Below are 57,268 nucleotides of genomic sequence, written 5' to 3'. Positions count from 1 at the left end.
GTTGAGCTCGGGAATGCGCAGCCGGATCACCTGGCCTTCGGTCGCCGGCGACAGGCCGAGGTTGGAATCGACGATCGCCTTCTCGACGGCCTTGACCATGGAGCGGTCCCAGACCTGCACCGAGAGCAGGCGCGGCTCGGGCACGGAGACGGTCGCGAGCTGGTTGAGCGGCATGTGCGAGCCATAGGCCTCGACCTGGACCGGCTCCACCATCGATGCCGAGGCGCGGCCGGTGCGCAGGCCGCCGAGCTCGTGCTTCAGCGCCTGGGTCGCGCCCTGCATGCGGCGCTTCAGTTCGTTGAGGTCGAAATTGCCCGTGCTCATCACGCTTTCCTTTCTGCAATCCGGGGCGTTGCGGCCGGCTCTGCCAGGCCTTGAAATGCCTGCGGCCGGACTCGGGCGACTCCCGGATGAATTCCTGTCTCGCTTACGCTTCTACCGCAGGCTCGGGATCGGTCCAACACCGGCGGCCGACGGTGCCGCGGCTCACCCCGCGACGATGGTGCCGCGCCCTTCGCCCTGCAGCATCGCGCCGATCGAGCCCGGTTCGGCAATGGAGAACACAATGATAGGCAGCGACGTTTCCCGGGCAAGGGCGAATGCGGTCGCGTCCATGACCTTGTAGCCGCCCTCGATGGCCTGTGAATGGGTCAGCCGGTCGAAGCGCTTGGCGGCCGGATCCTTCTTGGGATCGGCGCTATAGACCCCGTCGACATTGGTGGCCTTGAGCACGGCCTGGGCACCGATCTCGGCCGCCCGCAAGACCGCTGTGGTATCGGTCGTGAAATAGGGATTGCCGGTGCCGCCCCCGAGCACGACGATGCGTCCTTCGGCCAGCGACTTGTGCGCCGCAGCGCGGGTGAACAGCTCGCACACCTCCGGCATGACGAAAGCCGAGAGCGCCTGCGCCGGGGTGCCCTTGCGCTGGATGGCGGCTTCCAGCGCCAGGCAGTTCATGACGGTGGCGAGCATGCCCATGGTGTCGCCGGTCGGACGCGACACGCCCTGCGACGACACCTCGACGCCGCGCACCATGTTGCCGCCGCCGACCACGACTGCGATCTCGACGCCGAGCTTCTGGGCCGCGATGAGGTCATCGGCGATGCGGTCGACGGTCGGCTGGTCGATGCCGAAAGAATGAGGGCCCGCGAGATATTCGCCGGACAGCTTGACCACGACGCGACGATAGACCGGCTCAGCCATGTGCCAATGCTCTCCTATCCCGCGCGTTGAGATCCGGCGCGAACGCCGCGCCGGATCGTGACTGTGCTCAGTCGTTACTTCTTGCCGCTGGCGGCGGCGACTTCGGCAGCGAAGTCGGTCTCTTCCTTCTCGATACCCTCACCGAGGGCATAGCGGACGAAACCGGCAACCTTGATCGGACCGCCGACCTTGCCTTCGGCTTCCTTCAGCGCCTGCGCGACCGACTTGCCGCTGTCATGGATGAAGGCCTGCTCGAGCAGGGTGACTTCCTTGTAGTAGGTCTTCAGACCGGACTCGACGATCTTCTCGATCACGTTTTCCGGCTTGCCCTGCTGACGATACTTGTCGGCGAGCACGTCCTTCTCGCGCTTGACGAGCTCCGGATCGAGACCCGCCGCATCGATCGCCTGCGGATTGGCCGCGGCGACGTGCATCGCGAGCTGACGGCCGAGCACGGCGAGCTCGTCGGTCTTGCCGGGCGACTCCAGCGCCACGATCACGCCGAGCTTGCCGGCACCCTCGATGACGGCGCCATGGACGTAGCTCGACACGACGCCCTGGCTCACTTCGAGCGAAGCCGCACGCCGCAGCGTCTGGTTCTCACCGATGGTGGCGATCGAATCGGCAATCGCGGCCTCGACCGTGATGCTGCCCACCTTGGCGGCCTTGATCTTCTCCACGTCGGCCCCGACGTCGAGCGCGACCTGGGCAATCATCTTGACCAGACCCTGGAAGTGCTCGTTGCGGGCGACGAAGTCGGTCTCGGAATTGACCTCGACGACCACGCCCTTCTTGCCGGAGGTCAGCGCGCCGATCAGGCCCTCGGCCGCAACGCGACCGGCCTTCTTGGCGGCCTTCGACAGGCCCTTCTTGCGCAGCCAATCCTGCGCGGCCTGCATGTCGCCGCCGTTCTCGGTGAGCGCGGCCTTGCAGTCCATCATGCCCGCGCCGGTCGACTCGCGCAGGTCCTTCACCATCGCTGCGGTGATATTAGCCATCGTTGAACGTCCTTTTGCCTGTCCAAAGCGCGACGCAGCGGATGGCTCGTCGCCGCCCGCTGCCAGGAAAAACCTATCTCAGTCGCGACGGCCGGCGTGAGACGCCGGCCAGAATGGTGTTGTGTCGTCTTACGCGTCGGCGAGCGACTTGGCCTGCGCGACCCAGGCATCGGCCCGGCTCGGGAGACCGACTTCTTCGCCGATCTGGTGCGCGGTGTCGTGGTTGAGCTCGGCGAGCTGCCAGTAGTGGAAGATGCCGAGGTCGTTGAGCTTCTTCTCGATCGCACCGGACACGCCGGTGAGCTTCTTGAGATCATCGGCGGTGCCGCGCGGACCAGGCAGACCCTGGAACGTCGAAGTGGACGCAGCCGGAAGATCTTCCTCGAGCGGAGCCGCCGAGGCGCCGACGTCGATCCCGAGCTCGCCCTGCGCGCGCGAGATGCCGTCGATGGCGGCCCGCGCGATCAGGTCGCAGTACAGCGAAATGGCGCGGCCGGCGTCGTCATTGCCGGGCACGACATAGGTGATGCCCTTCGGATCGCAATTGGTGTCGACAATCGCGGCCACCGGGATCTTGAGGCGCTGGGCCTCCTGGATCGCGATGTCTTCCTTGTTGGTGTCGATCACGAAGATCATGTCGGGCAGACCGCCCATGTCCTTGATGCCGCCGAGCGAGCGGTCGAGCTTGTCGCGCTCGCGCTGCAGGGTCAGCCGCTCCTTCTTGGTGTAGGAGTTGGCTTCGCCCGAGGACAGCACCTCGTCGAGATGACGCAGGCGCTTGATCGAGGCCGAGATCGTCTTCCAGTTGGTCAGCGTGCCGCCGAGCCAGCGCGAATTGACGAAATACTGCGCGCAGCGCTTGGCTGCGTCGGCCACGTTGTCCTGCGCCTGGCGCTTGGTGCCGACGAACAGGATGCGGCCGCCCTTGGCGACGGTGTCGCTGACGGCCTGCAGCGCCGTGTGCAGCAGCGGCACGGTCTGGGCGAGATCGATGATGTGGATGTTGTTGCGGGCTCCGAAAATGAAATCGGCCATTTTCGGATTCCAGCGGTGAGACTGGTGACCAAAGTGCACGCCAGCTTCGAGCAGCTGACGCATCGTGAATTCAGGCAGCGCCATTGGATATTCTCCGGTTGATTCCTCCGGAAACGCGTGAGCAACAACGGGCCGTCAAGGCCCGGCTTGCCACCGGACGCCCTCTAGGAGAGCCAAGTTTCCGTGTGAGATGGCGGGCTATATAGCCGGATTTTGGCGCAACGCAAGGAAAATGGGCTCATTCGGCCTGCAGAAGCTCGACCATCGCCGTCCGGGCCTGCCCCTCCTGCAGCGGAACGAAGTCGACCGGACCCTTGTTGTCAGCGCCCGACGAGGCCGCGGCCATGACGCCCATGCCGAGCAGGCCGAACGCCATGCCGCCGCCCTGCATGGCCCTGGACCGATCACTGGGCCTGATCGAGAAGAAATAGGTCCGCCCCGGCTCGGTGTTGAAATCGAGCACCGAGTCGCCTGGGAACAGGGTCTGGGTGGCGACGAGGTGGTGCGGACCGGCCGGACGGTCGACGTAGACATAGGTTCCGGGGATCAGGCGACTCAGCGCGACGCCGTCGACCTTGGCGTCGCACGTGGTCCGGTCCAGCCAGGCATCCTTCAAGCTCATGATGATGATGCGGGACTGCCCGGCACGCGGTGCCCCGATCTTCTGTGACACCACAGCGTATTCGGTGCCTTCCTTGCCTGTCAGGCATCCTGATACCAGAAATGCCGCTCCCAATCCCAGCAGCGCTCGCCTGTTCATTGCCCCCCCGTAGAAACCCGGGGTTCGAGGCTATGACGGGAACCAGGGAACTTTCAACCTCCGGGAGCAAAGACAGTGGAACTGTGATCAGCGCTCCACACCGGCCGGGGCCAGCGCGGCGCGGTCGGCATCGAGCTTCGCCCTCAGCCGCGCGGCGTCTTCGAAGAAGGTCTGCTCGTCCTGCACCGGGACCAGGCGCAGGGACGGCGGCATCAGCACGTGGCTGACATTGGGACGGCCGGAATTCGCCAACGCCTCCGACCGCTGCACGGTCTGGATCGCGATCGCGACCACCAGCAAAAGGCCGACCACCAGGCCCTTGGCGAGCATATGGGTGCGTCCGACCTCACGCAGATGCAGCAAGCAGGTCGCGGCGAGAACGATCCACGAAACGACGTAGCCGTAGGTGAAGACAGCGCTCCAGGTCAGGGCGAACGAGGCAATCTGGGCGAACTCGCTGTAGACCCAGAACGCAATCAGACCCGCCTGCGCGATCAGGAGGTGGCGCAGAAAATGCGAGCGGCCGGAAAACAGCCGCGCCAGCAGCGCCCAGACGCCAACCCATGCGACGACCACCCCGATCATCGTGACGGTCGGCACAAGATAATCGGACAGATGCGCCTCGGAGGTCTGCGCAAACCAGGTCATCACCGCGTTGATCGCGAGCAGGACGACACCGAGGGCGATCGCGGCGATGATCGGCAGCGCCCCGCGTTCGGAGCCCGCGAGCCGCTCCGGCTCGACGGCATGGCCGGCGTCGCGGATCCGAAGCAGCGTCTGGCCGATCCGGATCGGCTTGGCGCCGTCGAGGACGAGCTGCGGCTTCCGGCTCTTGCCGCGATCGAGAAAGAGGCCATTGGCGCTGCCGAGATCCTCGGCGACCAGGCGCCCCTCGCCGTCGCGGAAAATTCGCACATGGCGCGCGGCGACATAGGGATCGTCGAGGATGACGTGATTGTCGTAGCCGCGGCCGATGCTGATCTCGGCGGCATCGACGCGGAAGCGGCCGGCGACGTCGCGATGCTTGGAGAGGATCTCGATCCAGATCATCGTGCGACCTGCAGGCGTTCGAGGAAGCTCTTGCCGAGGCGCAAGGCGTCGTCATAGGCGATCGCCTGCAGGTTCAGCCGCGACACCAGCGCCTCGTCGGCATGGTCCTGCGTCACCGCGACCAGCACGACGTCATAGAGGCCGTCGAACTCGCGATAGCCCTGCGCGCACCACAGCACGCGTAGCGGCGGATGAGCGGCCGCCGGCGTCACGCCGACGAAATCGGCATGACAATGCTGCGGCGTGTACCATTTGCGGAACGAGCCGCCCTGGGTGAGTCGCGGCTGCGCCAGCTGCGTCAGCACGGTCGCGAACTGGAATTGATTGAGGTCGATCGATTTCGCGTAGGAGTGGCTGACCTCGACCACGCCGGTGTTGAGGTCGGAGGCGACATAGACGCTGGCCTCGGCCTTGCAACTGGTCGAATTGATGCTGGCGCGCGGCTTCGGCGACGCGCTGGCATTGGTGCTCGCCCAGCATTCGAACCAGCCCGCGCGCGTCTCCGGCGCCTGATAGGAGCCGAACACCCGATCGCGGAAGCCCTCCTCGCCCAGCGACTTGTAGAGCGCTCCACGCCAGCTCGTAAGCTGCGCGATCACGTCCTTGTGCAGATCGGCCGCCGCCGGCCTGGCATCTTGGCCGCGCGCCAGGAGCGCGGCCGCGAAGCGGGCGGGCACCAGGAAGCTGATGAGCTGGCCGCCGCGGCGCGTGGCGACGTTGATGCCGACCACCTGGCCTTGCGCATTCACCGCGGGCCCGCCGCTCATGCCGGGATTGAGCGCGCCGGTGAAATGGATGTGATCGTTGTAGCTGTGCTCGACGAGACCGTTATACGTTCCCTCGATGATGGTGAAGCCGAGGTCGAGCGGGTTGCCGAGCGAATAGAGCCGCTCGCCTTTCGGCAGGCTGCCGTCGAGCGCGGCCTTGTCGAACGAAAAGAACGGCGCGTTCTGCTTGTCGACGCGAACGAGCGCGAGATCGTTGGGCAGGTCGACAGCGAGCAACGTGACGCCGCCCTGCGTGCCATCGGCTCCCGTATATTCGAGCCGGTATGTCTTCGGCTCGAGTGCTGCATCCGACACAACGTGATAGTTCGTGACCGCGAGCCCGTCGGCGGAGACCAGAAAGCCGGATCCGGTCGAGGTCTGGCGGCCGGCATCGGCCACGAGCGTGCGGATCTGGAGCAGGCGCGGCGGCGCCGAGGCATAGACGGCTTCGGCGCCCGGCAGCGCTTGAGCATCGCTTGGCGATGGCAGGCCGGCGATACCGACGCCGCAAAGCGCGGCCATGATTGAGCTTCGCAAAGACAGCGTGCGCAAGGTCCCGACAAACGCTGATATCACTGATGCCCCCGCAACACGTCGTCGGCCGCCGACGTCCTGCGCCCACGATCGATCAGTCCGGCGGTCCGGCCATATCGAAAACAGGCCGATGTTGCAACCGCGCCGACCTCAGGCCAACGCGCCGCGGCTCAGCAATGCGGGACGTTCGGCGGACATCTCTTGCCCGGCGGCGGGGCCGCCGGACGTGGCGGCGGCGGCGCGGGCCGTGCCATCGGCGGCGGTGGCGGCGCTGGCCGGGCCACGGCGGCCATCGGCGGCGGACTGGGACGCGCCATCTGCGGTGGAGGCGCAGGACGCGCCATCGGTGGCGGAGCGGACGGACGCATGACTTGCGGCGGCGGTGGCGCCGGCCGAGGTGGCGGAGCCGCCCGAACCATCGGTGCAACCGGCGGTCGTGGCGGCGCCGGTGGCGGGCTCAGACGCGCCGTCGCCGGTGGTGGCGGCGGGCGGCGCTGGATCTGCGGTGGCGTCGCCTGCTGAATGCGCGGGCTCACCTCAGGCCCGCGCGGAACGGCTGACGGCATGACCGGACGGGACGGCGTCACCGATGGCCTTGCGGGCTGCGGCACGACTGCGCCCGGCGGCGTGCGGTTCGCGCGCAGATCCTGGCGCGCGGGCGGTGGCAGCGCGGCAGAGGGCGATGCCGGTGCCGGCTGGCGCAGACTAGGAGCCTGAACCGATGGTGGCACCGGCGGACCACCGCGACCGGGCACCGGCAGCGGATTGACATTGGCATGCCCCTGCCCGGGTCCCGTCATGGCCGGCGAGGGTCCGCCCGGCGGAGCGTTGGCCTGAATGGCCGGTGCTGCACCGGGCCGGACCGTGGGATTGGTGAGCGGTCCTCCCGGCGGCGGGACCTTGCCCTGCTGGATCAGCGTGGCGCGCTGCGCGACGGCCGGCGGCAAGGCCGGTGCCACCGCCACGGCCGGCGTCGTCACGGCCGCGGGGCCGGCAGTGATCGGCGCGGCCGGCGGCGCCGGACGATTGATCACGGTGTTGATGACGGTCGGGTTGTGGATGTTCTGGTAGATGATGTTGTTCGGCGGCGGGGCAACGAAAGCCGGCGGCCGGACATAGACCGGGATCGGCACGAACACCGGCCGCGGCAGGATGAACAGGCCGACCGGAGCGAACGGCGGCGGCAGCTCCACGAACTCCGGCAGAGGCGGCGGCAGGATGTAGACCGGCGGCGGGGGCGGCGGCACGAAATCGAATTCGGGATCCGAGAACAGCAGCACCGGACGTTCGACATAGATCACCTCGTCGAGCGGCGGCGGCGGCACGTCATATTCGATCATCGCGAAGGTCGGCGGCGGCGCCGGCTGTGCCGACAACATCGCCAGCCGCCGCCGGGCGTCCTCGGCATGCGCGCCATAGGGATAGCGCTTCAGGTAAGACCAATAGGCCTCCGGGCTGTCGGTGCGAAACGTCCGTCGCCAGGTCAGCGCCTCGCGGCGAGCGGCGACGAGGGCGCGCACGCGCCGCGCCAGCGGGTCGCTCGGATAGGCGGCGATGAAATCCTCATAGCCCTGCAGCGTGTCGCGCTCCAGCGCCGCGGCATAGGCCTCCTGCACCGGCAGCTCGCGGATCGGGCGCGAGCGCAGCGCCGCGGTCTGCTCCGGCGAATCCGGCGTGGCAGGCGCGTCCGGCGCCCGCTCGAAGAAGGTGAAGGCGGCCTGGATCTTCTGCGCATCCCACGGCACCTGCGCGCCCTTGGTCTCCTCGTTGACGCGCAGCCGCAGCCGGTCGAACACCTCCGGCAGCGACAGGCCGCCGGTGCGGATCATCTCCGCGAGCGAGCGCGCGTAGACGCCGTAGGCGCCGGTCTCGTTCGGCGCGATCGTGCCCGGCGCCGCATTGAAGGCGATCAGCATGTTGGCATCGGGCTCGACCAGCGCCAGGCCGCCGGCGATCGCCGGACCGCTGGCGATGAAGGGCTGCTGGCGGGCGGCATCGAGCACCACGACGCTGGCCTTCACCGGCGTCGCCGCAAGCTGGCGGATGTAGTCGCTGAGGCGCAGGCCTTCGGTCGGAATGTCGACGTCGCTGCCGATGTTGGCGTCGACGGGAAGAAAATAGTTCTCGCCGGCGAGCTGCATGCCGTAGCCGGCCAGATAGACCATTGCGACGGTGTTGGTGTCGGCTGACTGGGCCTTGTGAATGAAATCTCGAAAGCTCTTGCGCAGCGTGTCGGCATCGAGATCGCGCGCGCCGACCACATCGAAGCCCGCGGCCTGCAGCGTCTGCGCGATCAGGCCGGCGTCGTTGGCCGCCGTCGCCAGCGGGCCCTTGGCATAGGCCCCGTTGCCGATCACCAGAGCGATACGCTTTTCGGCGCCGGGCTGCTGCGCTGCGGCAAGCCGCGGCAAGGCCGCCAAGGCGAGCAGGCAGAGCGAGACACTCAGGACGATCTTCGCGGTGATCTTGGTCAAGCGCATGGTTCAAGCCCCTTCGAGGCACCCGCCGCGGATTCAGCGGGAGAATGGCTGAACCGCGGTTGAACGGAGGCATGTCCGTACAGCCCACGCGCAGCTTTTTTGTTCCTCGTCCCCCCGTTCGACCAGCAAGATCGCCGAACGCAGCCGCTCCAGCGGAACGATCGCCTCGATTACAGCTGCTGCACGTCGACCACGCCGGTCACCGCCTTGATGGCACCTGCGATTTGTGGCGAAACCTTGAAGCGCCCCGGCAGTTTCATCTCGACCTCGGTTTCGAGGTCCAGCATCATGACCAGCGACACCTCGCCTTCGCCTGCTGCGGTGCGGGGCGCCAAGGGCGGCGCGGCGCTCTTGGCGATCGCCCCGTTGCCATTGACCGCGGCACCTTCCGGCCCCTGCAGGCGCTTGACGATGGAATCGAGCGGCTTGGTGTCGCGCAGGAAGATGCGCAATCCGCGCTGCGTCTTGGCGGCGGCATCATCGAGCGGCTCGGCATGCAGCACCCGCGCGCGGACATCCTCGCCCTGCAGCTCGGCGCCGAGCTGCAGCAGCACCGCCGCGCCCGGCTCGAGCACGTCGCGATATTGTGCGAGGCCCTCAGAGAACAGCACGGCCTCGAAATGGCCGGTCGGATCCGACAGACCCATGATGCCCATCTTGTTGCCGGTCTTGGTGCGCCGCTCCATGCGCGACACCACGGTGGCGGCAACCTTGCCCGCGGTCGCGCCGGTCTTCACCGCACGCGAAAACTCGGCCCAGCTCTGCACGCGCAGGCGCTTCAGCGCCGCCGCGTAGTCGTCGAGCGGATGGCCCGACAGGAAGAAGCCGATCGCATCATATTCGCGCCGCAGACGCTCGGCCGGCAGCCAGTTCTCGATGTTCGGCAGGATGATCGCGGGCGCATCGGCGGCGTTGCCGAACATGTCGTTCTGGCCGGAGGTGGCGGCCTCGTGCGCGCGCTGGCAGGCGGCGACGATCGCGTCCGCGCCGGCGAACACGCGGGCGCGGTTCTTGTCGAGCACGTCGAACGCACCGGCCGCCGCCAACGTCTCGATGATGCGCTTGTTGATCGCGCGCGGATTGACGCGAGAGGCGAAGTCGGCGAGCGAGGTGAACGGGCCGCCCTTGTTGCGGGCCTCGACGATCATCTCGATCGCCTGCGGGCCGACGCCCTTGAGCGCGGCGAGCGCGTAGAAGATGGTGTTGCCGCTGACCTCGAAGGTCGGCCCCGAGCGGTTGATCGACGGCGGCTCGACCTTGATGCCGAGGCGCTGCGCCTCGGTACGAAATTCAGAGAGCTTGTCGGTGTTGTTGAGATCGAGCGTCATCGACGCCGCGATGAACTCCACCGGATAATGCGCCTTCATGTAGGCGGTGTGGTAGGACACCAGCGCATAGGCGGCCGCGTGCGACTTGTTGAAGCCGTAGTCGGCGAATTTGGCGAGCAGGTCGAAGATCGTGTCGGCCTGGTCCTTCGGCACGCCGTTCTTGACGGCGCCTTCGACGAAGCGGACGCGCTGCTTGTCCATCTCGGCGCGGATCTTCTTGCCCATGGCGCGCCGCAGGAGGTCGGCCTCGCCGAGCGAATAGCCGGACATCTGCTGCGCGACCTGCATCACCTGTTCCTGGTAGATGATGACGCCGAAGGTCTCCTTCAGGATCGGCTCCAGGATCGGGTGCAGATATTCCGGCTCCTCCTCGCCGTGCTTGCGGGCACAGTAGGTCGGGATGTTGGCCATCGGACCGGGACGATACAGCGCCACCAGCGCGATGATGTCCTCGAAGCGGTCCGGGCGCATGTCGATCAGCGCACGCCGCATGCCCTGGCTTTCAACCTGGAACACGCCGACCACGTCGCCCCGCGCCAGCATCTGATAGCTCGGCGCGTCGTCGATCGGCAGGGTCGCGAGATCGACGTGGACGTCGCGCTGCTTCAGCAGCTTCACGGCGACGTCGAGCACGGTCAGCGTCTTCAGGCCGAGGAAGTCGAACTTGACGAGGCCGGCGGGCTCGACCCATTTCATGTTGAACTGGGTGACCGGCATGTCCGATTTCGGATCGCGATACATCGGCACCAGCTCGCTCAGCGGCCGGTCGCCGATGACGATGCCGGCGGCGTGGGTCGAGGCATGCCGCGTCAGGCCTTCGAGGCGCATCGCGATGTCGAAGGCGCGCGCCACCACCGGGTCCTCGTCGCGGAAGGCCTGCAGCTTCGGCTCGCCCTCGATCGCGGCGGCGAGCGTCACCGGCGCGGCCGGATTCTGCGGCACCAGCTTGGTGAGCTTGTCGACCTGCCCGTAGGGCATCTGCAGCACGCGGCCGACGTCGCGCAGCACGCCGCGCGCCTGCAGCGTGCCGAAGGTGATGATCTGCGCCACCTGGTCGCGGCCGTAGCGCTGCTGCACGTAGGAGATCACCTCGCCGCGGCGGTCCTGGCAGAAGTCGATGTCGAAGTCCGGCATCGAGACGCGCTCGGGATTGAGGAAGCGCTCGAACAGCAGCGCGAACCGCATCGGGTCGAGGTCGGTGATGGTCAAGACCCAGGCGACCAGCGAGCCTGCACCGGAGCCGCGCCCCGGTCCCACCGGGATGCCGTGCGCCTTGGCCCATTTGATGAAGTCCGACACGATCAGGAAGTAGCCCGCGTACTTCATGCGCATGATGACGTCGAGCTCAAAGGCGAGCCGCTTCTGATAGTCCTCCTCGGTCATGCCCGGCGCCATGCCGTGCACCTTGAGGCGCCGCTCCAGACCCTCCTCCGCCTGTCGCTTCAGCTCGGCGGCCTCGGCGCTGGCGGCGTCCACGGCATCGCTGCCGGTGCCGGCGCCGACCGTGAAGAACGGCAGGATCGGCTTGCGCGTCCGCGGCCGGTACGAACAGCGCTCGGCGATCTCGACCGTCGAGGCCAAGGCCTCCGGAAGGTCGGCGAACAGCACCGCCATCTCGGCACGGGTCTTGAAGCGGTGATCCGGCGTCAGTTGCACGCGCTCGGTGTCGGCGATCAGATGGCCGCCGGCGATGCACAGCAGCGCATCATGCGCCTCGTAGTCGTCGGCGGTCGCGAAATACGGCTCGTTGGTCGCGACCAGCGGCAGGCCCTTGCCATAGGCGATATCGATCAGGCCGCCTTCGACGCGGCGCTCGCGGTCGACGCCGTGGCGCTGCAGCTCGATGTAGAGGCGGTCGCCGAACAGGCTTGCCAGCCGCTCGCAGCGCTGCGTCGCAAGTGCCGCCATGTCGTGCTGGATCGCGAGCGAGATCGGCCCATCGGGCCCGCCCGTGAGCGCGATCAGACCATCGACACCCTCGTTCAGCCACTCGAACTTGATGTGCGGCGCCTGATGCGTCGGCGTCTCCAGGAAGGCGCGCGAGTTCAGCCGCATCAGGTGGCGGTAGCCCTCCTCGCGTGCGGCGAGCAGGACGATTCGCGAGGGCTGCGCGACCGCGCCGGCATTGCGGGCATTCGGGTCCATGTCGCCGAAATCGATGGCGAGCTCGCAGCCGGCAATCGGCTGGATGCCATAGCTCGCCATCTTGTCGGAGAATTCGAGCGCACCGAACATGTTGTCGGTGTCGGTCAGCGCCAGCGCCGGCTGACGGTCGGCCTTGGCGAGTTCGCCGAGCTTGCCGATCTTGATCGAGCCCTTCAGCAGCGAATAGGCGGAATGGACGTGGAGATGGACGAATCCGGCGCTGGACATGCTCGCCTTGCAGCTTCCCTGGGGCTTGTTCCGAGATCACGGTGCGGGGCCAAGCCTTGGGCTTGGCTCGAAGTCATGAACCGCCATGCCCCCGACCCCGACCGACTCGCTCCGCATCATATCGGACGACCTCCGGCGAGTCCGGCGCCCTCGCCTGCCTTGTCCCCAGCCGCTGCGCTCGGAAAACTAAAGCTGTGGAATGATTTGCGCCCAGAGCGCGATCATGCCGACGAACAGCGTGATCGACGCCAGCGCGGCGGCTTCTTGAACGAAAACCTTGAGCATCGGGACCTCCCTGAGTCAGAACATATGAAGAACAATGTTCCTTTTCTGTTCTCAGGTCAAGCGCGCTGATCGGCTCATCGCCGCGCCGGCACAGCAAATGGTTAACCCGCCTCCGCAAACAAAAAGCCCCGGCGCGAACGCCGGGGCTTTCCAATCGGCCGATCGAGCGAGGATCGACTCAGTACCGCGTCGCGACCGGGCCGCCGAAGCGGTAGTTCAGGCGGGCGGTGAACAGATCGACGTCCTGCTTGATGCTGTCGGAGCCGAGCGCGCCGAAGCTGACGGTCTGGCGGTCCATGAACAGATGGTCGTACTCGACGCCCAGCGACCAGTTCGGCGCAAAGCCGTATTCGACGCCGGCACCCACCACGCCGCCCCAGCGCGTGTCGTCGTTGGAGGCGAGGAACGCGCCGGTCGCCGCATTGGTGATCGTGTACTTGTTGCTGGTCACGGCCGCGCCGCCCTTGGCGTAGAGCAGCACGTTGTTGATGGCGTAGCCGACCTGGCCGGTGAACAGGCCGAACGCATCGGTCTTGGTGCGGTTACGCGTTCCGAACAGCGCGCTCTGATTGTCGCCGGTGAGGTCGGCCCAGTTGCCCTGCGCCTCGACGCCGAACACGATCTGGCCCATCTGCCAGCGATAGCCGACCTGGCCACCGACGGTGCCGCCGGATGCATCATGCGAACCCTCGCGGCCGCCGCCGACCAGATCCCAGGTGTTCTCGCTCCAGCCGCCGCCACCGTTCGCGCCGATGTAGAAGCCGCTCCAGTCATAGATCGCAGCCATCACCGGCGGCGGTGCCTTCGTGTAGGGACGCGCAGCGAGATCCGCGGCAAGCGCCGGCGAGGCCAGCACCACGAGCGCCGTCGTCGTCAACAGAAGTTTCTTCATCACAGGTCCAGTCTCGTCTCATTTGGCCCCCAGGCCAGCCGCACCTCTTACCGATCTGCGCCACAATTGCTGTAGCCGCTCAGTCACAGCTCGCTGCTGAAAGGCCACGAGACATGTTAGGAAATTAATCTTTAATCACAGTGTGTTGATGGAACTTTCCAGCTTGCAATCGAGGGCCGACCGACTACACACGCGTGAGGGCCGTCGCGCCGGTGCTTCGCCATGAAGCGCGCGCGTTCTGGTCATCAAGGGATGAAGGGAGATCGTTGATGCGTGAGGTTTTATTTGCGGCCCTGGCTGCAGCCGGCCTCGTGGTCGCAACCCATGCGCCGGCTCACGCCGTCGGTGTCAGGCATGCGTTCTGTCTGCAGGGTGATGAGTTTCCGGGCTTGAGCCACTGCACCTTCGACACTTACGCGCAATGCCAGGCGACGGCGTCGGGACGCCTGCTGAACTGCATCGCGAACCCCTATTTCGCCGGTGTCAGCAATGACCCGCGCGCGACGCCCTATCCGTATCCGCACAGGCAGCGGATCAGGCCGCGTCCGCCGGCGCCGAATCCCTACGCGCCGTTCCCCAACCCGTTCGTGTTCGAAGAGGACTGACCCGTCCCCACCTTCGACGCAGCGAGCCGCCGTCTCAGGCCATACCATCGAAGGTTCGTCGAAGCCGCGGCTTCGACGAACCGGAGCAATCAAGGGTGACGTTGCGTCAGCGCATCATCCCGAAACCCGGGCCGAACTTGTAGTTCAGCTTCACGAGCCCGATGTCGACGTCCTGCTTGATGCGATGAGTCATCGCGGGCGCGCCGGCCGCGGCGACGAAGTTCAGGTTCTTGTTGCCCAGGAAGATGTGGTCGTACTCGACGCCGACCGACCAGTTCGGCGCAAAGCCATATTCGAGGCCGGCACCGATCGTACCGCCCCAACGCGTCGTGTTGGCGCGATCGAGCATCACGTTGGTGCCCGTGGTGAAGGTGTCGTAGCGATCGCCGACGACCGCGGCACCGCCCTTGATATAGCCGAGAATGTTGTCGAAGGCATAGCCGACCTGGCCGGTGAACAGGCCGAAGCCGTTGGTGCGTGAACGGTCGCTGACATTGGGAAGAATCAGGTTGCGATTCGTGCCTTTGAAATTCGCCCAGTCGCCCTGCGCCTCGACGCCGAACACCCAGTTGGCCATCTGATAGCGGTAGCCGACCTGGCCGCCGACGGCCGCGCCGCCGCCGCCGGAGCAACCTTCGCGGTTGGCTGCCGGGTTCACCGCCACACCGGCGTTCGAAACCAGATTCCAGCAATCCCGGCTGGAACCTCCGCCGGCGTTGAAGCCGACATAGAAGCCGCTCCAGTCATACACCGTCGCCACGACGGCGGGCGGCGCCTTGGTGTACGGCCCCTTCTTCATTGGAAGATCAGCTGCGAATGCAGACGTCGCCGCGGCGATTGCGCCGAGCCCCACCGTTGCGCCGAAAAGCGTCTTCATCATCGAACTCCGTAGCTTCTGTCCCAAAGTCCCCAGGCCCCCTGGTTCCGTGCGAAAAACATGCAGCGCGACGAAGCGACTATGCCACCCGCATTCGCTCCGCCGACATCAACCGATGTGCAGATCAGAACCATTCTTTCCGGCTTTTATGGGATTGGACGCAAATGCCTGTTTTTCAAGGCTTTGCCGGCAACATGAACAAACAACTAATAAGATGTAAGGAGGAGTCGTGGCCGGCGTCCATCCATGGCCACAATGCGAGCGACGGCAAAATCGTGATCGGGAAACTCCCGGTCACGGAACGACCCCTGTCACGTCTCAGTCGTGAATTCTTCAGGGCAGCACGACGAGTCTTGCGAATGCGTAGCATCATCATGCGCAAAGCGGACGAATGTGTGGTGCTTCCCGGCCGACGCGGAATGCACGCTCGTCCGGAGCGGCATCGTCATCACGTGTAGTAGATCGCCAACTTCAGCGCGGGATCGTCGTTGGACTGGAAGGTCGCGTATCGCAGCCTCACGCGGCCCTTCTTCGGATGCTCGAGCAGCTTTTCGCCCGCAGCAAGCGCATTGACGTCGTGCGCCGCCCACAAGCCATCGAACTCGCGGCTGCCACGCCGCAGCCGCGCGATCAGATCGACGAAGGCGGGATCGCCCGCCCACAGATCATAGGTCGCGCGAAACTGCGCGACCATGCGTTGCGCCAGCTCCTTCCATTGCGCGCCGAACAGCCGGCGCACGCCGGGCTTGCACAGCATCAGCACCAACGTGTTGCGCTCATCGTCGGCGAGTTGCGAGAAGCCGAAGATCTCGTCCGCCGCCGCATTCCAGGCGAGCACATCCCATCGCCGTCCGGAGATGTAGGCCGGCTGGTTCAGACTCTGCACGAGTTCGCGCAGTCGGGGCGGCACCTGCTCGCGCACGAACGGCTTGCGCGCAGGATCGCGCACCAGCGCCTTGAGATGAGCATGCTCGGTTCGGCTCAGGCGCAGGGCGCGCGCCAGCGCATCGATGGTGGATGAGGACGGCTTCACCGCACGGCCCTGCTCGATTCGGATGTACCAGTCGACGCCGATGCCAGCGAGCTCGGCTACTTCCTCCCGCCGCAGCCCTGCGGTGCGTCGCCGCCGCCCGGCTGCGAGCCCGACCGCCTGCGGCGTCAGCTTCTCGCGCCGCGAGCGCAGGAAGTTTCCGAGTTCGGCATGTCTTGGATCACTCATCTCCGAGATCACTCATGGTTCGCCCCCGATGGCGGTGCGCCCAGCCTGGGCTTCTTCAATCCTAGGATAATACCAGGCCTTCTTGCGCGTAGGATAGACCGGCAGACTGGTGCCTCGCCATCGCGAAAATGGAGAAGGACCATGAAGGCCGCCGTGCTCAAACGATTTGGATCGCCGCTCGAGATCGAGCATGTCGAAGACCCCGTGCTCGGCACCGGCGAGGTCATCGTCGACATCGCCGCGGCCGGCGTGCTGTCCTATGCGAATGAAGTGTTCAGCGGAGAACGCAAATATCTGCTGGAACTGCCGGTCATCCCGGGAACGAGCGGCATCGGCAGGGTCAGCGCGCTCGGCCCCGATGCCACGCATCTTGCGATTGGCGACTGGGTGTTCTGCGATCCGACGGTGCGCTCACGTGACAATGCGCTCGCCCCCGACATAACCCTGCAAGGCCTGAGCGCGCGCGGACCGGGCGGGCTCAAGCTACAACGGCATTTCCGGCACGGCTCGTTCGCCGAGCGCATGCGGCTGCCAACGGAGAACGCCAAGCCGATCGGTGTCATCGATGCCCGCGACGCGGCGCGGTGGTGCGCGCTCGGCACCCTGCTCGTGCCCTATGGCGGCTTTCTTGCCGCCAATCTGCAGGCGGGCGAGACCGTGCTGGTCAGCGGCGCCACCGGCAGGTTCGGCAGCGCCGCAGTCGCGGTGGCGCTCGCCATGGGCGCCGCTGCGGTCGTGGCGCCCGGTCGCAACGAGGCCATGCTGGCCGAGCTCCAGCGCCGGTTCGGCGCACGCATCCATCCAGTCAGGCTGTCGGGCCATGAAAGCGAGGACACCGAGCGCATGAAGCGCGCCGCGCCCGGCCCGATCGACTGCGTGCTCGACATCATGCCGCCCTCGGTCACGACCAATGTCGTGCGGACCGCCGTGATGACCGTACGTCCCTATGGGCGCGTGGTGTTGATGGGCGGAGTCGGCATGCTCGGCGGCCCCGGGCTCGAGCTGCCCTATCCCTGGATCATGCGCGACTGCATCACCATCCGCGGCGTTTGGATGTGCCCGCCGACAGCGACAGTGAAGATGGTGGGACTGATCAGGGCCGGACTGCTCGACCTCGCGCAGTTCGAGCCGACCTGTTTCGACCTCGATCATGCCAACGACGCGGTCGCCCATGCCGCCGCCCATCGCGAGCCGTTCAAGATGACGGTGATCAGGCCCTGACTGCGGCCGGACTCAGTCGAGCTCGACGACCTTGCCGCCGACGATGGAGACGCGCCGGTCCATGCGGCCGGCCAGCTCCATGTTGTGGGTCGCGATCAGCATCGCGACCCGCGTGGCCTTCACGAGCTGCATCAGCGCGTGAAAGACGTGATCGGCGGTGCCAGGATCGAGATTGCCGGTCGGCTCGTCCGCCAGCAGCGCACGCGGCGCATTGGCGACCGCACGCGCGATCGCGACGCGTTGCTGCTCGCCGCCGGAGAGCTCGGCCGGGCGGTGCTTGATGCGCTCGCCGAGCCCGAGATAAGCCAGGATCTCGGTCGCCCGCTTCACCGTCTCGGACCGTTTCAAGCCGCGAATCATTTGCGGCAGCATCACGTTCTCCAGCGCCGTGAACTCCGGCAGCAGCCGGTGCGACTGGTAGACGAAACCGATGTCGGTCCTGCGCATCTGGGTGCGCTCGATGTCGGTCAACTGCGACGTCGGCACGCCCCCGACATAGACCTCGCCCTCGTCGGGACTCTCCAGGAGACCCGCGATGTGCAGCAATGTCGACTTGCCCGAGCCCGACGGCGCCACCAGCGCCACCGACTGACCGGCCCACAGCGCCAGCTTGGCGCCGTCCAGAATGGTCAGCTGCTGCTCACCCTGCATGTACCGCCGCTTGATCTCGTGGAGATAAACGACCGGCACATCCTCGGCCCCCTGCTCGTCCATCAGCGCCTCACTCGTAGCGAAGCGCTTCGACCGGATCTAATCGGGCGGCGCGCCATGATGGATAGAGCGTGGCCAGAAAGGACAGGGTCAGGGCCATGATGACGACTGCGCTGGTCTCACCGGCATCGATCTCTGCCGGCAGCTTTGACAGGAAATAGAGCGTCGGATCGAACAGTTCCGTGTTCGTCAGCCACGACAGAAACAGCCGGATGGTCTCGATGTTCATGCAGATCAGCAAGCCGACGACGAACCCGGTGAGCGTCCCCACCACACCGATGGACGCGCCGGTGATCAGAAAGATCCGCATGATCGCGCCCTGCGACGCGCCCATCGTTCTGAGCACGGCGATGTCCTGCCCCTTGTCCTTCACCAGCATGATCAGCCCCGAGACGATGTTGAGCGCGGCGACCAGCACGATCAGGGTCAGGATCAGGAACATGACGTTGCGTTCGACCTGGAGCGCGTTGAAGAAGGTCGAGTTGCGCTGGCGCCAGTCGACCAGAAAGATCGGTCGTCCCGCCGCCTCGGTCACCGTCTTGCGGAACTGCTCCACCTTGTCGGGATTGCTGGTGAAGATCTCGATCGCGGTGACGTCGTTGTTGCGGTTGAAATAGGCCTGCGCTTCCGCGAGCGGCATGAACACGAAGCTGGAGTCGTATTCGGACATGCCGATCTCGAACACGGCTGCGACCTTGTAGGGCTTGATGCGCGGCGTGGTGCCCATCGGCGTCACGGCGCCCTTCGGGGCGACCAGGGTGATGCTGTCACCGGCATGCAGCGACAATTGGTCCGCGAGCCGGCGGCCGATCGCGACGCCCTGGCCTTCGTCGAAACCTTCCAGCGAACCCTGCTTGATGTTCTTGGCGATCGACGTCAGGTTCGTGAGGTCCTGCGCGCGAATGCCGCGGATGAACACGCCTGACGCATTGAATGGCGACGAGCCCAGACCCTGTCCGTCAACCACCGGCGCGGCAAGTCGGATGCCCTGCACCTGCGCGATCCGCTCGGAGACGTCCTTCCAGTCGGTGAGCGGCGACTCCAGCGGCTGCACCAGCAGATGCCCGTTCAGACCGAGGATCTTGTCGAGCAGCTCCTTGCGGAAGCCGTTCATCACCGCCATCACGATGATCAGGGTGGCGACGCCCAGCATGATGCCGAGGAAGGAGAACCCCGCGATGACGGAGATGAACCCTTCCCTGCGGCGCGCGCGCAGATAGCGCCCCGACAGCATCCACTCGAAGGGAGCGAAGGGGGTGGTGGTCTGCACCGGTTCGGTCATGGCGTCATCCATTGTGCGATCATCCCATGATTCGGGCCGAATGTGGCCGGATTGGCCTGAAGGGGACGGGCAGCCCCGGTGGATAATCCGATGATCGAACGCGCGTCTCAGCCAGCCAATGTCCCGCCGCCGAGCCGTGCCACGACGTCCGCGGGGGACATCATCTGGCGGGCGCCGTCGCTGCGGGTCTTCACCTCGACCTTGCCCTCGGCGAGGCTCTTGGGGCCAACCATGATCTGCCAGGGGATGCCGATGAGGTCCGCCGTGGCGAACTTGCCGCCGGCACGCTGCTCGGTGTCGTCGTAGAGCACGTCGACCCCCTTGGCCAGGAGATCGCGATAGAGCTGCTCGCAGGCAGCATCGGTGTCGGAGCCGCCCTGCTTCAGGTTGAGGATCACGGCGCGGAACGGAGCGACCTCCTCCGGCCATCTGATGCCGGCGTCGTCGTGACAGGCCTCGATGATCGCACCAGCCAGCCGTGACACGCCGACGCCATAGGAGCCGCCGTGGATGGCCACCTCCGCCCCATCGGGGCCCGCGACCAGCGCCTTCATCGGCTCGGAATATTTGGTGCCGAAATAGAAGATCTGGCCGACCTCGATGCCGCGGGTATGGACCCGCCGCTCAGCCGGCACCTCGGCTTCGAAGCGGGCGGCGTCATGGACGTCCTCGGTCGCCGCATAGAGCGACGTCCATTGCTTGATGATCGGCGTCAGGTCGCCGTCATAATCGACGGACGCCGGCGGGATCGGCAGGTCGAGCACGTCGCGGTCGCAGTAGACGCCGGATTCACCGGTCTCCGCGAGCACGATGAATTCGTGGCTGAGATCGCCGCCGATCGGACCGGTCTCGGCGCGCATCGGGATGCCCTTCAGGCCCATCCGCGCGAAGGTGCGCAAGTACGCGACGAACATCCTGTTGTAGGCGCGCCGCGCGCCGGCCTCGTCGAGGTCGAACGAATAGGCGTCCTTCATCAGGAACTCGCGGCCGCGCATCACGCCGAAGCGGGGACGCTGCTCGTCGCGGAATTTCCATTGGATATGATAGAGATTGAGCGGCAGGTTGCGGTAGGACTTCACATAGGCACGGAAGATTTCCGTGATCATTTCCTCGTTGGTCGGCCCGTACAGCAACTCACGCTTGTGGCGGTCGCTGATACGCAGCATCTCCGGGCCATAGGCATCGTAGCGGCCGCTCTCGCGCCAGAGGTCGGCGAGCTGCAATGTCGGCATCAGCAGTTCCAGCGCTCCGGCGCGGTTCTGCTCCTCGCGCACGATCTGCTCGATCTTCTTCAGCACCTTGAAGCCCAGCGGCAGCCAGGCATAGATGCCGGCCGCCTCCTGCCGCAGCATGCCGGCGCGCAGCATCAACCGGTGCGAGACGATCTCGGCTTCCTTCGGATTTTCTTTCAGAATGGGCAGGAAAAACCGCGACAGACGCATGGGCGAGGCCTTCGAGATTCGGTTCGGGCTGGCGCAGTCAAACCGGATCAGGCGGCAAAACACAAGGCTGGGTTTGAAAAAAGGCGGCTAAGCCGCCGGATTCCCAATCAATTTACCGGTTCCGCTGAAGTGGAGGATGAACGGCGCACGTCGCCGTGATGAGGCTCGCGCAGGGCGACCGGGCAAGATCCCCGCGCCCCGGCCGTCTTAGTGCCCCCGCCCCTGTTCCGAGGACCATTTGTCGAGATCGCCGATCTCGGCGCTGCCTTCGATGGTCGAGACCGCGCCCTCGCGGGTCACGAGTATCGTGCGCGGGATATCACCCTGCCAGGACGGATCGATCTCGAACCGGAGACGCTCGACATATCCGTCGTTGAAGATGAAGTTCTCCGCCGTGGTGAGTCCGGCCTTGTCCAGCATGGCCTGGGTCGCAGCGTTCAGGTTCGGCACCAAATCGGCGCTGACGGTGACCACGTCGATCTCGGGATGATCGGACATGAACTTGCCGAGCTGCGGCAGCTCGAGCTTGCAGGGGCCGCAGGTGACGCCCCAGAAATGGATCAGCGTCGGACGACCCGCATGGGTCCGCAGCACCTCGCGCCAGGTGCCGCGCTCGAACGGCTTGAGCGATGGCGGTGCTGCGGTGCTCGACGCCGTCAAGGCGACGAAGCCAAAGATCGCAAGGGCGGCGAATGCGCGTTTCATGACTCATCTCCGATCGGCTGCAACCGATAGCCATCCGACTTGGTCATCCAGGACAGGAAGATCTGCCTGCCACGGGCGACCAGCAGCGGGTGATCCGACGCATTGTCCGTGCTGGCAAGGGCGCGCGGCTTCGACCACGTCTCGCCATCGTCCCGCGATTGCATTCCCATCACCGTGGTGCGCTCGCCGTCGAACTCCTTCCACACCAGCGTCGTGCTGTCCTGGGTCGCGAGCACATAGGGTCGCGTCGGATTGCGGTCGGCCTGGCCGATCGCCATGGGTTCCGAGAACGTCCGGCCACCGTCGCGCGAATGCGCGTAGAACAGCCCCTTGCGAACCTTGCCGCTTGTGAACCAGGCGACATGATAGGTGCCCGCCGGCGACACGGTCAGGCTCGGCCCCTGATGCGGGCAGGCCTTGATCTGCCAATCATCGGTGCTGACCCGGTGGACCTCGCCGGGGGTGCCGAGGTCGCTGAACGTGACCACCGCATGGTCGCGCACGCTGCCTTCGAAGATGTTGCGGAACATCACCACCGGACGTCCCGGCCCCGCGAAGGCAACGCCGAGCCGGCAACATTCGCAGGTGTTGTCCTGGGCCAGCGTCGCTTCGGCATAGGTGGCGCCGCCATCGCGCGATGATGAGAAGAACAATCCCGCGCCCTCGTAGGCGCGCCCGGCGGCCTTCGCCGGCACCCGATTGCGCTTGTCGAGCCACGCCACGAAGACGGTGCCGTCCTGGTCCAGCGCCAGCGCCTCGAAGCGCTGGCTTTCGTTGTTTGGCGTGATGGGACGAGGCGCCGCGAAGCTTTTGCCGCCATCCTCCGACCGGGAGTACAGCACCTGCCCGTTGAACGCCTGGTCGCGGAAGATCGAGAACGCCACCGCTATGACGCCTTTGCCGTCGACCACCAGCTTCGGACGGGCATCGGGCCCCCAGTCGAGATTGAGCTGCTGCTCGGTGACCGGTACGGCGGCGGAATACGTTTTCCCGCCGTCGGTCGAGCCCGCCACCGACACCCGTCCTCCGGCCATCCAGACGAGCCAGAGCTTGCCGTCTTCAGCGAAGAACGGCGTCACCTTGGTGGCGCATCGGAGCTCGGTGCCCTCGCATGCGGCGTCCGATCCGTGCTGATGTGCCATCTGGGCTTGGGCGGTGAGCGGACAAAGCATGGCGATCGCCAGCCCGACGAGCCCACTCCGAAGCTGTGCGATCCTTGTCATCTCGGTCCTCATCGGAATGCCACCTTCATGCCGGCCAGGAAGGCGCGCGGCGAGCCGGCGTAGATCGTTCCCGTGCCCGCCAGTCCCTGCACGCCGGCGCCCGTCACCGTATTCTGCAGGTTGTTTGCGGAGGCGATGTAGGTGCGGTCGAACACATTGCGGACTTCGAAGAAGACGTTCATCGACTTGAACGTGTCCGAGGCAAGCTCGGTCTTGTAGTGAACGTTCAGATTGACGAGATCGTAGCCCGGCGCCTTCAGCAAATTCGCATTGTCCATATAGAACGAGTCCTTCCACTGGACCTCGACGAACCCACCAAGTCCGGCGAACCTCCCGCTGTCGTGATCATATCCGAGCCGCGCGGTAAGCTCGTTCGGCGAGATGCCGGGGATCTTGTTGCCGGCGCGGTTGAAGCTGAACAGGTTGCTGCCGTTCACAAGGTTCTCAGAATACTCGGTGTAGACTTGGTCGAGGTAGGTGTAGGCGGCGGTGAACCGCCATCCCGGCAAAAACCGCCAGTCTGCCGTCAGCTCAACGCCCTTGTGCTCCGAACGCGGCGCGTTGAAGGTGTAGGAGGTGTTCTGCGTCCCCGTGACGGCCTGGGTGACGATCTCGTTGCGGAAGAACTCGTAGAAGCCCGTCGCGCTGAGGGTCAGAGACCGGTTCGGCGTCCAGTCGAAACCCACGTCGTAGCCCAGATTGGTCTGCGACTTCAGTTGGGTGTTGTTGCCGAAATCGCCGGTCGGCAGCACGAACAGGTTCGAGACCTGCGGCGTGCCGTAGCCCGTCGCGACGCGGGCCCGCAGCAGCCAATCGCTGTTCACCCGGTAGAGCAGCGCCAGTTCGGGAGCGAGATTGTCGAACTGCCGGTCCGCGGTCGTGATCGTGGTCGTCGTTGCCGTCGCGCCGTAGGTGTAAGCGGTGTTCACGCCGCGCAGATGGGTGCGCTCCCAGCCGAGACCGGCCACCGCGGTCAGCGCCGCCGTCAGCTTCAGCTCCTCGCGCGCCCGCAGGCCGTAGTTGGTGGTCTCGCTCCAGGTATTGGCCGAGAGGCCGCCGAGCGCCGCGTTGCCGCCGGGCACGACGAAGCGCGTATCTCCCGACGCGGTCAGCGTGTTGTAGAACCCGCCGAAGAAAGCGGTCGATTCCAGGCCGAAGATCTCACCCCTCTTGGTGATGTCGCTCATGTAATTGTATGACGGATAGTCGCCGATCGCGCTGGTCGATCCGGTCGGCTGGCTGATGTTGCGGTCGTCGAACACGAACTGGTTGCGCCAGGTCGTGTCGTTGTCGAAGTCGTGCTCCCAGCGGCCCCCGACGATGGTGCGGCGGTCGTTGCGGCCGAGGCCCGCCTGCAATGCGGTCTCCTGATCCACCCCACCGAGTGTATTCAATCCGTTCTTATTGAGGCCGACGATCGCGCAGCCGGCTGCTCTGGATGCCCAGGTGGTGCAGCCCTGCTGATACGGGTTCTGATAGTACTGGCTCAGCGTGTATCGAAGCGGCAGCCGCGTGAACAGGTCGTTGTTGATGATCTTGACGGTGAAGCGGTCGTCGGGCGTCGCCTTGTAGGTGCCGAGGAAGTTGACGGTCTGGGTGTTGAACCAGCTATTGCCGAGATAGCCGTCGCCGCGGACGTCGCTGGTGAACAACGAGCCCTCGAAGTTGCCGACCTTCTTGCCGAACGTCATGTAGTTGCTGAGATAGCCGAAGCTGCCGCCTTCGCTGCCGATCTCCGCACCGTCGATGCTGCTGCCCGGGCGGGTGCGGAAATTGATCGCGCCTCCGGTCGCATAGTTGCCGTAGAGCGCCGAGGACGGCCCGCGGATCACGTCGACCGCACCATAGGCGTGGGGATCGATCAGGTCGCTGCGCGACAGCCCGTCCGGCTGGGTGACTGGAAATCCGTCCTCGAACAGCACGATGTTGCGGATGCCGAAGCCGTTGCGGGCATTGGAGCCGCGGATCGAGATGCCAAGGTCGCGCGGTCCGTTGCCCTGCTTGAGCGAGACGCCGGGGCTTTCGCGCAGGATGTCGCCGACGGAAAACGCAGGCCGGTCATCGTAGCGGCTGCGGTCGATCGTGGTCGCGGTCTGGCCGGTCGGCGACTGGCTGAGCTGGTTGCGGGCGGCGCCGGCACCCGAGGCTCGGTCGGACACCGCTCCTCCCTGTCCGGAGCTGCTGACCACGGATGCGGCAGCCGGCTTTGGCGCGCGCGCGCGGACGGACGTTGGCTGCGTGACCGGCTTGCGCACGGCCCGTTGTGGTGCGGCACGCGGCGCGTCGACGGTGACGGACGGCAATTCCTTCTCGGTCTCGGCGCGCGCGATCGTGGCCGATTGCAGCAGCAAGAGCTGCAGTGCGAGCACGCTCACACCACCCAGGGCATGACGACGGAACATGTTTGACTTCCCCGATGCCGGCTCTGCACGGCCGGTCTTCCTGATTCAAAACGGATCGGCACGCGGCTGCGGCCGATGACGATTTCTGTCCTCAGGAGAGGGAGGGAGGTCCTCTTGGTTGCGCCTGTGCCCGGGCAAGCAGATGAACGAGGCGGAGCTCGCGCGCCGTCCAGACGATGGACGCCGTCAGACCCAGCGGAGCCGCATCGAACGGCGCGGGCGGCGTATCGAGCGCCGCGGCGGCGTGCAGCACGCAGCACATGACGCAGTCAAGGCCGCAGGCGGTGCGGTCGGTATCGCCACCAGGGGGCGCCGCATCCGTCTCGGCATGACAGATCGCCATCCCGCCGAACGGATCGGCCGTCGCGATCGTCACGGCGCTCAGGGCGGACACCGCCACTGGCGCCAGCACCTGCAACAGCATTGCTAGCAGCACGACCGGCAGATATCGGCCAAGCTTCTGACGGACATTGGCAGGACGTCGGGCGCGGTCAGCCGCCACCAGCCGGCTCGCGCGCGAACCGGCTGTCATGGCGGCGTTCAACACCCGTTGGTTCATCGAGGCCGGCCCTCCGTCGGAGTCGCGAGGCGCCCGGCCTACATCTTCATGCCGGAATGATCGTGCTGCTTCATCATGCTGCCGCCCTCGCCCCCCGGCCCCTTGGCGCCGACCGCCTGCACCTCGAGCGTCACGGACACCTTGCCGGCCTTCTCGAACTCCAGCGTGACCGGCAGCTTGTCGCCCTGCTTCAGCGGGCTCTTCAGATCCATCAGCATCAGGTGATAGCCGCCCGGCGCCAGCGCGACGGTCTTGCCCGGCTCAATCGTGACTCCCTTGTCGAGCGGACGCATGGTCATCACGCCGTTGGTGACGGCCATCTCGTGAATCTCGACCCGCCCGGCGACAGCGCCGGTCACCGCGACGAGGCGGTCCGGCGCGCTGCCCTTGTTCTCGATGGTCAGATAGCCGGCGCCCGTCTTGGCGCCACCCGGCGTGGCGCGGCTCCATGGCTGGGTGATGACGAGGTCACCGGCCTTCACGTCCGCGGCGAAGGCGGCAGAAGATCCTCCCAACAGGAGAGCGAATGCAAGCAGAGAGCGTCCGAGGAAGGTCATGTCGTCATCCTTTTCTTGGCGGCGATGCGCCAGCTTGATCGATTGGCGCGTATCCGCACGGCCAGGGCCGAGCAGACAACGCAGGTCGTAATCTTGCGATTTGGAGATGAGGGCCGCACAGCGGCCAGCGCGGCGTCACGCTGCGGGCGGAGCCCTTGCCTGCGCGTTCGAGAAGGCCTTGGTCATCCGGCCGGCCGGATCACCGGCCCGCCACACGACCTCGCCCGAATCCCGTTGCGGCGTGGCGATGACGGACAGCTCCGGCCCATCCAGGGTGACCGGCTGCGCCAGGCAGCACAGCGAACAGCCGTGGAGCGCGGGCTTGGCCGGCGACTCGTCGTCCACCGACTGGGAACCGGGCTGGCTGTGGCAGATTTCGAGGCCGTGCAGGGGATCAGCCACGGCTGACGCGGCCGCCCAGGCAACGCCGATCGGCGCCAGGATCTGCACCATCAGTGCGATCAGCATGATCGGGAGAAACGCCTGCAGCCGCTGCCGCATGAAAGCCTGCCAAATGAACTGAATTGTTGTGCCCGAGCGAACGCCCGGAGTCGAGGTCGCGCAGGGCACAGTCAGCACATTTCGCCAGCGGTCGTTGATTAAGAACAATCCGCTACGCCCGGATGGGCCTTCGCGGGACGCCAGCCTCCAAGGTAATTCAGCACCTACCGCGAGAAGACTCGAAAATAAAGCTCGTCAATTGCAAGCACTTACCGATCATTTCAGGAAGTGCGCGAAATTTGAACAATCGTTGCCGAAAAGGATGACAAACGCCAAAAGATCGTCTACGAATTCGGGCCTCAGGCTATCGCTTGCGGAAGTCTGGTGGTCCAAGTCTCGGGAGGAGCCCTGGCGCGCAACAAGCAGCGTCACCCCGCTTAACAAGATCAAATCTGAACTTGCGGGATATCTAAAGGGTCGACACAATTTCCGAGCAGGGCCCGCTGCCCTGCTCTATTTTTTTGGCAGTCATCGCAGCGCGCCACGATATTCTCCGTTGACGGTATCGCGGGCCGCATGAACGCTGTCTGAACACGCAATCACCTCAGGCCATCGCAGCAGTCGCAAAGCACGACAACGGAGCGCACCACCGCGCCTTGGCCCTCGGCCATGGCAGTGTCACGGACAGCGGTTCGCGGCCAGTCACCGTCCAGCGCAACGAACCATCGCCGATCGTCAGGATGCCCGCCGCTTCGGCTGGATCGCCCGAGATGAACGTCTCCGTCAGCGACTGCAAGGTCAGATGCGGTGTGCCATCGACCGTTGTCAGCGTATTCCAATGAACGTGGCCGGCGAGTCCGACGATCGGGCACGGCGCATCCGCGATCGCCGCGCGGATCGCGTCGGTCTCGGCATAGGCCGCGTGTCCCGGATTGGCTTCGAAGTAGTAGTTGCCGGTCTGAGCATGTCCTGACAACGGCACGTGGCTGACGAGCAAGGTCGGCCGGTCATCCTGAGCGAGCAGCTGGACCAGCGCGTCGAGATCGCTCGCGGACAGGCGAAAGCCGCGCGTCGGCGTCAGACTCACGTCGGGCTGCCAGAACACACATCTGACATCACCGACGATCACCGCGCGCGATCCGCTCGGACGATCGAGGATCGCTTCATTGTCGGCGAGGCTGAACAATGCGACATCAAGATTGCCACTGACGTGATGATGCGTCGGTGCGAGCTTCGCGAAGCACATCGCGACATCGCTTTGCAGCAGCCGATCGCGCTCGGGATCTTCGTCAGAAATCCGGTCGCCGAGATCGATGACCGCATCGATGTCTTCGGCGTTCACTTCCGTGACGAAGCGCTCGAGCAGTTGCAGCGCCACCGATCCCCGCTTCGTGGGCGTATCCCGGCCGTGATGGATGTCGGCGATCACGGCGATGCGCGTCGTTGCCAAAGGTTCTCTCCCAAAGCTGCGCTGCCGCGTACCACGGGCGCATCACGGTTTTCTGACATCGCGCGTGCAGCGCGAAAGTCGCTCGGTGCGACGCACAACATCCGGCTGTGGCGTGATCAATGGGGTTGTGAAACACTGCTGCTCTCGGCGGCGCGATCAATGACGCCGCCGGACAACGATGGGACAGGGAGCACGGGATGTCCGGCACTAGAAAAACGTCCACGACGAGGCGCGATCTTCTCCAGGCGGCGACGGCCGCGGGCTCTGCGGCGGCCCTTCTCGCCGGCTTTGGCATCACTCCGGCGATGGCCGCCGAGATGGGCCGCTCCGAAAAGCCGCTCAAGGCAGCCTTCTCCAATGCCGGCTTGCAGGCGACCTGGTGCGCCCAGGGCAAGCAGGCCGCGGAATGGTGGGGCAAGCTGCTCAATGTCGAGGTGACCTGGTTCGACGGCCAACTCGATGCGGTGAAGCAGCGCGCCGCGATCGACAACATGGCGTCGCAGAAGTGGGACTTCGTCGCGATCCAGGCGTTCGGCATCGGAACCCTGACTCAGCCGGTGCAGAAGATGATCGATGCCGGCATTCCCGTGATCGACATGGACACGCTGATCGCGCCGCTCGATCAGATCAACGTCCACTCCTTCCTCGCACCCGACAACGAGTTCATGGGCGCATCGGTCACGCAGGCTCTGGCGACTGCGATGGGCGGCAAGGGCAAGATCATCATGACGCAGGGCGCGCTCGGCCACACCGGCGCGCAGGGCCGCGCCAAGGGCTTCAACTCGGTGATCAAGCAGTTCCCGAACATCGAGGTGCTGGACACGCAGCCGGCCGACTGGGACGTGTCGAAGGCGGCACGGCTGTGGGAGACCTATCTCACGAAATATCCGCAGATCGACGCGGCGTTCTTCCACAATGACGACATGGCCCTCGCCGCCTACAACATCATGAAGGCGCGCAACCGCACCAACATCCTGATCGGCGGTGTCGACGCCATGCCGCCGGCGATCCAGGCGGTCAGCGAGGGCCGCATGTTCGCGACCGTGCGCAATCCGTCCTGCCGCATCCATGGCGGCGCGATCGTCGCAGGCGTCGCCGCGGTCACCGCCGGCGAAAAGAGCGGCCAGGGCATTCCGAAGCACGTCATCACCGACGGGCCCGTCGTGACCAAGGCCAATGCCGCCGGCATGCAATGGATGGAGGATCACTTCCTGATCTGAAGTCCCTCCCATGTCGAACAGCCGCCCGCCTCTTCTGGAATTGCAGGACATCACCAAGTCGTTCGGCGGCGTCACCGCGTTGCGCGGCGTCGACTTTACTCTTCGCCCCGGCGAGATCCATGGTCTCGTCGGGGAGAACGGCGCCGGCAAGAGCACGCTGATGAAGATCATCGCCGGCGTGCACACCGGTTTCTCCGGCCGTTTCCTGCTCGACGGCCGCGAGGTTCATTTCAACTCCGTGCGGGACGCTCGCGCGGCCGGCATCGCGATGGTGCACCAGGAACTCAGCGTCGCGCCGGACCTCACCGTGGCCGAGAACGTGTTTCTCGGCAACCAGCCGACAAATGCGCTCGGCATCGTGCAGTGGCGTCGCATGGCACGCGAGGCCACCGAGCAGCTCAAGCGACTCGGCATCGACGCCGATCCGATGAGCCGGCTGGGAGATCTGCCGATCGGCGTTCAGCAGCTGATCGAGATCGCGCGGGTGCTGTTCTCCGGCGCGCGCATCATCATCCTGGACGAGCCGACCTCGGCGCTGTCGCCGCCCGAGGTCGAGCGGCTGTTCGCGGCGTTGCGCAAGCTGCGCGAGCAGGGCACCGGGATCGTCTTCATCTCACACTTCATCGAGGACATCCTGCTGATCTCCGACGAGGTCACGGTGTTCCGCAACGGCCGCAAGATCATGGAGACGCGTGCCGCCGACACCAGCAAGGCCGCGCTGATCGAGGCCATGATCGGCAAGGGACGCGATGCGCTGGAGGACAGCTACACCCACGACATCACCCTGCCCGCGCCGACGGCCGACAAGCCCGTGGTCGTCGAAGCCGAGGGCCTGTCGCTGGCGCGCAATCTGAAGCGCGTCTCGTTCGCCGTGCGTGCCGGCGAGGTGCTCGGCATCTACGGCTTCATGGGCTGCGGCCAGCTCGAGCTGGCGCGCATCCTGTTCGGCAAGCTTGCGCCCGACGCCGGCGAGCTGCGCGTATCAGGCCAGCGCAACCGCTTCAAGAGCACGGCGGATGCGCGCCGCGCCGGCATCGCCTTCGTGCCGGAGAGCCGGCGCGACATGCTGTTCCTGCAGGAGCCCGTCTACAAGAACATCTCGATCAGCATCCTCGACCGCATCAACGCCGTGCTGTTGAAGCCGGCGCGCGAGCGCGCGCTCGCCAAGCGCCAGGTCGAGCAGTTGCAGATCAGGCCCGCGGATGTCGAGATCGACCTCGGCCTGCTCTCCGGCGGCAACCAGCAGAAGGTCGCGCTGGCCAAATGGCTGAGCCATCCGCCGCGGCTGCTCGTGCTGTGCGAGCCGACCCGCGGTATGGATGTCGGCGCCAAGAGCGACGTCATCGGAATCGTGCGGAAGCTGCGCGACCAGGGCATCGCCGTGATCGTGCTCTCGACCGAGCCGGAGACCGTGCTGTCGATGGCCGACCGTGTCATCGTGCTCAAGCGCGGCGAGGTCGTGCGCGAATTTGCCGGCGAAACCATCAGCAAAGACCGTCTGCTCGAGGCGGCGTAGGGAGATTGTCATGGCGCATGGCGAGACCGTTCCGATGCCGGAGGCGCCGTCGCGGCGCGCAGGCGGGGTCGCATCGCTGCTGCGCTCGCAGATGCGCAACATCGCGCCGTTCCTGACCTTGATCTTCCTCACGGCGTTCTTCGCGATCGCGAGTCCGTCCTTCGCCACGCTCGACAACGTTGGCAACATCCTGACCCAGGTGTCGGTCACCGGCATCATCGCGGTCGGCCTCACCTTCGTGATCCTGTGCGCCGAGATCGACCTGTCGATCGCCGCCATCGCCAACGTGACCGGCATCGCCGTTGCCTACTTCACGATGCAGGAGTCCTACGTCAACATCGCCAACGTGCCGATGCCCGGTTTTGTCGCCATCCTGCTCGCGCTGGCGCTGTGCGCATTGCTCGGCCTGGTCAACGCCTTCGGCCTGACCGTGATCGGCATTCCCTCCTTCATCATGACGCTCGCGATGATGCAGATCGCCGCCGGCATCTCGGCGATGCTGGTGCGCGGCCAGATCGCCTACAAGGTTCCCCCCATCATCACGACGCTCGGCTCCAGTTCCGTGGCGGGGGTGCCCTGGATCGTGATCGTGGCCGCCCTGATGCTGTTGCTCGGTCACCTCGTGCTGACCTACACGCGGTTCGGCCGCTACGTCTACATGGTCGGCGGCAACCGCGAGGCGGCGGAGTATTCGGGGCTGAACGTCAAGCTGATCCTCGGCAGCGTGATGGTGATCTCGGCCGTCTGCTCGGGGATCGGCGGCATGCTCGGCGTGGCGCATTTCGGCAGCGCGCAGCAGAATGAGTTCGACACCTACCTGCTGGATTCGATCGCCGCCGTCGTGGTCGGCGGCACCAGCCTGTTCGGCGGCCGCGGGGGCATCGGCAACACCATCGTCGGCCTGTTCGTGCTCGGCGTGCTCAACAACGGCCTCGACCACGTCAACATCGACAGTTTCCTGAAGATCCTGATCCGCGGCCTGATCCTGCTCGCCGCCCTGGTGATCAACGTCTATGCCCAGCGGCTGCGGGCGAAGGCGGCGGATTGAGCGTGCTGCGACGCGCGCTGCCGTAGCCCGGAAGCGACATCCGCGATCACACGAGCCGTATCGGAAAACCCGGATGTCGCTTCATCCGGGCTACGAGCTCTTCCGCAACGTTGCGAGCGCAGCTCGCCCCTCATAACGACGTAGAAGGCCGAGGCGACGGAATTAAAGCCCCGGCTGCCAGTGGCGCAACTCGCGGGCAGCCCGCGTCACCGCCCCGATCGTCGTGAACGTCGTCGTCTCCACCATCAGCGTCCGTGCCAACCGCAGTGCCCGCACCTCGCAGGTCGCGCGCCGCTTGGCGTCCTCGATCAGTTCGAAATCGATGTTGTGCGCGAGGCCGAGGATGCGACGAATGATCTTGGCCGCGGTGAAACCGATGGCGTCCTGGAACAATCTCACCACGTAGGCCTGACGCTCGGTCTCCAGGCGTGCGGCGCCCGCTTCACCCGGAAACAGTGACCGCGGATACGCATCGCCTGTCGCCTCGCTGCGCCACAGCGCCAGGAACTTGCCCGCGAAACCGTTCCAGACCTCATCGACTGCCGCCAGCACCCATCCCTCGAAGTGCTCCCGCTCGCCCGCCCGCTGCTCGTGTCCTTCGGACGCAAAATAGGCCATCAGCAGATTGGCGAGGACCGCACCGACGTCGAATCCCATCGGACCGTAGAAGGCGAATTCCGGGTCGATCACCTTGGTCTCGGTGTCCGTCACCATGATCGACCCGGTGTGCAGGTCGCCATGGATCAGCGCCTCGGCACAGGACAGGAATTTCAGCTTGAGCCTGGAGATCGCGACGTGCAGATCGAGATCGGCGCGAATGTCGGCCGCGGTCGCGTCGAGCCACGGTGACGTCCAGCGGTTTTGCTCGGCGATGCGATAGGGGTCGGTGAAGATCAAATCCTCGGTGATCTTGCACAGCGCATGATTGCCGGCAAAGCTTGCGATCGCCTCCTTCTTCTCGGCGGCAGACAGTGCGAGGTCGGACGAGAAGAACAGCGTCCGCGCCATGAAGGTCGTGATGTGATCGACGAAGGCCGGATAGGTTGTGCCCGCGACCAGCCCCTTGCGCATGATGATGTGCGGCTCCAGCAGCTCCATCGCCGTCAGCGCCAGCGCCGCATCATGGTGGACGATGGCCGGCACGAGGCCGGGGGCAAGGCGGTTCTGATGCGTCAGCGCCAGATGCTCATAGTGGGCGCGTGACAGCGGCAGCGGCCAGCTCTCGCCGACCAGCCGCACGTAAGGCAGCGCCTGCTTCACCGCGAGACCGCCGGACGATCCCTTGACGATGAAGACCAGATTGAGGTTGCCATCGCCGACCTCGGTGATTGACCAGCGCTCGGCCGGTCCGCCGAGTTGCCCTGCAACTGAAGGGATCCCCGCGAGATAGTTTCGAAGATCAACCTCGTTCAGAATGCGATAGCCCGATTGCGTCCCGTTCCGGGCTTCGGCCGATATCATCACGCGCAACCTCCCTGTCGGTCTTGTTTTGACCTCCTATAGCAAAAAAGCCGACGCACGTCCGCGCATCGGCTTCGAGAGAACGTTGTGCGATGCGAGCGGGGCTAGAACGGAATCCCCATCAGCCGCGAAAGCCGCTCAACGCTGAGATAGCCGGCCTGATAGGCCACGAGTGACAGGGCGAAGATCGCGGCCGACAGCAGCGTCGTCCAGATCAGGCGCCGCCCCATTCGGCTGATCGTCGGCGCACCGGGGTCGGTGCCTAGCGGGCCTCCGCCGGACTCGTGCTGGCTGCGGATGCCGAACGGCAGGGTCACGAACAGCGTGACCCACCACATCACGAAGTAGATCGCGAGCCAGGTGGAGATCGTATAGGCCATGGTCGCCCCGCTGCCTCAGGCCTGCTCGATCTCGACGAGCGCGCCGGAAAAATCCTTCGGATGCAGGAACAGAACCGGCTTGCCATGCGCGCCGATCTTCGGCTGGCCGTCGCCGAGCACGCGGGCACCCTCCTTGATCAGGGTGTCGCGCGAGGCGATGATGTCGGCCACCTCGTAGCAGACGTGATGGATGCCGCCGTCCGCGTTGCGCTCGAGGAATTTGGCGATCGGTGACGCCTCGCCCAGCGGCTGGATGAACTCGATCTTGGTGTTGGGCAGAGTGACGAACACCGTGATCACGCCATGCTCCGGCAGCGGTACCGCCGCCGAAATCTCAGCACCGAATGCCGCGCCATAAATCCTGGCGGCCTTTTCGGCGTCCTTGACCGCGATGGCGACGTGGTTGAGCCGGCCCAGCATGACATCCTCCACTTTTTCTTTTTGAACGGCCGTTCAGCAGGCCCGCGTCAGACTTCCAAGACATGGACGAGACAGATCGGCTTCTTGCCCCACTGCTCATTGACCGCCGAACGCACCGCCCGCCGGACGGATTCTGCCGCTGCGTCAGAATCGCGCCGACGCGCCCGCGGCAGACCTTCGAAGGTGGAAACGACAGCATCGAAGACGATGTCGTCCATCTCCTCGCCCGCCGCATTCTTCTCGGGGATGCCGACCATGTCGACCTCGGGATCGTCGGCCAGCTCGCCCTTCTCGGTGATGGCGAGCGCCACGAAGATGCAGCCAGCAAAGGCCATCTTGCGACGCTCGACCACAGCGCGCGACTTCGAATCCTCGACGATGCTGCCGTCCTTGTAGAGCCGCCCCGCCGGCAGTTGGTCGATGATTCCGGGATCACCGGGGCCGAGCTTGACGAGGTCGCCATTGCGGCAGGTGATGACCTTGGGCACGCCGCAGGCGCGCGCCAGCCTCGCGTGCTCGTGCAGATGCAGCGCCTCGCCATGCACGGGGATCAGGAGCTGCGGCCGCGTCCACGCGATCATGTCGCGCAGCTCGTCGCGGCGCGGGTGGCCGGAGACATGGACGAGATGGTTGCGGTCGGTGATGATCTCGATGCCCTGCTGCACCAGCCCGTTGATGACGGCGCCGACCGCCTTCTCGTTGCCGGGGATGGTGCGCGACGAGAAGATGACGGTGTCGCCCTTGTTCAAGGTGACCAGCGGATGATCGTCATTGGCGATGCGCGAGAGCGCCGCGCGCGGCTCGCCCTGGCTGCCGGTGCAGAGCGCGAGCACCTTGTCGGCCGGGAAATGGCCGTAGAGATCCATGCCGCGGAAGTTCTGCACGCCGTCGAGATAACCGGTCTCACGCGCGACCTGGACCACGCGTTCCATGGCACGGCCGACGATGACGACCTCGCGCTCGGCCTCGCGCGCCGCTTCGGCAACGGCGCGGATACGCGCGACGTTGGAGGCGAAGGTGGTCACGGCCACGCGGCCCTTTGCTTCCTTCACCAAAGCCGCGATCGTCTTGGCAACCTCGGCCTCGGACGGCGAGCGTCCCTCGCGCACGGCATTGGTGGAATCGCCGATCAGTGCGAGCAATCCGGCATCACCGAGCTCGCGCAGCCGCTTCTCGTCGGTCGGCGCGCCCAGCACCGGCGTCGGATCGATCTTCCAGTCGCCGGTATGCAGGACAGTGCCAACCTCGGTGTGGATCGCCAGCGCGTGCGATTCAGGGATCGAATGCGCGACCGGAATGAACTCGACGTTGAACGGACCGATGTCGACGCGGCCGCCGGAGGGGATCACCTTGACCGGGATCTTGGCTGGGAGGCGCTCGGCCTCGCACTTGGCCTCGAACAGTGCGGCGCTGAACTTGGTCGCGTAGATCGGGCATTTCAGCCGCGGCCACAGGTCTATGATCGCGCCGAAATGATCCTCATGCGCGTGGGTCAGCACGAGGCCGACGAGATTGTTGCGCTCCTTCTCCAGGAAAGCGACGTCGGGCATGATCAGGTCGATGCCCGGCAGATGCTCCTCGTCGCCGAAGGAGACGCCAAGATCGATCGCGAGCCACGAGCGCTGGTGGCGATTGCCGAGCCCGTAGATCGACAGGTTCATGCCGATCTCGCCGACACCTCCGAGCGGCGCAAATGTCAGTTCGTCGGGACGTGCCATCTAGACCGCTCCTTTGGATGCGACCGAGCCGAAATGAACATCACCGGCCGTGATCGGCTCCAATCGTCCCTCCGCGGTCCGCACCAGCATACAACCCTGTTCGTCGATCGTGTCGAAAATCCCCTCGATGATAGCATGTCCGGACCTGATGGCGACCGGCTGGCCGAGGCCTGCGGCGCGCTCGAGCCAGAGTTTCCGGATGTCACCGAAGCCCCGTCCCTCGTTCCAGATGCCGAAATACTCGACCCAGGCATCCGACAGCGCCGAGAACAGGTCCTCGGCGGTCACCTGGATGCCGAGGTCCGCCAACGACACCGCCGGTGTCGGGGTATCCAGCGGCGCCGCGACCACGTTGGTTCCAATACCGGCAACCACCGCAAGCCCTTGAGCCACCTGCTCCGCCTCGAGCAGCATGCCGACGATCTTGCGGCCGTCAGCCAGCACGTCGTTGGGCCATTTCAGCGCGAATGACGCGCGTGCTCCGGACCGCAGCGCGGCCTCGATGCTCACCTGGCGCAACGCGCTCTCGATGGAGAGGCCGGCGGCGAAGCCGAGTGTGGCTGCGATCGCAGGAGCCACGTTCAGCACTTCCAGCACGCTCGAGGCCAGATTGCCGCGCGGGGCGATCCACGGGCGCTGGCGCCGGCCGCGCCCGGCCGTCTGCTCAGATGTGACAAACCAGCACGGCGCCTTGCCGCCCTCTCGGGCCGACTTCAGCGCCTCGACATTGGTTGAGCCGGTCTGGTCGAACGTGACGAGTCGGTAGCCAGCCTTGTCAGCCTGGGACCCTAGCGCAAACGTCATCTAGAACAGCGACTTCGCCGCGGCCGCGGCCGCGCTGACCAGCGGGCCGGGATAGGCGAAGAACAGGATGTTGAAGACGCCGGAGATCGCGAGCACCGTGCGCAGCTCGATACGGACCGGATCGAGCGTCGGCAGCGGCTCGTCGAAATACATCGTCTTGACGATCAGGAGATAATAGTAGGCGCCGACCACGCTGGTGAGCACGCCGATCACCGACAGCGTGAACAGCCCGGCCTTGATGGCAGCGACGAAGACGTACCATTTGGCGAAGAAGCCCGCGAGCGGCGGCACGCCGGCCAGCGAGAACAGCAGCATCGCGAAGAAGAAGGCAAGCAGCGGATTGGTGCGCGACAGCCCCGAGAAGTCGCTGATCTTCTCGAACGACTGGCCGTTGCGCTTGATCGCCATGATCACGGCGAACGAGCCGAGCGTCATCGCGACATAGATCGCGATGTAGGTCAGCACGCCCTGCGCGCCCTCGACCGTACCGGCGGCGAGACCGACCAGCGCAAAGCCCATGTGGCCGATCGACGAATAGGCCATCAGGCGCTTGATGTTGGTCTGGCCGATCGCGGCGAACGAGCCGAGCGCCATCGAGGCGATCGAGACGAACACGATGATCTGCTGCCACTGGAAGGTGATGCCGGGAAACGCCGTCAGCGCGACGCGCGCGAACACGGCGATCGCCGCGACCTTGGGCGCGGAGGCGAAGAACGCCGTCACCGGCGTCGGCGCGCCTTCATAGACGTCCGGCGTCCACATGTGGAACGGCACCGCCGAGACCTTGAAGCACATGCCGGCGAACAGGAAGACGAGGCCGAAGATGATGCCGACGCTGCCGGTCTTCGTCGCCGCCGCGATTCCGGCAAAACTCACCGTGCCGGTGAAGCCGTAGATCAGCGAGGCGCCGTAGAGCAGCATGCCGGAGGACAGCGCGCCGAGCACGAAATACTTCAGGCCGGCTTCGGTCGACTTGACGTTGTCACGATGGCTGGCCGCGACGACGTAGAGCGCGAGCGACATCAGCTCGAGACCGAGGTAGAGCGTGATCAGGTCGCCAGCCGAGATCAGCACCAGCATGCCCAAGGTCGAGAGCAGCACGAGGATGGCATATTCGAAGATGCGACGATCGGGCTTCGACAGGAACTCCGCCGACATGATCAGGGTCGCGATCGAACCGATCAGCGTCAGGATCTTCAGGAAGCGCGCATAGCTGTCAGCGATGAAGCTGCCGCCGAAGGCCTGGCCGCCCGGCTGCCTGAGCACGAGGATGCCGACCACGATCAGCAGAGCGACCGCCAACCACGTGACGAGCCCCGTCGTCTCCTGCCCGCGAAACGCGCCCAGCATCAACAGCGCCATGGCCCCCACGGCCAACAACAGCTCCGGCAGCACCACCCAAAGCTGAGGCCCAAGATTCTCGATCATCGTCTGTGTCCCGACCCCTCAAGGTCTCATCATTGGAGCAGCGCGGCGGCCTTCACGGCCGTCACGGCGGTATTGTAGTTGTTGACGAGCTGCTGCACCGACGCCGCCGACATGTCGAGGATCGGCTTCGGATAAACGCCGAACAGGATGGTCAGCGCCACCAGCGGAAACAGGATCACGCCCTCACGCAGGGTGAGATCTTTGATGCTGGCGAGCGACGGCTTGGTCAGCGCACCGAACACCACCTTGCGGTAAAGCCACAACGCGTAGGCCGCCGAGAGGATGACGCCTGATGTCGCGAAGAACGCGGTCGGGATCGACACCTTGAAAGTGCCGAGCAGGGTCATGAACTCGCCGACGAAGCCGGACGTGCCGGGCAGGCCGACATTGGCCATCGTGAACACCATGAACACCAGCGCGTAGACCGGCATCCGGTTCACGAGGCCGCCGTAGGCCGCGATCTCGCGGGTATGCATGCGGTCATAGACCACGCCGACGCAAAGGAACAGCGCGCCCGAGACGATACCGTGCGAAATCATCTGGAACACGCCTCCGGCGACACCCTGCATGGTGCCCGCGAAGATGCCCATGGTGACGAAGCCCATATGCGCCACCGATGAGTAGGCGATCAGCTTCTTGATGTCCTCCTGCATCAGCGCGACCAGCGAGGTGTAGATGATCGCGATCGCCGAGAGCGTGAACACCAGCGGCGCGAAGTCGTGCGAGGCCAGCGGGAACATCGGCAGCGAGAAGCGCAGGAAGCCGTAGCCACCCATCTTCAAGAGGATCGCGGCCAGGATCACCGAGCCCGCGGTCGGCGCCTCGACGTGCGCGTCCGGCAGCCAGGTGTGCACCGGCCACATCGGCATCTTCACCGCAAAGGAGGCGAAGAACGCCAGCCACGCCCAGGTCTGCAAGGACCGCGGCACCGCCGTATGCATCAAGGTCGGAATGTCGGTCGTGCCGGCGTTCCAGTACAGCGCCATGATGGCGAGCAGCATCAGCACCGAGCCGAGCAGCGTGTAGAGGAAGAACTTGAACGAGGCGTAGACCCGGCGCGGACCGCCCCAGACGCCGATGATCAGGAACATCGGGATCAAGCCGCCCTCGAAGAACAGATAGAACAGCACGAGGTCGAGCGCCGAGAACGTGCCGACCATCAGCGTTTCCAGGATCAGGAACGCCATCATGTATTCGCGCAGCCGGTTGGTCACCGACTTCCAGCTCGCGATGATGCAGAACGGCATCAGGGCGGTGGTCAGGATCACGAACGGCAGCGAGATGCCGTCGACGCCCATGTGGTAGCTGATGCCGGCCGCCAGCCAGTTCGACTTCTCGACGAATTGGAAGTCGGTCTGGGCGGGATCGAAGCGCAGCACCAGGATCACCGACACCCCGAACGTGATCAGCGTGGTCCACAGCGCGATCCAGCGCGCATTGCGCCTAGCCGCCTCGTCGTCGCCGCGGACCAGATAGATCAGCAGCGCACCGACGATCGGCAGGAAGGTGACGACGGAGAGAATTGGCCAGGTGGTCATTGCTGGCCCCCCATGAACATGAACCAGGTGATCAGGCCGGCGACGCCGATCAGCATGGCAAAGGCGTAATGATAGAGGTACCCGGTCTGGATCTTGACGACGTTGCGCGTGATGTCGAGCACCCGCGCCGAGACACCGTCCGGACCGAAGCCGTCGATGACGAAGCCGTCGCCCTTCTTCCAGAGGAAGCGGCCGAGCCACTTCGCCGGACGGACGAAGATCACGTCATACAGCTCGTCGAAGTACCACTTGTTGAGCAGGAACTTGTAGAGCAGCGGCTGCTGCGCGGCGAGCTCCTCCGGGATGTCCGGACGTCTGACGTAGAAGATGTAGGAGACCACAAATCCCAGCACCATCATGACGAAGGGAAGCTGAGCGAGCCAGGCCGGCATGTGCTCCATGTCTTCGAGAATGTGCGGGTTCATCTTCAGCGACTCGCCGAAGAAGTGCTCGACGCCATGGGGATCGGTGAACACGCCCTTGAACGGGAGGCCGGCCAGGATCGAGCCTGCCGCGAGCACGCCGATCGGGATGAGCATCCAGATCGGGCTCTCGTGTGCGGCATCATAATGATGCTGATCGTGCGGCGTGCCGAAGAAGGTCTTGAACACCAGGCGCCAGGAATAGAACGAGGTCAGGCCGGCGGCGACAATGGTGAGGAAATACGCGTAGGTCGCGAACGGATTGTGCGCGGCGTACGCCGCCTCGATGATCGCATCCTTGGAGAAGAAGCCTGCGAAGCCGGGGAAGCCGGTGAGCGCCAGGGTGCCGACCGTCATCACCGCGAAGGTGTATGGGATCTTGCGCCACAGGCCGCCCATGTTGCGGATGTCCTGCTCGTGATGCATCGCGTAGATCACCGAGCCAGAGCCCAAGAACAGCAGCGCCTTGAAGAAGGCATGCGTGAACAGATGGAACATGCCGACCGAATAGGCCCCTGCTCCCATCGCCACGAACATGTAGCCGAGCTGCGAGCAGGTCGAGTAGGCGACGATGCGCTTGATGTCGTTCTGCACGAGGCCGACGGTCGCAGCGAAGAACGCCGTGGTCGCGCCGAAGAACATCACGACGGCCTGGGCGTTCGGGGCGAGCTCGAACAGCGGCGACAGGCGCGCGACCATGAAGACGCCGGCGGTGACCATGGTCGCGGCATGGATCAGCGCCGAGACCGGGGTCGGACCTTCCATCGCGTCCGGCAGCCAGGTATGCAGCAGGAACTGTGCCGACTTGCCCATGGCGCCCATGAACAGCAGCAGGCAGGTCAGGGTCAGCGCGTCGGCATGCCAGCCGAGGAAGTTGATCGTCTTGCCGGCAAAGCTCGGCGCGGCGGCGAAGATGGTCTCGAAGTCGGTCGACTTCGCCAGCAGGAACACGGCGAAGATGCCGAGCGCGAAGCCGAAATCGCCGACGCGGTTGACGACGAAGGCCTTGATGGCGGCAGCGTTGGCCGACGGCTTCTGGAACCAGAAGCCGATCAGCAGGTAGCTCGCCAGACCGACGCCCTCCCAGCCGAAGAACAGTTGCACGAGGTTGTTCGCGGTCACCAGCATCAGCATCGCGAAGGTGAACAGCGACAGATAGGCGAAGAAGCGCGGACGGTTCGGATCCTCGTCCATATAGCCGATCGAATAGAGGTGGACGAGCGAGGACACGCTGGTCACAACGACCAGCATCACCGCCGTGAGCGTGTCGACACGCAGCGCCCAGGACACCTGCAGCTCGCCGGAATTGATCCAGGGCAACAGCTCTTTCACACCCGCCTCGTGGTGCATGAAGCCGACGCTGATCAGCATCGCCCAGGACAGGCCGGCCGACACGAACAGCAGCGCCGTCGTGATCACCTGCGCCGCCCAGGTGCCGGAGGCCGGCGGCTCGGCGACATGATGGTCGTCGTGTCCGTGGCCGTGATCGTCATGCGCGTGCGCGTCGGCGGCGCCGTGGTGATGACCGTCGTCGTGATGATGCTCGACCGTATCACCGCTCGGATGGCGCGCATGCGCGCCGAGCAGCGCGATCAGGCCGGCCAGGATCGCGCCCAGCAGCGGCAGAAAGACAATGGCCTGGATCATTCGCCCGTTCCCTTACGCATGACCTTGCCGGCGAGCCGGCCCCCATCTGTGCGGATCATGCGCCCTTAGCCCTTCATCATATTGACGTCTTCGACCGCAATCGAGCCGCGGTTGCGGAAGTAGACCACCAGCACGGCAAGGCCGATCGCGGCTTCCGCCGCCGCAACTGTCAAAACCAGCAGCGCGAACACCTGCCCGACGATGTCGCCCAGGAATGTCGAGAACGCCACCAGATTGATGTTCACCGCAAGCAGGATCAGCTCGACCGACATCAAGATGACGATGATGTTCTTGCGGTTCAGGAAGATGCCGAGGATGCCGAGCGTGAACAGCATGGCCGCGACGGCGAGATAGTGCCCCAATCCGATGGTCATTTCACCCACTCCGCCGCGTCCGTGTCCTGCAGCCCCTGCCCGACCGCGACCTTGCGGACCGCCATCGCCATCTCCGGCGTGCGCGCGTTCTGGACGTTGATGTCCTGGCGCTTGACGCTCGCCTTGTGGCGCAGCGTCAGCACGATCGCGCCGATCATCGCCACCAGCAGGATCATGCCGGAGAGCTGGAAGTAATGGATGTACTTCGTATAGAGCACGAGGCCGAGCGCCTCGGTATTGGTGACGTTGGTCGGGATCGCCGCGGTGATCGCCTTCGGCGTCGTCGGGTTGATGACCCAGTAGGACACCGTCAGCAGCAGCTCGAACAGGAAGATGCCGCCGATGACGAGTCCGATCGGCATGTACTGCAGGAAGCCCTCGCGCAGCTCCGTGAAGTCGACATCGAGCATCATGATCACGAACAGGAACAGCACCGCGACCGCGCCGACGTAGACGACCACGAGGATCATCGCCAGGAATTCGGCGCCCATCAGCACGAACAGGCCGGAGGCGTTGACGAAGGCGAGGATCAGATAGAGCACCGAGTGAACGGGGTTCTTCGAGACGATCACCATCACGGCCGAGGCCACGCAGACCGCCGCGAAGAGATAGAAGAAGAGCGCAGGAAGGATCATCGGACGGCCTCAGCGGTACGGCGCGTCGAGCGCGATGGCTTTGGAGATCTCGCGCTCCCAGCGGTCGCCATTCGCGAGCAGCTTGGCCTTGTCATAATACAGCTCCTCGCGGGTCTCGGTCGCGAACTCGAAGTTCGGTCCTTCGACGATGGCGTCGACCGGACAAGCTTCCTGGCACAGGCCGCAATAGATGCACTTCACCATGTCGATGTCGTAGCGCACCGTGCGACGGGTGCCGTCGTTGCGGCGCGGACCGGCCTCGATCGTGATCGCCTGCGCGGGACAGACCGCCTCGCACAGCTTGCAGGCGATGCAGCGCTCTTCGCCATTGGGATAGCGCCGCAACGCGTGCTCGCCGCGGAAGCGCGGCGAGATCGGGCCCTTCTCGAACGGATAGTTCAGGGTCGGCTTCGGCTGGAAGAAGTAGCGCATCGCGAGGAAGAATGCGGAGACGAACTCCTGCAGCAGCAGCGACCGTGCGGTGGCGGAAATGTTCATGACAGCCTCATTTCGGCGCGATGCCGGCGAAGTGCAGCACGCCTGCGACGATGACCACCATGGCCAGCGACAGCGGCAGGAACACTTTCCAGCCCAGTCGCATCAACTGGTCGTAGCGGTAGCGCGGCACGATCGCTTTCGCCATCGCGATCAGGAAGAACATGAAGAACAGCTTGAGCGAGAACCAGATGACGCCCGGCACCCAGTTGAACGGCGGCAGATCGATCGGCGGCAGCCAGCCACCCAGAAACAGGATCGTCGCCAGCGCGCACATCGTGGTGATCGCGACATACTCGCCGAGCATGAACAGCAGATACGGCGTCGAGCCGTATTCCACCATGAAGCCGGCAACGAGCTCCGATTCCGCCTCGACGAGATCGAAGGGCGGACGGTTGGTCTCGGCCAGCGCCGAGACGTAGAATACCACGAACATCGGGAACAGCGGCCAGACGTACCAGTTCAGGATCGTCAGCTGCGGCAGGCCGATCAGGCTCGCAAGCCCGCGGGCATGCTGCGCCTCGACCACCGCCGACAGGTTCAAGGTGCCGGCGCAGAGCAGCACGGTGATGATGACGAAGCCGATCGAGACCTCGTAGGACACCATCTGCGCCGCCGAGCGCAGCGCCGCCAGGAACGGATACTTCGAGTTCGACGACCAGCCGGCCATGATGATGCCGTAGATCGACAGTGACGAGATCGCGAAGATGAAGAGAATGCCGACATTGATGTCGGCGATCGCCCAGCCGAGATTGGTCGGGATCACCGCCCAGGCCGCCAGCGCCAGCACGCAGGACACCAGCGGTGCCAGCAGGAACACGCCCTTGTTGGCGCCGGCCGGAATGATCGGCTCCTTGAGCACGAACTTCAGCAGGTCTGCGAACGACTGGAACAGGCCCCAGGGCCCGACCACGTTGGGACCCCGGCGGATCTGCACCGCCGCCCAGATCTTCCGGTCGGCCAGCAGGATGTAGGCGATCGCGACCAGCAGGACGACGAGCAGCAGGACGCTCTGCGCGACCATGATGATCAGCGGCCAGAGGAAGCCGGTCCAGAACGAGCTTGCGAAGAAATCAGCCATCAGGTCACGCTCACTCCGCTGCCGTCAGCATCTGCCCGGAAGCCAGACGGGAACATTCCGCCATGACCGCCGATGCGCGCGCGATCGGATTGGTGAGATAGAAGTCGTCGATCAGCGGCTTGAACGGTGCCTTCTCGAGGTTGCCGCCCTTGCCAGCCAGGGTCTTGATGTCGGCGATCTTGCCCGCCTCGATCTGGTCGACGCGGCCAAGATGCGGCACGGCCTTGATGATCGCAACGCGCAGCGCGGCCAGCGAGTCGTAGCCGAGCTTCCTGCCGAGCACGTCGGACAGCGCCCGGATGATCGCCCAGTCCTCGCGTGCCTCGCCCGGCGGGAATGACGCCCGGCCCGTCATCTGCACCCGGCCCTCGGTGTTGACGTAGAGCCCGGACTTCTCGGTGTAGGCAGCCCCCGGCAGGATGACATCGGCACGATGGGCACCGCGGTCGCCATGGGTACCGATGTAGACGACGAAAACGCCCTCGGGCACATCGACCTCGTCAGCGCCGAGCAGGAACATCACGTCCATGGTGCCGAACGTCGTCATCTGCGCAGCCGTGAGGCCGGTTCCGTTGAAGCCGATGTCGAGGGCGCCGACCCGCGAGGCGGTGTCGTGCAGCACGGCAAAGCCGTTCCAGTCGTCGCGCACGGCGTTGACGTCCATCACGATCTTGGCGGCCAGCGACAGGATCGCGCCGCCATCGTGGCGCGCGGCGGCGCCGGCGCCGACCAGCACGATCGGGTTCTTGGCGTTGCGGAAGGTGGTCGCAAACGAGTGCTTGCCGGCGGCGACGTCGCTCAGCGAGTCCGTGCCCGCGCCGATGTGCTCATAGGCATAGGTCAGGTCGGCCTTGGGACCGACCACGCCGACCTTGAGCTGGCCCGAGCGCCAGCGCTTGCGGATGCGGGCGTTGAGCACGGCCGCTTCCTTGCGCGGATTGGCGCCAATGATCAGGATCGCGTCGGCCTGCTCGATACCCGCGATGGTCGGATTGAACAGATAGGACGCACGGCCGAGCTTGGCATCGAAGCTGTCACCGCCTTGCACCGCGACGTTGGTCGAGCCGAGCTTGGCGAGCAGATCCTTGAGCGCGAACATCTCTTCGACCGCGGCGAGATCGCCGGCGATCGCGCCGATGCGCTTGCCGTCGATGCGCGACAGCTTGGTGGCAATCGCCTTGAACGCCTCCGGCCAGGAGGCGGCGCGCAGCTTGCCATCCTCGCGAACGTAGGGACGATCGAGCCGCTGCGTGCGCAGGCCGTCGACGACATGGCGGGTCTTGTCGGAGATCCACTCCTCGTTCACGGCATCGTTGATGCGCGGCAGGATGCGCATCACCTCGCGGCCGCGGGTGTCGACACGGATCGCCGAGCCCACGCCATCCATGACGTCGATCGACTGCGTCTTGCCGAGCTCCCAGGGGCGTGCGGCGAAAGCGTAGGGCTTCGAGGTCAGCGCACCGACCGGGCAGATGTCGACCAGATTGCCCTGCAGCTCCGAACTCAGCGCCTGCTCGAGATACGTCGTGATCTCCATGTCCTCGCCACGGCCGATCGCGCCCATTTCCGGCACGCCGCAGACTTCCGCCGAGAAGCGGACGCAACGCGTGCACTGGATGCAGCGGTTCATCGAGGTCTTGACCAATGCGCCGAGATACTTGTCCTCGACGGCGCGCTTGTTCTCGGCGAAGCGGCTGGTGTCCACACCATAGCCCATCGCCTGGTCCTGCAGGTCACACTCGCCGCCCTGGTCGCAGATCGGGCAGTCCAGCGGATGGTTGATCAGAAGGAATTCCATCACGCCTTCGCGCGCCTTCTTGACCATCGGCGACCGCGTCGAGATCTCCGGCGGCTCGCCCTTCGGGCCCGGCCGGCAGTCGCGCACGCCCCAGGCGCAGCTCGCGACCGGTTTCGGTCCGCCCTTCACCTCGACGAGGCACATCCGGCAGTTGCCGGCGATCGACAGCCGCTCATGATAGCAGAAGCGCGGGATCTCGGCGCCCGCCGCCTCGCACGCCTGCAACAGCGTGTACTCCGGCGGCACATCGATCTCTTTGCCATCGATGATGATCTTGGTCATTGCCTCACATCTCTCTCAAACCACGGACCACCGCGCCGCTGCGCACCGTGAGGGCGCGAGCGCGGGGAAAACGTTGCTGGCGAACCGGGCCGCCATCACCTACTCCGCCGCTACCATGTGCGCGGGATCGCGCACGCCCACGTCGTCGACATCGGCCTTGTGCGAATACTGGTCAATGCGCGCCTCGATCTCGTGACGGAAATGCGTGATCAGCCCCTGGATCGGCCAAGCTGCCGCGTCGCCCAGCGCGCAGATCGTGTGGCCCTCGATCTGCTTGGTGACTTCGAGCAGCATGTCGATCTCGCGCTTGTGCGCCCGGCCCTCGGCCATGCGCGTCAGCACGCGCCACATCCAGCCGGTGCCCTCGCGGCACGGCGTACACTGGCCGCAGCTCTCATGCTTGTAGAAGTAGGAAATGCGCGCGATCGCCCGGATCAGGTCGGTCGACTTGTCCATCACGATCACGGCCGCGGTGCCGAGGCCGGAGCGCAGCTTCGACAGGCTGTCGAAATCCATCGGCGTATCGATGATCTGCTCGGCCGGCACCATGCGCACGGACGAGCCGCCGGGGATGACCGCCTTCAGATTGTCCCAGCCGCCACGGATGCCGCCGCAATGCTTCTCGATCAGCTCGCGGAACGGGATGCCCATCGCCTCTTCGACGTTGCAAGGCCGCTCGACGTGACCGGAGATGCAGAACAGTTTTGTGCCGACATTGTTCGGACGGCCGATGCCGGCAAACCACGCGGCGCCGCGGCGCAGGATGGTCGGCGCCACCGCGATCGACTCGACGTTGTTGACGGTGGTCGGGCAGCCATAGAGGCCGACGTTCGCTGGGAAAGGCGGCTTCAGCCGCGGCTGGCCCTTTTTGCCTTCGAGGCTCTCCAGCAGCGCGGTCTCCTCGCCGCAGATATAGGCGCCGGCGCCATGCGCGACATAGAGATCGAACGGCCAGCCATGGATGTTGTTCTTGCCGATCAGGTTGGCCTCATAGGCCTGATCGATCGCCGCCTGCAGCCGCTCGCGCTCGCGGATGAACTCGCCGCGCACATAGATGTAGCAGGCATGCGCGTTCATCGCGAAGCTGGCCAGCAGGCAGCCCTCGACGAGATGATGCGGATCGTGCCGCATGATCTCGCGATCCTTGCAGGTGCCGGGCTCGGACTCGTCGGCGTTGACCACGAGGTAGCTCGGCCGACCGTCGGTCGATTCCTTCGGCATGAACGACCATTTCAAGCCGGTCGGGAAGCCGGCGCCGCCGCGGCCGCGCAGGCCGGAAGCCTTCATCTCGTTGATGATCCAGTCGCGACCTTTTTCGATCAGCGCCTTGGTGCCATCCCAGCTGCCGCGCCGGCGTGCGCCTTCGAGGCCCCAATCATGCAGGCCATAGAGGTTGGTGAAGATGCGGTCCTTGTCGTCGAGCATGATCAGACGGCTTCCTCGGGTGTCAGCGGTTCGACTGCATGGTGGCGATGAAGGCGGCGCAGCCGCCGAACACCAAGGCCCACAGCAGACTGGACTCCAGCGTCGCATTGAGCGCGAACCGCTGCAGCACGAAAATGAAAGCGGCGGCTGCGAGCGTATGCAGTGCCACGTAGCGCCAGTTCTTCATTGCGGCGCCCTCTTCGGTCAGGGCCGCAACGCGGGTGCGATTGCGGCTCATGTCTTCTCCTTCAGCGTGGTCGGCCCGCCCGCCGGCGCCGAGAACTGGCGGCCATTCTGCGGACCCGGCGTCGGCAGGTTGCCGGTCGCGAAGCCGTCGAGCACCTTGCCGAAGCTCTCCGGCGTCAGGTCCTCATAGGTGTCCTTCCAGACCTGCACCATCGGTGCGTTCACGCAGGCGCCCAGGCACTCGACCTCTTCCCAGCTGAAGTCGCCGTCCTTCGACAGGTGGAAGGGATCGTGATGGATGCGATGCTTGCAGACCTCGATCAGTTCTTCGGCGCCGCGCAGACGGCACGGTGTGGTGCCGCACACCTGCACATGCGCCTTCTTGCCGACCGGCTGCAGCTGGAACATCGTGTAGAAGGTCGCCACCTCGAGCACGCGGATGTACGGCATGCCGAGCATGTCGGCGACGACGCGGATGGCCGCCTCCGACACCCAGCCTTCGTTCTGCTCCTGCGCGCGCCACAGGATCGCGATCACGGCCGAGGCCTGGCGGCCTTCCGGATATTTCGCGATCTGCGCTTTGGCGAAGGCAAGGTTCTCGTCCGTGAACGCAAAGCTCGCGGGCTGGACTTCCTTCGGGGCAAGACGGCGGACGGACATGGCTCTTCAATCTTTCATTGCATGCGGCGCGCGGCACTTGCATTGAGCGCTGCGACGCGATTCTGCCAGAAGGCACTTGCAGTTCCGAACACGTTATAGCCGACGTGGGCGGACGCCTTGATCCGGTCGAGGATCGACAGCTCTGTCACGGTCTCGAGGCGGCCGCTTGCGGGGTCGTAGACCATCAGTTGCATCGGCGTCTGATCGAGGATGTAGCGCGAGACCGTATGGTTGCGATCCTGGCCGTGCTCCTCGCACAGGATCATGCTGTCGGTCGCGAGCAGCCGCGCCCCGCCCTTGATCGCCTCGATCTCGACGCCCTCGACGTCGAGCTTGATCAGGTACTTGCCGGAAGCGGCGACCTTGCCGTCGTCGATCAGATCGTCGAGCGCCATCACCGGCACCTGCTCGCCGCCGGCGTTGTCGCCGGCGATACTGAAGGCCTCGTGCTTGGTACCGGTGAGATGCGCGACGCCGCAGCGTTCGCCGATGGCGCACTTCATCACTTCGAAGCGGCCGCCGTTGATCTGCGCATTGTTCGCGAGCTTGGCGAAGTTCGCCGAGGACGGCTCGATCGCGATCGCCTTGTGCGCGCCGTAGGGCGTGCTCGACACCAGCACCGACCAGTAGCCGTAATTGGCCCCGCCGTCGATGAAGGTGTAGTCGACATCGACGGTGCCGAGAAACAGGAACTCGAGTTCGTCCTCATAGTGATAGTCGCGGTTGAGCAGCTTGCTCCAATAGCCGTCGCCATAGGGAAACTCGAACACGGCGTCCGGGTTGAGCTTCACCGCGATGTCGCGTTCGGGCAGCGCCAGCCGCAGCAGATTGGCACAGCGGTTGTAGCCGCGATGCGAGAAATGCGAGGAAATCTTCGAGCCGGTCGACAGCGCCAATGCAGCCGTGCGCTCCCAGAGGTTCGCTCCTTCGAGCGCTCCGGAAGCACGATCGAACTGGATCGGCGCATGGCCCATCAGCGGTCCACCTCTCCGAACACGATGTCGAGCGAGCCGAGAATGGCCGAGACGTCGGCGAGCAGATGGCCGCGGCAGATGAAATCCATCGCCTGTAGATGCGCGAAGCCCGGAGCGCGGATCTTGCACTTGTACGGCTTGTTGGTGCCGTCGGCGACGAGATAGACGCCGAACTCGCCCTTCGGCGCCTCGACGGCCGCATAGATCTCGCCTGCCGGCACGTGCACGCCTTCGGTGTAGAGTTTGAAGTGGTGGATCAGCGCTTCCATCGAGCGCTTCATCTCGCCACGGCGCGGCGGAGCGATCTTGTTGTCGGTGATCATCACCGGGCCCTGCCCGTCCGGTGCGCGCAGCTTCTGGATGCACTGCTTCATGATACGCACCGACTGGCGCATCTCTTCCATGCGGATCAGATAGCGGTCGTAGCAGTCGCCGTTCTTGCCGATCGGAACGTCGAACTCCATCTCGGCATAGACGTCGTAGGGCTGCGACTTGCGCAGGTCCCAGGCCGCGCCCGAGCCGCGCACCATCACGCCGGAGAAGCCCCACTCCCAGGCCTGCTTCAGGGTCACGACGCCGATGTCGACGTTACGCTGCTTGAAGATGCGGTTGCCGGTGAGAAGCCGGTCGAGATCGTCGACCACCTTCAGGAACGGATCGCAGAATGCGTCGATGTCGTCGATCAGCTTCGGCGGCAGGTCCTGGTGGACGCCACCGATGCGGAAGTAGTTGGCGTGCATGCGCGAGCCGGAGGCGCGCTCATAGAACACCATCAGCTTCTCGCGCTCCTCGAAGCCCCACAGCGGCGGGGTCAGCGCGCCGACGTCCATCGCCTGGGTGGTGACGTTGAGCAGATGCGACAGCAGCCGTCCGATCTCGGAGTAGAGCACGCGGATCAGCTGGCCGCGGCGCGGAACCTCGATGCCGAGCAGGCGTTCGGCGGCGAGGCAGAAGGCATGCTCCTGATTCATCGGCGCGACGTAGTCGAGCCGATCGAAATAGGGCATCGCCTGCATGTAGGTCTTGGTCTCGATCAGCTTCTCGGTGCCGCGATGCAGCAGGCCGATATGCGGATCGACGCGCTCGACCACCTCGCCGTCCAGCTCCAGCACCAGGCGCAGCACGCCGTGGGCCGCCGGATGCTGCGGACCGAAATTGATCGTGAAGTTGCGGAGTGCCGGGCTCTGCTCGTTCATGCTCGCGCTCCCACTCACTTCGTCGCCTTCTCATCGCCCGGCAGCGGATAGTCCGCACCTTCCCAGGGCGACAGGAAATCGAACTTGCGGAATTCCTGGTTGAGCCGCACCGGCTCGTAGATGACCCGCTTCTCCTGATCGTCGTAGCGCACCTCGACGAACCCCGTCGTCGGGAAGTCCTTGCGCAGCGGATGGCCGTCGAAGCCGTAATCCGTCAGCAGGCGGCGCATGTCAGGGTGGCCGACGAAGATCACGCCGTAGAGGTCGTAGGCCTCGCGCTCGAACCAATCGGCGCCCGGAAAGACATCGATCAGCGACGGCACCTGCGTCGTCTCGTCGGCCTCGGCCTTCAGCCGGATGCGCGCGTTCAGCGTCGGTGACAGGAAGTGGTAGACGACATCGAAACGCTTGGCGCGCTCAGGATAGTCGACCGCCGTGATGTCGGTGATGTTGACGAAGCGGAGAGCCGGATCGTCGCGCAGATGTGTCACGACCTCGACGATCCGGGCGGGCTCCACGTTCACCGTGAGCTGATTGAAAGCGACCGTATGGCCGATCGCGGCGCCCGGGAGCGCGCTTACGATCGTCTGCCCAAGGGTGTCGAGCCTGCCGTCGTCCATAACGAAAAACCTTCAGCGTTCGATGGTGCCGGTGCGCCGGATCTTCTTCTGCAGCAGCAGCACACCGTACAGCAGCGCTTCGGCGGTCGGCGGACAGCCGGGCACGTAGATGTCAATGGGAACGATGCGATCGCAGCCGCGGACCACCGAATAGGAATAGTGATAGTAGCCGCCGCCATTGGCGCACGACCCCATCGAGATGACGTAGCGCGGCTCCGGCATCTGGTCGTAGACCTTGCGCAGCGCCGGCGCCATCTTGTTGGTCAGCGTGCCGGCGACGATCATCACGTCGGACTGGCGCGGCGAGGCGCGCGGCGCGAAGCCGAACCGCTCGACGTCGTAGCGCGGCATCGAGACCTGCATCATCTCGACGGCGCAGCAGGCCAGGCCGAACGTCATCCACATCAGCGAGCCGGTGCGGGCCCAGGTGATGAGATCGTCAGCGGTGGCGACGAAGAATCCCTTGTCCGACAGTTCGTGCCTGACCTCGAGGAAATACGGGTCGTTGGCACCGATCGGCCTGCCGGTCGCGGGATCGAGAATGCCCTTCGGGGCCGGAGCGATCGCCGGCCCGGTCGAGGACGTGGTCGGGCTCAATCCCATTCAAGCGCGCCTTTCTTCCATTCGTAGGCAAACCCGACCGTCAACACGGCCAGGAACACCAGCATCGACCAGAAGCCGGCCGCGCCGAGCTTGCCGAATGCGACTGCCCAGGGGAACAGGAAGGCGACTTCGAGGTCGAAGATGATGAAAAGGATGGCAACCAGATAGAAGCGGACGTCGAACTTCATGCGGGCGTCGTCGAACGCATTGAAGCCGCACTCGTACGCGGAGAGCTTCTCGGGATCGGGCTGCTGGTAGGCGACCAGGAACGGCGCGATCAGCAGCACCACCCCGATGATGGCTGCGACACCTATGAAAACGACGAGGGGGAGATAGTTCTGAAGGATGCCGGTCATCGGCGCCACTTTCCTCTGCGGTTTCGGTGCAAACCGCAGACTCGTTGCATTGGAATTGGTCGAAGCCTTAGCGCAGCGCACCAAGCCGCGCAAGACAAGCCGTCTCGCCGGTGTCATCCCTCCCCACATTGCGGAAACCCGGACACACCGAGCAACGGCGCCGCGGATGACGCGTGCAGGAGCCGCATTGCAGACCCGCAGCATTACGGTGCCGCACGGTCCAACGCAGGACGCTGAGGCGATCAGCAATCGCGAGGACGCACGCCGGTGTGCGCAGGCTGGCTGGTCGGAGACGGATGCGGATCAGCGCTCGATCGGGAGATCCAAACGAGGCGACGGGACCGTCACCCGATAGGCTTCCGTTACCGCGGGAGATGGTCACGAAGGGCCACCGGATCAAGATCATCCACGGCCGCCGTCGATACCGGCACCGCCGCGCGCTGTTAGCCCCGGCCGCATACTCCCGATTGCCGCCGCGGCGGCTGCAACCGATGAAACCATTTTGAGGAAACGAAGAAACGGGATCGAAACAAAGCGGGGGTACATGTCCAGGCAACAAAGTGGCGCTCTGAGACGCCGGGAGGCTGACATGAACCACTCGCTGCATTCCGCAGACCGATCGACCCATCTGAAGATCGTCGTCGTTGCCCTGGTCGCCGGCATCGCGGTGACCGCTTTCGGCATCGCGACCCGCGCCAACGTCGACTACAGCCAGACGGCATCGCACGTCGTGAAGGCAGGCAAGCCGGTGACCATGACGAGTTCCAGCGACTCGATGGTCGTCCGCTGAGGCCACTGCTCCGCTGCCATCTGACGGCAATCGCAGGCCACCCGCCGGGTGGCCTTTTTCATGCCCGATCGGAAAATCGGCGACGGAGCACTTGCAGTCCGGCGGAGCGCCAGGTCGTAGACGGGAAGGGATCGCGCGGCGGCGCTGATTGCGCCAGCGGACGGATCATATCGAAAGCTAAGCCATTGAAAACATGGCGCGAGAGACGGGGCTCGAACCCGCGACCTCCGGCGTGACAGGCCGGCGCTCTAACCAACTGAGCTACTCCCGCGTGATCGCGAAATCCGCGGAGGAGTGCGACTTAAAGGGGCGATGTTTCGAAGTCAAGGACAATGAACCGACAGCTGTGCGAAGTCCTTGATGGGGGAGCAATGCAGGACGCCCGATCTCCTTGGCTGGGCCCGGGCAGCCGACGTTAGTCGCCGCACGGTGATGGGCCAAATCGACCTGTCCCGCGTCTCTCCTTCCGGACCGCGGCAACCCCGCCCCGCGGCGGCGGCGCTGGCGGTCGCTTCGCGACGACGTCGCAGGCCGGATATGGCAAAATGGGCGCCAAGTCCGACCGCGCATGCTTCCGACCGGGCATTGAAATTTCCGGCCGCGGTCCCCACCGAGGCGCACTTGCTGACCAGGAAGCGAGTGAGAGGAGATTCCTCGCGGACGCTGCCCACGAATCGCCCGCCACCGGTGCGAGGAAGATGAGCTTCGAATCGCCGGAGTCGGTATCCTGCAGGTGGCGCGCGCCGGAGTGCGCAATCCTGCTGTCGGCGAGGCGGTGCTGATCAACGCCGGCCCGCGACCCGCCGTATTCCGCACGGGAGCTGGCGGACGATCTTTGATCAGAGCGGAAACCATTGATAGGTTGCCACCCCCTGGTATCTGGCATGCAATAACTGATATATTAGTATACTGATACCTCCAGTAACGTCTCCCTCTCTCTCTCTTGGTGCCCATGTCCGACCCGCTTCGCAGCTACACCCACTCCGTCACCGAGCGCCTGCTCCGCTACGCCGCGATCGACACCCAGTCGGACCCGACGTCGCCGACCTGTCCTTCGACGCTCAAACAGAAGAATCTCGGCCGGATGCTCGCAGCCGAGCTGCAGGCAATGGGCCTCTCGGACGCCCACCTGGACGACCATGGCTACGTCTATGCGACCATCCCCGCCACCACCGACAAGGCCGTGCCGGTGATCTGCTTCTGCTCGCACATGGACACGTCGCCCGATTGCTCCGGGGCCAACGTGAAGCCGCAGATCGTGCGCAACTACCAGGGCGGCGACATCGTGCTGCCGGGGGACCCGAGCCAGATCATCCGTGCGGCTGAGCATCCTGCATTGAAGGACCAGATCGGCAACGACATCGTCACCACCGACGGCACCACCCTGCTCGGGGCCGATAACAAAGCCGGCATCGCCGAGATCATGGACGCGGCGCAGTTCCTGATCAGCAATCCGCAGATCAAGCATGGCACCATCAAGATCCTGTTCACGCCGGACGAGGAGATCGGCCGTGGCGTCGACCGGGTCGACCTGAAGAAGCTCGGCGCCGACTTCGGCTACACGATGGATGGCGAAACCGCCGGCAACATCGAGGACGAGACCTTTGCCGCCGACGGCGCCACCATCCTCATCAACGGCGTCAGCGCCCATCCCGGCTTTGCCAAGGGCAAGATGGAGCACGCGATCAAGATCGCGTCCGCAATCGTCGATCGGCTCCCGAAGGATGGCTGCTCGCCGGAGACGACGGAGGGCAAGGAAGGCTTCCTGCATCCGGTCGGGATCTCCGGCGCGCTCGAACAGGCGCGACTCGACTTCATCGTGCGCGATTTCAGCGAGCAGGGCCTGCGGCAGAAGGAAGCGCTGCTCGAGGACATCGTCAGGGATGTCCTGAAGGACTATCCGCGCTCGAGCTATCGGATGGAGGTTCGGCAGCAATACCGCAACATGAAGGAGGTCATCGATCTGCATCCGGAGATCGTGACCTATGCCGAGGAGGCGATCCGCCGCGCCGGCCTGACGCCGGTCAAGACATCGATCCGCGGCGGCACCGACGGTTCGCGGCTGTCGTTCATGGGACTGCCCTGCCCCAACATCTTTGCCGGCGAGCATGCCTTCCACTCGCGTCTCGAATGGGTCAGCGTCCAGGACATGGAGAAGGCGGCGCAGACCATCATCCATCTGGCGATGATCTGGGAAGAGCGATCCTGAGCGCCGTCCGGCGCGCGTCAGACGCGCGCCGTCACCAGCCAGATCGAGCCGGCGAGCGTCACGCTGTCGCCGCGTACATGCTGCGTCAGCAGCTCGCGGACCGACTGCCGCGCCGCCTCGCGCGTCTCCTGGGGATGCCCCTCCAGCGCGCGGCTGGCGGGGCCGATTTCGAAGGCCGACTCCACTGCCGCCTCGAGACCCTGCCCGCGGGCGATGTCGAGTGACAGCGCATGCGCCTCCAGCGCGACGTCGCTGAAGCCGGCCTCGCCCAGGATCCGCGCCACTCGCGCTTCGGATGCGAAGGCGAACGGGCCGGGATCCTCCGGCGCCATCTCCGGCAGCTTCGGGACGTGACGATAGACCGCCTGCAGCGGCGCGATCATCCAGGGATTGGCCTTCGGCTCGCGCCAGCAGGCGAACACGACCCGGCCGCCCGGCTTCAGCGCACGGCGGATGTTGGCGAACGACGCCACCGGATCGGCAAAGAACATCACCCCGAACCGCGACACCAGCAGATCGAAGCTCGCCGGCGCGAACGGATGCACGGTGGCGTCGGCCAGCACGAACTCGGCGGGAAGCCCGGCCGGCGCCACCGCGCGCGCCCGCTCGAGCATCGGTGCGGAGATGTCGACGCCGAGAACGGAGCCGCCGGGCGCCGCCTGCCCGGCCAGTGCGATCGACAAACCACCACAGCCGCAGCCGATGTCGAGAATGCGATCACCCGGCTTGGCGGCGATACGCTCGATCAGGATCTGCGACACCGGTGCGAGCAGGATATCCTGCGCCTCCTGGCGATCGGACCAGCGCTGGCCGCCGGGCCCGTTCCAATAGGCGATCTGGTCGGCGTTGCGGTCGTCCCCTGCCGGCAATTGCATGATGTGCCCTGTCTGATTGAGGTCATCGCAAGAGCCGGCATGGCGCATGCAGCCGCCTGTCCTGTCAAGGCACGAGGCCGCGATGCGCTTGAGGAAGAAAGTGGGCCGTTCCTCACCACGGTTCGGAGAGACTTTCGCCGATGGCGAGAGCGCTCCAACGTCGGCTCAGACGCGCGAACTCCTGTCGGATGGCGTCGCGCCGCGCCGGCGTGTAGGCCGCGCGCTCCTCCGCTGACATCCCGTCCAGCAGACTGCGCGCCGACGGTGCCATCTCGGCCCCGCGCGCCCGCAGCGCCGGATCGTCAGCCTGCTGCAGCCAGTCCTGCCAGCACACATATGTAGCGCGCTCGGAGCGGGCATAGTCCTCGCTGCGTTCCGGCATCAGGCGCTGGTCCTTGGTCTCATGCCTGCGGCGCAGCCGCGCGGCCTCGCGGGACGAGGTCGCATGCGGGACCAAATGAAAGGTCCCGGCCGTGCCGCCGGCCGCGAGCCGCCCGAATACGGCGCCGTCAATCCCGAGATGCTTTTCGACGATGAAGTGTTGCAGATCATGCGGCATCCAGGGATCGAAGCCAGGCGCCGGGCTCATTTCGAGGGTGTGTCCGTCGCCGAGCGTCGCGCGCACCGCGTAGCGGCGTTCGCCGGTGCGGACGAAGGAAACAGTCATTGGCGGTCGCGGACGACGAGACATGGACACTCGCAATTGGC

52 protein-coding genes and 1 tRNA gene (2 of these 53 cut by a window edge) are annotated in these 57,268 nt (G+C 65.3%); 7 read left to right on the top strand and 46 right to left on the bottom strand.

Annotated features, from left to right (window positions below; translation table 11 throughout):
- From frr to ACQR0U_RS25600, 10 genes are all read right to left on the bottom strand, one after another.
- On the bottom strand, positions 1-324 hold the 5' portion of the coding sequence (frr, locus tag ACQR0U_RS25645) for a ribosome recycling factor (protein WP_315711599.1). It extends 240 nt beyond the left edge of the window; only the first 324 of its 564 coding nucleotides appear in the window; its start codon is at positions 322-324; its stop codon lies off the left edge, out of view.
- A 162-nt stretch (positions 325-486) separates the two neighbouring features.
- On the bottom strand, positions 487-1,203 hold the full coding sequence (gene pyrH / locus ACQR0U_RS25640) for a UMP kinase (RefSeq protein WP_315711598.1): 717 nt from the start codon (positions 1,201-1,203) through the stop codon (positions 487-489).
- Positions 1,204-1,277: 74 nt separating this feature from the next.
- Positions 1,278-2,201, bottom strand: a complete 924-nt coding sequence (gene tsf, locus ACQR0U_RS25635; protein ID WP_315711597.1) for a translation elongation factor Ts — start codon at positions 2,199-2,201, stop codon at positions 1,278-1,280.
- Between the two features lie 129 nt (positions 2,202-2,330).
- The gene (locus ACQR0U_RS25630; RefSeq protein ID WP_315711596.1) at positions 2,331-3,320 is read right to left on the bottom strand and encodes a 30S ribosomal protein S2; all 990 of its coding nucleotides are present in this window, start codon (positions 3,318-3,320) and stop codon (positions 2,331-2,333) included.
- Positions 3,321-3,474: 154 nt separating this feature from the next.
- Positions 3,475-3,996 carry a hypothetical protein gene (locus tag ACQR0U_RS25625; protein ID WP_315711595.1) on the bottom strand — a complete coding sequence of 174 codons (522 nt, stop codon included), beginning with the start codon at positions 3,994-3,996 and terminating at the stop codon, positions 3,475-3,477.
- 87 nt (positions 3,997-4,083) lie between these two features.
- The gene (locus ACQR0U_RS25620; protein ID WP_315711593.1) at positions 4,084-5,046 is read right to left on the bottom strand and encodes an FHA domain-containing protein; all 963 of its coding nucleotides are present in this window, start codon (positions 5,044-5,046) and stop codon (positions 4,084-4,086) included.
- A complete protein-coding gene (locus tag ACQR0U_RS25615; RefSeq protein WP_315827151.1) occupies positions 5,043-6,335 on the bottom strand; it encodes a S1C family serine protease in 1,293 nt (430 codons plus the stop codon). Before ACQR0U_RS25615 ends, ACQR0U_RS25620 begins: the two co-directional genes overlap by 4 nt.
- Before the next feature lie 182 nt (positions 6,336-6,517).
- Entirely contained in the window at positions 6,518-8,827 is a 2,310-nt protein-coding gene (locus ACQR0U_RS25610; RefSeq protein ID WP_434843778.1) for a caspase family protein, read from the bottom strand.
- Positions 8,828-8,997: 170 nt separating this feature from the next.
- Entirely contained in the window at positions 8,998-12,528 is a 3,531-nt protein-coding gene (gene dnaE / locus ACQR0U_RS25605; RefSeq protein WP_316185787.1) for a DNA polymerase III subunit alpha, read from the bottom strand.
- Between the two features lie 463 nt (positions 12,529-12,991).
- Entirely contained in the window at positions 12,992-13,705 is a 714-nt protein-coding gene (locus ACQR0U_RS25600) for an outer membrane protein (protein ID WP_315750905.1), read from the bottom strand.
- A 269-nt stretch (positions 13,706-13,974) separates the two neighbouring features.
- Between ACQR0U_RS25600 and ACQR0U_RS25595 the strand changes: the two genes are divergently transcribed.
- Entirely contained in the window at positions 13,975-14,310 is a 336-nt protein-coding gene (locus ACQR0U_RS25595; RefSeq protein ID WP_315711587.1) for a DUF3551 domain-containing protein, read from the top strand.
- Positions 14,311-14,416: 106 nt separating this feature from the next.
- Here the strand turns inward: ACQR0U_RS25595 and ACQR0U_RS25590 are convergent, their stop codons facing one another.
- On the bottom strand, positions 14,417-15,190 hold the full coding sequence (locus ACQR0U_RS25590; RefSeq protein ID WP_315711586.1) for an outer membrane protein: 774 nt from the start codon (positions 15,188-15,190) through the stop codon (positions 14,417-14,419).
- 445 nt (positions 15,191-15,635) lie between these two features.
- Entirely contained in the window at positions 15,636-16,406 is a 771-nt protein-coding gene (locus ACQR0U_RS25585) for a helix-turn-helix transcriptional regulator (protein ID WP_315827155.1), read from the bottom strand.
- Positions 16,407-16,547: 141 nt separating this feature from the next.
- On the opposite strand from ACQR0U_RS25585, the gene ACQR0U_RS25580 reads away from it, so the two are divergent.
- On the top strand, positions 16,548-17,627 hold the full coding sequence (locus tag ACQR0U_RS25580) for an alcohol dehydrogenase catalytic domain-containing protein (protein WP_315711584.1): 1,080 nt from the start codon (positions 16,548-16,550) through the stop codon (positions 17,625-17,627).
- A 12-nt stretch (positions 17,628-17,639) separates the two neighbouring features.
- Here the strand turns inward: ACQR0U_RS25580 and ACQR0U_RS25575 are convergent, their stop codons facing one another.
- The 10 genes from ACQR0U_RS25575 to ACQR0U_RS25530 form a co-directional block, all read right to left on the bottom strand.
- Positions 17,640-18,341, bottom strand: a complete 702-nt coding sequence (locus ACQR0U_RS25575; protein WP_231324716.1) for an ABC transporter ATP-binding protein — start codon at positions 18,339-18,341, stop codon at positions 17,640-17,642.
- Between the two features lie 7 nt (positions 18,342-18,348).
- Complete coding sequence (locus tag ACQR0U_RS25570) at positions 18,349-19,632, bottom strand: lipoprotein-releasing ABC transporter permease subunit (RefSeq protein ID WP_434843779.1); 1,284 nt, start codon at positions 19,630-19,632, stop codon at positions 18,349-18,351.
- A 95-nt stretch (positions 19,633-19,727) separates the two neighbouring features.
- Positions 19,728-21,062 (bottom strand): proline--tRNA ligase, encoded by a 1,335-nt coding sequence (gene proS, locus ACQR0U_RS25565; protein WP_316175254.1) that lies wholly within the window; start codon positions 21,060-21,062, stop codon positions 19,728-19,730.
- A 207-nt stretch (positions 21,063-21,269) separates the two neighbouring features.
- On the bottom strand, positions 21,270-21,767 hold the full coding sequence (locus ACQR0U_RS25560; protein ID WP_316185783.1) for a TlpA family protein disulfide reductase: 498 nt from the start codon (positions 21,765-21,767) through the stop codon (positions 21,270-21,272).
- Positions 21,764-22,990, bottom strand: coding sequence for an exo-alpha-sialidase (locus ACQR0U_RS25555; protein WP_434843780.1), 1,227 nt, complete (start codon positions 22,988-22,990; stop codon positions 21,764-21,766). The genes ACQR0U_RS25560 and ACQR0U_RS25555 overlap by 4 nt, the downstream gene beginning before the upstream one ends.
- An 8-nt stretch (positions 22,991-22,998) precedes the next feature.
- On the bottom strand, positions 22,999-25,392 hold the full coding sequence (locus ACQR0U_RS25550) for a TonB-dependent receptor family protein (RefSeq protein ID WP_434843781.1): 2,394 nt from the start codon (positions 25,390-25,392) through the stop codon (positions 22,999-23,001).
- A 91-nt stretch (positions 25,393-25,483) separates the two neighbouring features.
- Positions 25,484-25,939 carry a DUF2946 family protein gene (locus ACQR0U_RS25545; protein ID WP_434872310.1) on the bottom strand — a complete coding sequence of 152 codons (456 nt, stop codon included), beginning with the start codon at positions 25,937-25,939 and terminating at the stop codon, positions 25,484-25,486.
- A gap of 50 nt (positions 25,940-25,989) precedes the next feature.
- Complete coding sequence (locus tag ACQR0U_RS25540; protein WP_315711574.1) at positions 25,990-26,508, bottom strand: copper chaperone PCu(A)C; 519 nt, start codon at positions 26,506-26,508, stop codon at positions 25,990-25,992.
- Between the two features lie 135 nt (positions 26,509-26,643).
- Positions 26,644-27,009 (bottom strand): DUF2946 family protein, encoded by a 366-nt coding sequence (locus tag ACQR0U_RS25535; protein WP_315711572.1) that lies wholly within the window; start codon positions 27,007-27,009, stop codon positions 26,644-26,646.
- Between the two features lie 544 nt (positions 27,010-27,553).
- Positions 27,554-28,399 carry a metallophosphoesterase family protein gene (locus ACQR0U_RS25530; RefSeq protein ID WP_434843783.1) on the bottom strand — a complete coding sequence of 282 codons (846 nt, stop codon included), beginning with the start codon at positions 28,397-28,399 and terminating at the stop codon, positions 27,554-27,556.
- 197 nt (positions 28,400-28,596) lie between these two features.
- Here ACQR0U_RS25530 and ACQR0U_RS25525 point away from each other — a divergent pair, with 197 nt between their 5' ends.
- The 3 genes from ACQR0U_RS25525 to ACQR0U_RS25515 are packed head-to-tail and all read left to right on the top strand — an operon-like array spanning position 28,597 to position 32,183.
- Complete coding sequence (locus ACQR0U_RS25525) at positions 28,597-29,619, top strand: sugar ABC transporter substrate-binding protein (protein WP_315750896.1); 1,023 nt, start codon at positions 28,597-28,599, stop codon at positions 29,617-29,619.
- A 10-nt stretch (positions 29,620-29,629) separates the two neighbouring features.
- Positions 29,630-31,135 (top strand): sugar ABC transporter ATP-binding protein, encoded by a 1,506-nt coding sequence (locus ACQR0U_RS25520; protein ID WP_434843784.1) that lies wholly within the window; start codon positions 29,630-29,632, stop codon positions 31,133-31,135.
- Positions 31,136-31,145: 10 nt separating this feature from the next.
- A complete protein-coding gene (locus tag ACQR0U_RS25515) occupies positions 31,146-32,183 on the top strand; it encodes an ABC transporter permease (RefSeq protein WP_315711566.1) in 1,038 nt (345 codons plus the stop codon).
- 162 nt (positions 32,184-32,345) lie between these two features.
- On the opposite strand, the gene mtnK is transcribed toward ACQR0U_RS25515, so the two are convergent.
- The 21 genes from mtnK to ACQR0U_RS25410 form a co-directional block, all read right to left on the bottom strand.
- On the bottom strand, positions 32,346-33,644 hold the full coding sequence (mtnK, locus tag ACQR0U_RS25510; RefSeq protein ID WP_434843817.1) for an S-methyl-5-thioribose kinase: 1,299 nt from the start codon (positions 33,642-33,644) through the stop codon (positions 32,346-32,348).
- Between the two features lie 104 nt (positions 33,645-33,748).
- Entirely contained in the window at positions 33,749-34,024 is a 276-nt protein-coding gene (locus ACQR0U_RS25505) for a DUF1467 family protein (RefSeq protein WP_315711565.1), read from the bottom strand.
- A 15-nt stretch (positions 34,025-34,039) separates the two neighbouring features.
- Positions 34,040-34,444, bottom strand: a complete 405-nt coding sequence (mce, locus tag ACQR0U_RS25500) for a methylmalonyl-CoA epimerase (RefSeq protein WP_315711564.1) — start codon at positions 34,442-34,444, stop codon at positions 34,040-34,042.
- 47 nt (positions 34,445-34,491) lie between these two features.
- Positions 34,492-36,162 (bottom strand): ribonuclease J, encoded by a 1,671-nt coding sequence (locus ACQR0U_RS25495; RefSeq protein WP_315711563.1) that lies wholly within the window; start codon positions 36,160-36,162, stop codon positions 34,492-34,494.
- Positions 36,163-36,966, bottom strand: a complete 804-nt coding sequence (locus tag ACQR0U_RS25490; RefSeq protein WP_315711562.1) for a biotin--[acetyl-CoA-carboxylase] ligase — start codon at positions 36,964-36,966, stop codon at positions 36,163-36,165. It lies immediately after the preceding gene.
- Positions 36,967-38,394: an NADH-quinone oxidoreductase subunit NuoN gene (gene nuoN / locus ACQR0U_RS25485; RefSeq protein ID WP_434843785.1), complete on the bottom strand. Its 1,428-nt coding sequence runs from the start codon at positions 38,392-38,394 to the stop codon at positions 36,967-36,969. It abuts the gene before it with no gap.
- A 29-nt stretch (positions 38,395-38,423) separates the two neighbouring features.
- Positions 38,424-39,932 carry an NADH-quinone oxidoreductase subunit M gene (locus ACQR0U_RS25480; protein WP_315711560.1) on the bottom strand — a complete coding sequence of 503 codons (1,509 nt, stop codon included), beginning with the start codon at positions 39,930-39,932 and terminating at the stop codon, positions 38,424-38,426.
- Positions 39,929-42,001, bottom strand: coding sequence for an NADH-quinone oxidoreductase subunit L (gene nuoL / locus ACQR0U_RS25475; protein WP_315750892.1), 2,073 nt, complete (start codon positions 41,999-42,001; stop codon positions 39,929-39,931). The genes ACQR0U_RS25480 and nuoL overlap by 4 nt, the downstream gene beginning before the upstream one ends.
- Before the next feature lie 65 nt (positions 42,002-42,066).
- Positions 42,067-42,375 carry an NADH-quinone oxidoreductase subunit NuoK gene (gene nuoK / locus ACQR0U_RS25470; RefSeq protein ID WP_315711558.1) on the bottom strand — a complete coding sequence of 103 codons (309 nt, stop codon included), beginning with the start codon at positions 42,373-42,375 and terminating at the stop codon, positions 42,067-42,069.
- Positions 42,372-43,010, bottom strand: a complete 639-nt coding sequence (locus tag ACQR0U_RS25465) for an NADH-quinone oxidoreductase subunit J (RefSeq protein ID WP_015666525.1) — start codon at positions 43,008-43,010, stop codon at positions 42,372-42,374. The genes nuoK and ACQR0U_RS25465 overlap by 4 nt, the downstream gene beginning before the upstream one ends.
- A 9-nt stretch (positions 43,011-43,019) precedes the next feature.
- Positions 43,020-43,508 (bottom strand): NADH-quinone oxidoreductase subunit NuoI, encoded by a 489-nt coding sequence (gene nuoI, locus ACQR0U_RS25460; RefSeq protein WP_006611003.1) that lies wholly within the window; start codon positions 43,506-43,508, stop codon positions 43,020-43,022.
- Positions 43,509-43,515: 7 nt separating this feature from the next.
- On the bottom strand, positions 43,516-44,586 hold the full coding sequence (gene nuoH / locus ACQR0U_RS25455) for an NADH-quinone oxidoreductase subunit NuoH (protein ID WP_315711556.1): 1,071 nt from the start codon (positions 44,584-44,586) through the stop codon (positions 43,516-43,518).
- 10 nt (positions 44,587-44,596) lie between these two features.
- A complete protein-coding gene (gene nuoG, locus ACQR0U_RS25450) occupies positions 44,597-46,666 on the bottom strand; it encodes an NADH-quinone oxidoreductase subunit NuoG (protein WP_316188235.1) in 2,070 nt (689 codons plus the stop codon).
- 99 nt (positions 46,667-46,765) lie between these two features.
- A complete protein-coding gene (gene nuoF / locus ACQR0U_RS25445; RefSeq protein ID WP_315711552.1) occupies positions 46,766-48,091 on the bottom strand; it encodes an NADH-quinone oxidoreductase subunit NuoF in 1,326 nt (441 codons plus the stop codon).
- 22 nt (positions 48,092-48,113) lie between these two features.
- Positions 48,114-48,329: a hypothetical protein gene (locus ACQR0U_RS25440; protein ID WP_315711550.1), complete on the bottom strand. Its 216-nt coding sequence runs from the start codon at positions 48,327-48,329 to the stop codon at positions 48,114-48,116.
- On the bottom strand, positions 48,326-48,937 hold the full coding sequence (gene nuoE / locus ACQR0U_RS25435) for an NADH-quinone oxidoreductase subunit NuoE (protein ID WP_172109602.1): 612 nt from the start codon (positions 48,935-48,937) through the stop codon (positions 48,326-48,328). Before nuoE ends, ACQR0U_RS25440 begins: the two co-directional genes overlap by 4 nt.
- A 14-nt stretch (positions 48,938-48,951) precedes the next feature.
- A complete protein-coding gene (locus ACQR0U_RS25430; RefSeq protein ID WP_316194901.1) occupies positions 48,952-49,911 on the bottom strand; it encodes an FkbM family methyltransferase in 960 nt (319 codons plus the stop codon).
- Complete coding sequence (locus ACQR0U_RS25425) at positions 49,911-51,107, bottom strand: NADH-quinone oxidoreductase subunit D (protein WP_315711546.1); 1,197 nt, start codon at positions 51,105-51,107, stop codon at positions 49,911-49,913. Before ACQR0U_RS25425 ends, ACQR0U_RS25430 begins: the two co-directional genes overlap by 1 nt.
- Before the next feature lie 14 nt (positions 51,108-51,121).
- Entirely contained in the window at positions 51,122-51,727 is a 606-nt protein-coding gene (locus ACQR0U_RS25420; RefSeq protein WP_315711544.1) for an NADH-quinone oxidoreductase subunit C, read from the bottom strand.
- 12 nt (positions 51,728-51,739) lie between these two features.
- Entirely contained in the window at positions 51,740-52,324 is a 585-nt protein-coding gene (locus tag ACQR0U_RS25415; protein WP_173424458.1) for a NuoB/complex I 20 kDa subunit family protein, read from the bottom strand.
- Entirely contained in the window at positions 52,321-52,686 is a 366-nt protein-coding gene (locus ACQR0U_RS25410) for an NADH-quinone oxidoreductase subunit A (RefSeq protein WP_008964559.1), read from the bottom strand. The genes ACQR0U_RS25415 and ACQR0U_RS25410 overlap by 4 nt, the downstream gene beginning before the upstream one ends.
- Before the next feature lie 589 nt (positions 52,687-53,275).
- Between ACQR0U_RS25410 and ACQR0U_RS25405 the strand changes: the two genes are divergently transcribed.
- Positions 53,276-53,476 carry a hypothetical protein gene (locus tag ACQR0U_RS25405; RefSeq protein WP_315711542.1) on the top strand — a complete coding sequence of 67 codons (201 nt, stop codon included), beginning with the start codon at positions 53,276-53,278 and terminating at the stop codon, positions 53,474-53,476.
- Positions 53,477-53,670: 194 nt separating this feature from the next.
- Here the strand turns inward: ACQR0U_RS25405 and ACQR0U_RS25400 are convergent.
- A tRNA-Asp gene (locus ACQR0U_RS25400) sits at positions 53,671-53,747 on the bottom strand.
- 681 nt (positions 53,748-54,428) lie between these two features.
- Between ACQR0U_RS25400 and pepT the strand changes: the two genes are divergently transcribed.
- On the top strand, positions 54,429-55,685 hold the full coding sequence (gene pepT / locus ACQR0U_RS25395) for a peptidase T (protein WP_316194899.1): 1,257 nt from the start codon (positions 54,429-54,431) through the stop codon (positions 55,683-55,685).
- 17 nt (positions 55,686-55,702) lie between these two features.
- Here the strand turns inward: pepT and ACQR0U_RS25390 are convergent, their stop codons facing one another.
- On the bottom strand, positions 55,703-56,560 hold the full coding sequence (locus ACQR0U_RS25390) for a class I SAM-dependent methyltransferase (protein ID WP_316170110.1): 858 nt from the start codon (positions 56,558-56,560) through the stop codon (positions 55,703-55,705).
- Between the two features lie 112 nt (positions 56,561-56,672).
- Positions 56,673-57,268, bottom strand: the 3' portion of a protein-coding gene (locus ACQR0U_RS25385) for a hypothetical protein (RefSeq protein ID WP_316170109.1). Its footprint extends 166 nt past the window's final position; only the last 596 of its 762 coding nucleotides appear in the window; the start codon falls outside the window, past its right edge; its stop codon occupies positions 56,673-56,675.

This window comes from Bradyrhizobium sp. HKCCYLRH3097 (assembly GCF_051167875.1).
GTDB lineage: Bacteria > Pseudomonadota > Alphaproteobacteria > Rhizobiales > Xanthobacteraceae > Bradyrhizobium.
The sequence above is the reverse complement of the archived record's forward strand: the minus strand, read 5'-3'. Positions and strand labels throughout refer to the sequence as shown.

Coding starts and splice junctions, on each gene's coding strand:
- pyrH (WP_315711598.1), bottom strand. CDS start 1,203: ATGGCTGAGCCGGTCTATCGTCGCGTCGTGGTCAAGCTGTCCGGCGAA.
- tsf (WP_315711597.1), bottom strand. CDS start 2,201: ATGGCTAATATCACCGCAGCGATGGTGAAGGACCTGCGCGAGTCGACC.
- ACQR0U_RS25630 (WP_315711596.1), bottom strand. CDS start 3,320: ATGGCGCTGCCTGAATTCACGATGCGTCAGCTGCTCGAAGCTGGCGTG.
- ACQR0U_RS25625 (WP_315711595.1), bottom strand. CDS start 3,996: ATGAACAGGCGAGCGCTGCTGGGATTGGGAGCGGCATTTCTGGTATCA.
- ACQR0U_RS25620 (WP_315711593.1), bottom strand. CDS start 5,046: ATGATCTGGATCGAGATCCTCTCCAAGCATCGCGACGTCGCCGGCCGC.
- ACQR0U_RS25615 (WP_315827151.1), bottom strand. CDS start 6,335: ATGGCCGCGCTTTGCGGCGTCGGTATCGCCGGCCTGCCATCGCCAAGC.
- ACQR0U_RS25610 (WP_434843778.1), bottom strand. CDS start 8,827: ATGCGCTTGACCAAGATCACCGCGAAGATCGTCCTGAGTGTCTCGCTC.
- dnaE (WP_316185787.1), bottom strand. CDS start 12,528: ATGTCCAGCGCCGGATTCGTCCATCTCCACGTCCATTCCGCCTATTCG.
- ACQR0U_RS25600 (WP_315750905.1), bottom strand. CDS start 13,705: ATGAAGAAACTTCTGTTGACGACGACGGCGCTCGTGGTGCTGGCCTCG.
- ACQR0U_RS25595 (WP_315711587.1), top strand. CDS start 13,975: ATGCGTGAGGTTTTATTTGCGGCCCTGGCTGCAGCCGGCCTCGTGGTC.
- ACQR0U_RS25590 (WP_315711586.1), bottom strand. CDS start 15,190: ATGATGAAGACGCTTTTCGGCGCAACGGTGGGGCTCGGCGCAATCGCC.
- ACQR0U_RS25585 (WP_315827155.1), bottom strand. CDS start 16,406: ATGAGTGATCCAAGACATGCCGAACTCGGAAACTTCCTGCGCTCGCGG.
- ACQR0U_RS25580 (WP_315711584.1), top strand. CDS start 16,548: ATGAAGGCCGCCGTGCTCAAACGATTTGGATCGCCGCTCGAGATCGAG.
- ACQR0U_RS25575 (WP_231324716.1), bottom strand. CDS start 18,341: ATGGACGAGCAGGGGGCCGAGGATGTGCCGGTCGTTTATCTCCACGAG.
- ACQR0U_RS25570 (WP_434843779.1), bottom strand. CDS start 19,632: ATGGATGACGCCATGACCGAACCGGTGCAGACCACCACCCCCTTCGCT.
- proS (WP_316175254.1), bottom strand. CDS start 21,062: ATGCGTCTGTCGCGGTTTTTCCTGCCCATTCTGAAAGAAAATCCGAAG.
- ACQR0U_RS25560 (WP_316185783.1), bottom strand. CDS start 21,767: ATGAAACGCGCATTCGCCGCCCTTGCGATCTTTGGCTTCGTCGCCTTG.
- ACQR0U_RS25555 (WP_434843780.1), bottom strand. CDS start 22,990: ATGACAAGGATCGCACAGCTTCGGAGTGGGCTCGTCGGGCTGGCGATC.
- ACQR0U_RS25550 (WP_434843781.1), bottom strand. CDS start 25,392: ATGTTCCGTCGTCATGCCCTGGGTGGTGTGAGCGTGCTCGCACTGCAG.
- ACQR0U_RS25540 (WP_315711574.1), bottom strand. CDS start 26,508: ATGACCTTCCTCGGACGCTCTCTGCTTGCATTCGCTCTCCTGTTGGGA.
- ACQR0U_RS25535 (WP_315711572.1), bottom strand. CDS start 27,009: ATGCGGCAGCGGCTGCAGGCGTTTCTCCCGATCATGCTGATCGCACTG.
- ACQR0U_RS25525 (WP_315750896.1), top strand. CDS start 28,597: ATGTCCGGCACTAGAAAAACGTCCACGACGAGGCGCGATCTTCTCCAG.
- ACQR0U_RS25520 (WP_434843784.1), top strand. CDS start 29,630: ATGTCGAACAGCCGCCCGCCTCTTCTGGAATTGCAGGACATCACCAAG.
- ACQR0U_RS25515 (WP_315711566.1), top strand. CDS start 31,146: ATGGCGCATGGCGAGACCGTTCCGATGCCGGAGGCGCCGTCGCGGCGC.
- mtnK (WP_434843817.1), bottom strand. CDS start 33,644: ATGATATCGGCCGAAGCCCGGAACGGGACGCAATCGGGCTATCGCATT.
- ACQR0U_RS25505 (WP_315711565.1), bottom strand. CDS start 34,024: ATGGCCTATACGATCTCCACCTGGCTCGCGATCTACTTCGTGATGTGG.
- mce (WP_315711564.1), bottom strand. CDS start 34,444: ATGCTGGGCCGGCTCAACCACGTCGCCATCGCGGTCAAGGACGCCGAA.
- ACQR0U_RS25495 (WP_315711563.1), bottom strand. CDS start 36,162: ATGGCACGTCCCGACGAACTGACATTTGCGCCGCTCGGAGGTGTCGGC.
- ACQR0U_RS25490 (WP_315711562.1), bottom strand. CDS start 36,966: ATGACGTTTGCGCTAGGGTCCCAGGCTGACAAGGCTGGCTACCGACTC.
- nuoN (WP_434843785.1), bottom strand. CDS start 38,394: ATGATCGAGAATCTTGGGCCTCAGCTTTGGGTGGTGCTGCCGGAGCTG.
- ACQR0U_RS25480 (WP_315711560.1), bottom strand. CDS start 39,932: ATGACCACCTGGCCAATTCTCTCCGTCGTCACCTTCCTGCCGATCGTC.
- nuoL (WP_315750892.1), bottom strand. CDS start 42,001: ATGATCCAGGCCATTGTCTTTCTGCCGCTGCTGGGCGCGATCCTGGCC.
- nuoK (WP_315711558.1), bottom strand. CDS start 42,375: ATGACCATCGGATTGGGGCACTATCTCGCCGTCGCGGCCATGCTGTTC.
- ACQR0U_RS25465 (WP_015666525.1), bottom strand. CDS start 43,010: ATGATCCTTCCTGCGCTCTTCTTCTATCTCTTCGCGGCGGTCTGCGTG.
- nuoI (WP_006611003.1), bottom strand. CDS start 43,508: ATGAACATTTCCGCCACCGCACGGTCGCTGCTGCTGCAGGAGTTCGTC.
- nuoH (WP_315711556.1), bottom strand. CDS start 44,586: ATGGCTGATTTCTTCGCAAGCTCGTTCTGGACCGGCTTCCTCTGGCCG.
- nuoG (WP_316188235.1), bottom strand. CDS start 46,666: ATGACCAAGATCATCATCGATGGCAAAGAGATCGATGTGCCGCCGGAG.
- nuoF (WP_315711552.1), bottom strand. CDS start 48,091: ATGCTCGACGACAAGGACCGCATCTTCACCAACCTCTATGGCCTGCAT.
- ACQR0U_RS25440 (WP_315711550.1), bottom strand. CDS start 48,329: ATGAGCCGCAATCGCACCCGCGTTGCGGCCCTGACCGAAGAGGGCGCC.
- nuoE (WP_172109602.1), bottom strand. CDS start 48,937: ATGTCCGTCCGCCGTCTTGCCCCGAAGGAAGTCCAGCCCGCGAGCTTT.
- ACQR0U_RS25430 (WP_316194901.1), bottom strand. CDS start 49,911: ATGGGCCATGCGCCGATCCAGTTCGATCGTGCTTCCGGAGCGCTCGAA.
- ACQR0U_RS25425 (WP_315711546.1), bottom strand. CDS start 51,107: ATGAACGAGCAGAGCCCGGCACTCCGCAACTTCACGATCAATTTCGGT.
- ACQR0U_RS25420 (WP_315711544.1), bottom strand. CDS start 51,727: ATGGACGACGGCAGGCTCGACACCCTTGGGCAGACGATCGTAAGCGCG.
- ACQR0U_RS25410 (WP_008964559.1), bottom strand. CDS start 52,686: ATGACCGGCATCCTTCAGAACTATCTCCCCCTCGTCGTTTTCATAGGT.
- ACQR0U_RS25405 (WP_315711542.1), top strand. CDS start 53,276: ATGAACCACTCGCTGCATTCCGCAGACCGATCGACCCATCTGAAGATC.
- pepT (WP_316194899.1), top strand. CDS start 54,429: ATGTCCGACCCGCTTCGCAGCTACACCCACTCCGTCACCGAGCGCCTG.
- ACQR0U_RS25390 (WP_316170110.1), bottom strand. CDS start 56,560: ATGCAATTGCCGGCAGGGGACGACCGCAACGCCGACCAGATCGCCTAT.